The sequence below is a fragment of the Pseudorhodobacter wandonensis genome, from assembly GCF_001202035.1.
GTDB classification, from domain to species: Bacteria; Pseudomonadota; Alphaproteobacteria; order Rhodobacterales; family Rhodobacteraceae; genus Pseudorhodobacter; species Pseudorhodobacter wandonensis.
Genome location: NZ_LGHT01000017.1, coordinates 1 through 48,214, shown reverse-complemented (window position 1 = coordinate 48,214; position 48,214 = coordinate 1). Strand labels below are relative to the sequence as shown.

At 57.0% G+C, this 48,214-nt stretch carries 46 protein-coding genes and 1 pseudogene; 28 read left to right on the top strand and 19 right to left on the bottom strand.

Features of this window, described 5'->3' with window-relative positions; all coding sequences use genetic code 11:
- The 7 genes and pseudogenes from istA to AKU79_RS02395 form a co-directional block, all read right to left on the bottom strand.
- The coding region (gene istA, locus AKU79_RS02425) for an IS21 family transposase (RefSeq protein WP_050522003.1) at positions 1–804 on the bottom strand (804 nt) is incomplete at its 3' end.
- Positions 805–912: 108 nt separating this feature from the next.
- Positions 913–1,068, bottom strand: a pseudogene (locus AKU79_RS02420) (L-rhamnose mutarotase); the annotation flags it as partial.
- Positions 1,068–2,051, bottom strand: a complete 984-nt coding sequence (locus AKU79_RS02415) for an ABC transporter permease (protein ID WP_050521995.1) — start codon at positions 2,049–2,051, stop codon at positions 1,068–1,070. The gene AKU79_RS02415 and the pseudogene AKU79_RS02420, both read right to left, overlap by 1 nt.
- Positions 2,048–3,031, bottom strand: a complete 984-nt coding sequence (locus tag AKU79_RS02410) for an ABC transporter permease (RefSeq protein WP_156209404.1) — start codon at positions 3,029–3,031, stop codon at positions 2,048–2,050. Before AKU79_RS02410 ends, AKU79_RS02415 begins: the two co-directional genes overlap by 4 nt.
- Positions 3,028–4,551 (bottom strand): sugar ABC transporter ATP-binding protein, encoded by a 1,524-nt coding sequence (locus AKU79_RS02405; protein WP_050521994.1) that lies wholly within the window; start codon positions 4,549–4,551, stop codon positions 3,028–3,030. Before AKU79_RS02405 ends, AKU79_RS02410 begins: the two co-directional genes overlap by 4 nt.
- Positions 4,552–4,625: 74 nt before the next feature.
- Entirely contained in the window at positions 4,626–5,615 is a 990-nt protein-coding gene (gene rhaS, locus AKU79_RS02400; RefSeq protein WP_050521993.1) for a rhamnose ABC transporter substrate-binding protein, read from the bottom strand.
- A 33-nt stretch (positions 5,616–5,648) separates the two neighbouring features.
- Positions 5,649–6,452 carry a DeoR/GlpR family DNA-binding transcription regulator gene (locus AKU79_RS02395; protein WP_050521992.1) on the bottom strand — a complete coding sequence of 268 codons (804 nt, stop codon included), beginning with the start codon at positions 6,450–6,452 and terminating at the stop codon, positions 5,649–5,651.
- A gap of 187 nt (positions 6,453–6,639) precedes the next feature.
- On the opposite strand from AKU79_RS02395, the gene AKU79_RS02390 reads away from it, so the two are divergent.
- Together AKU79_RS02390 and AKU79_RS02385 are read left to right on the top strand one after the other, a co-directional pair.
- A complete protein-coding gene (locus AKU79_RS02390) occupies positions 6,640–8,739 on the top strand; it encodes a bifunctional rhamnulose-1-phosphate aldolase/short-chain dehydrogenase (protein WP_050522001.1) in 2,100 nt (699 codons plus the stop codon).
- Between the two features lie 11 nt (positions 8,740–8,750).
- A complete protein-coding gene (locus AKU79_RS02385) occupies positions 8,751–9,989 on the top strand; it encodes an L-rhamnose isomerase (RefSeq protein WP_050521991.1) in 1,239 nt (412 codons plus the stop codon).
- A gap of 702 nt (positions 9,990–10,691) precedes the next feature.
- Here the strand turns inward: AKU79_RS02385 and AKU79_RS02380 are convergent.
- Complete coding sequence (locus tag AKU79_RS02380) at positions 10,692–11,162, bottom strand: Lrp/AsnC family transcriptional regulator (protein WP_231580082.1); 471 nt, start codon at positions 11,160–11,162, stop codon at positions 10,692–10,694.
- 105 nt (positions 11,163–11,267) lie between these two features.
- Between AKU79_RS02380 and doeA the strand changes: the two genes are divergently transcribed.
- From doeA to proB, 16 genes are all read left to right on the top strand, one after another.
- On the top strand, positions 11,268–12,443 hold the full coding sequence (gene doeA, locus AKU79_RS02375; RefSeq protein WP_050521990.1) for an ectoine hydrolase DoeA: 1,176 nt from the start codon (positions 11,268–11,270) through the stop codon (positions 12,441–12,443).
- 3 nt (positions 12,444–12,446) lie between these two features.
- Positions 12,447–13,454: a N(2)-acetyl-L-2,4-diaminobutanoate deacetylase DoeB gene (gene doeB / locus AKU79_RS02370; RefSeq protein ID WP_050521989.1), complete on the top strand. Its 1,008-nt coding sequence runs from the start codon at positions 12,447–12,449 to the stop codon at positions 13,452–13,454.
- A 3-nt stretch (positions 13,455–13,457) separates the two neighbouring features.
- Positions 13,458–14,831, top strand: coding sequence for an aspartate aminotransferase family protein (locus tag AKU79_RS02365; RefSeq protein ID WP_050521999.1), 1,374 nt, complete (start codon positions 13,458–13,460; stop codon positions 14,829–14,831).
- Between the two features lie 135 nt (positions 14,832–14,966).
- A complete protein-coding gene (locus AKU79_RS02360) occupies positions 14,967–15,941 on the top strand; it encodes a LysR family transcriptional regulator (protein ID WP_050521988.1) in 975 nt (324 codons plus the stop codon).
- Positions 15,942–16,104: 163 nt separating this feature from the next.
- Positions 16,105–18,540 carry a GcvT family protein gene (locus AKU79_RS02355; RefSeq protein WP_050521987.1) on the top strand — a complete coding sequence of 812 codons (2,436 nt, stop codon included), beginning with the start codon at positions 16,105–16,107 and terminating at the stop codon, positions 18,538–18,540.
- A gap of 7 nt (positions 18,541–18,547) precedes the next feature.
- Positions 18,548–19,597, top strand: coding sequence for a GlxA family transcriptional regulator (locus AKU79_RS02350; RefSeq protein ID WP_050521986.1), 1,050 nt, complete (start codon positions 18,548–18,550; stop codon positions 19,595–19,597).
- Positions 19,542–19,949, top strand: coding sequence for a hypothetical protein (locus AKU79_RS19155; protein ID WP_156209402.1), 408 nt, complete (start codon positions 19,542–19,544; stop codon positions 19,947–19,949). The genes AKU79_RS02350 and AKU79_RS19155 overlap by 56 nt, the downstream gene beginning before the upstream one ends.
- A 142-nt stretch (positions 19,950–20,091) precedes the next feature.
- A complete protein-coding gene (locus AKU79_RS02345) occupies positions 20,092–21,096 on the top strand; it encodes a taurine ABC transporter substrate-binding protein (RefSeq protein ID WP_050521985.1) in 1,005 nt (334 codons plus the stop codon).
- Between the two features lie 107 nt (positions 21,097–21,203).
- Positions 21,204–22,010, top strand: a complete 807-nt coding sequence (locus tag AKU79_RS02340; protein WP_050521984.1) for an ABC transporter ATP-binding protein — start codon at positions 21,204–21,206, stop codon at positions 22,008–22,010.
- Positions 22,007–23,281 (top strand): ABC transporter permease, encoded by a 1,275-nt coding sequence (locus tag AKU79_RS02335; protein WP_050521983.1) that lies wholly within the window; start codon positions 22,007–22,009, stop codon positions 23,279–23,281. The genes AKU79_RS02340 and AKU79_RS02335 overlap by 4 nt, the downstream gene beginning before the upstream one ends.
- 384 nt (positions 23,282–23,665) lie before the next feature.
- Positions 23,666–24,130, top strand: coding sequence for a 50S ribosomal protein L21 (gene rplU / locus AKU79_RS02330; protein WP_050521982.1), 465 nt, complete (start codon positions 23,666–23,668; stop codon positions 24,128–24,130).
- Positions 24,131–24,136: 6 nt separating this feature from the next.
- Positions 24,137–24,406, top strand: a complete 270-nt coding sequence (gene rpmA / locus AKU79_RS02325) for a 50S ribosomal protein L27 (RefSeq protein WP_050521981.1) — start codon at positions 24,137–24,139, stop codon at positions 24,404–24,406.
- Positions 24,407–24,586: 180 nt separating this feature from the next.
- Positions 24,587–25,138 (top strand): GNAT family N-acetyltransferase, encoded by a 552-nt coding sequence (locus AKU79_RS02320; RefSeq protein WP_050521980.1) that lies wholly within the window; start codon positions 24,587–24,589, stop codon positions 25,136–25,138.
- Positions 25,096–26,139 (top strand): GNAT family N-acetyltransferase, encoded by a 1,044-nt coding sequence (locus AKU79_RS02315; RefSeq protein ID WP_050521979.1) that lies wholly within the window; start codon positions 25,096–25,098, stop codon positions 26,137–26,139. Before AKU79_RS02320 ends, AKU79_RS02315 begins: the two co-directional genes overlap by 43 nt.
- Before the next feature lie 78 nt (positions 26,140–26,217).
- Positions 26,218–27,243, top strand: coding sequence for a GTPase ObgE (gene obgE, locus AKU79_RS02310; protein ID WP_050521978.1), 1,026 nt, complete (start codon positions 26,218–26,220; stop codon positions 27,241–27,243).
- Entirely contained in the window at positions 27,231–28,364 is a 1,134-nt protein-coding gene (gene proB / locus AKU79_RS02305; protein WP_050521977.1) for a glutamate 5-kinase, read from the top strand. Before obgE ends, proB begins: the two co-directional genes overlap by 13 nt.
- Positions 28,365–28,436: 72 nt before the next feature.
- On the opposite strand, the gene AKU79_RS02300 is transcribed toward proB, so the two are convergent.
- Genes AKU79_RS02300 through AKU79_RS02285 form a run of 4 tightly spaced genes read right to left on the bottom strand, consistent with a single transcriptional unit; the run spans position 28,437 to position 32,732 of the window.
- Positions 28,437–29,069, bottom strand: coding sequence for an ABC-type transport auxiliary lipoprotein family protein (locus tag AKU79_RS02300; protein WP_050521976.1), 633 nt, complete (start codon positions 29,067–29,069; stop codon positions 28,437–28,439).
- A gap of 16 nt (positions 29,070–29,085) precedes the next feature.
- Positions 29,086–30,804 (bottom strand): MlaD family protein, encoded by a 1,719-nt coding sequence (locus AKU79_RS02295; RefSeq protein WP_050521975.1) that lies wholly within the window; start codon positions 30,802–30,804, stop codon positions 29,086–29,088.
- A 3-nt stretch (positions 30,805–30,807) separates the two neighbouring features.
- On the bottom strand, positions 30,808–31,602 hold the full coding sequence (locus tag AKU79_RS02290) for an ABC transporter ATP-binding protein (protein WP_050521974.1): 795 nt from the start codon (positions 31,600–31,602) through the stop codon (positions 30,808–30,810).
- Complete coding sequence (locus AKU79_RS02285) at positions 31,599–32,732, bottom strand: ABC transporter permease (protein ID WP_050521973.1); 1,134 nt, start codon at positions 32,730–32,732, stop codon at positions 31,599–31,601. Before AKU79_RS02285 ends, AKU79_RS02290 begins: the two co-directional genes overlap by 4 nt.
- 133 nt (positions 32,733–32,865) lie before the next feature.
- Between AKU79_RS02285 and AKU79_RS02280 the strand changes: the two genes are divergently transcribed.
- Positions 32,866–34,128 (top strand): glutamate-5-semialdehyde dehydrogenase, encoded by a 1,263-nt coding sequence (locus AKU79_RS02280; RefSeq protein ID WP_050521972.1) that lies wholly within the window; start codon positions 32,866–32,868, stop codon positions 34,126–34,128.
- 57 nt (positions 34,129–34,185) lie between these two features.
- On the opposite strand, the gene AKU79_RS02275 is transcribed toward AKU79_RS02280, so the two are convergent.
- Complete coding sequence (locus AKU79_RS02275) at positions 34,186–34,686, bottom strand: GNAT family N-acetyltransferase (RefSeq protein WP_050521971.1); 501 nt, start codon at positions 34,684–34,686, stop codon at positions 34,186–34,188.
- A gap of 67 nt (positions 34,687–34,753) precedes the next feature.
- Positions 34,754–35,344: a histidine phosphotransferase family protein gene (locus tag AKU79_RS02270; protein ID WP_050521970.1), complete on the bottom strand. Its 591-nt coding sequence runs from the start codon at positions 35,342–35,344 to the stop codon at positions 34,754–34,756.
- A gap of 25 nt (positions 35,345–35,369) precedes the next feature.
- Here AKU79_RS02270 and AKU79_RS02265 point away from each other — a divergent pair, with 25 nt between their 5' ends.
- The 3 genes from AKU79_RS02265 (at position 35,370) to AKU79_RS02255 (ending at position 37,308) form a co-directional block, all read left to right on the top strand.
- Positions 35,370–35,555 carry a DUF3553 domain-containing protein gene (locus AKU79_RS02265; protein WP_050521969.1) on the top strand — a complete coding sequence of 62 codons (186 nt, stop codon included), beginning with the start codon at positions 35,370–35,372 and terminating at the stop codon, positions 35,553–35,555.
- Between the two features lie 134 nt (positions 35,556–35,689).
- Positions 35,690–36,475: a GNAT family N-acetyltransferase gene (locus AKU79_RS02260; protein WP_050521998.1), complete on the top strand. Its 786-nt coding sequence runs from the start codon at positions 35,690–35,692 to the stop codon at positions 36,473–36,475.
- A complete protein-coding gene (locus AKU79_RS02255) occupies positions 36,472–37,308 on the top strand; it encodes a lysophospholipid acyltransferase family protein (protein ID WP_050521968.1) in 837 nt (278 codons plus the stop codon). Before AKU79_RS02260 ends, AKU79_RS02255 begins: the two co-directional genes overlap by 4 nt.
- Here the strand turns inward: AKU79_RS02255 and AKU79_RS02250 are convergent.
- Positions 37,305–37,925, bottom strand: a complete 621-nt coding sequence (locus tag AKU79_RS02250; RefSeq protein ID WP_050521967.1) for a thiamine phosphate synthase — start codon at positions 37,923–37,925, stop codon at positions 37,305–37,307. The genes AKU79_RS02255 and AKU79_RS02250 overlap by 4 nt on opposite strands.
- Positions 37,926–37,977: 52 nt before the next feature.
- The gene (locus tag AKU79_RS02245) at positions 37,978–38,304 is read right to left on the bottom strand and encodes a TfoX/Sxy family protein (protein WP_050521997.1); all 327 of its coding nucleotides are present in this window, start codon (positions 38,302–38,304) and stop codon (positions 37,978–37,980) included.
- 75 nt (positions 38,305–38,379) lie between these two features.
- Between AKU79_RS02245 and AKU79_RS02240 the strand changes: the two genes are divergently transcribed.
- Positions 38,380–39,156: an RNA methyltransferase gene (locus AKU79_RS02240; RefSeq protein ID WP_050521966.1), complete on the top strand. Its 777-nt coding sequence runs from the start codon at positions 38,380–38,382 to the stop codon at positions 39,154–39,156.
- A 115-nt stretch (positions 39,157–39,271) separates the two neighbouring features.
- Here the strand turns inward: AKU79_RS02240 and AKU79_RS02235 are convergent, their stop codons facing one another.
- A complete protein-coding gene (locus tag AKU79_RS02235) occupies positions 39,272–40,093 on the bottom strand; it encodes a MipA/OmpV family protein (RefSeq protein ID WP_050521965.1) in 822 nt (273 codons plus the stop codon).
- 268 nt (positions 40,094–40,361) lie between these two features.
- Here AKU79_RS02235 and ctaA point away from each other — a divergent pair, with 268 nt between their 5' ends.
- Genes ctaA through AKU79_RS02220 form a run of 3 tightly spaced genes read left to right on the top strand, consistent with a single transcriptional unit; the run spans position 40,362 to position 44,186 of the window.
- On the top strand, positions 40,362–41,528 hold the full coding sequence (ctaA, locus tag AKU79_RS02230; RefSeq protein WP_050521964.1) for a heme A synthase: 1,167 nt from the start codon (positions 40,362–40,364) through the stop codon (positions 41,526–41,528).
- The gene (locus AKU79_RS02225) at positions 41,525–43,009 is read left to right on the top strand and encodes a carboxypeptidase M32 (protein WP_050521963.1); all 1,485 of its coding nucleotides are present in this window, start codon (positions 41,525–41,527) and stop codon (positions 43,007–43,009) included. Before ctaA ends, AKU79_RS02225 begins: the two co-directional genes overlap by 4 nt.
- A gap of 10 nt (positions 43,010–43,019) precedes the next feature.
- Positions 43,020–44,186, top strand: coding sequence for an MFS transporter (locus tag AKU79_RS02220; protein ID WP_050521962.1), 1,167 nt, complete (start codon positions 43,020–43,022; stop codon positions 44,184–44,186).
- Here AKU79_RS02220 and AKU79_RS02215 read toward each other — a convergent pair.
- Positions 44,183–44,977: an enoyl-CoA hydratase gene (locus tag AKU79_RS02215; protein ID WP_050521961.1), complete on the bottom strand. Its 795-nt coding sequence runs from the start codon at positions 44,975–44,977 to the stop codon at positions 44,183–44,185. The two genes, AKU79_RS02220 and AKU79_RS02215, sit on opposite strands and share 4 nt — an antisense overlap.
- Before the next feature lie 93 nt (positions 44,978–45,070).
- Between AKU79_RS02215 and AKU79_RS02210 the strand changes: the two genes are divergently transcribed.
- A complete protein-coding gene (locus AKU79_RS02210; protein ID WP_050521960.1) occupies positions 45,071–45,496 on the top strand; it encodes a PaaI family thioesterase in 426 nt (141 codons plus the stop codon).
- Between the two features lie 2 nt (positions 45,497–45,498).
- Here AKU79_RS02210 and AKU79_RS02205 read toward each other — a convergent pair whose 3' ends face one another.
- Entirely contained in the window at positions 45,499–45,840 is a 342-nt protein-coding gene (locus tag AKU79_RS02205) for a bactofilin family protein (RefSeq protein WP_050521959.1), read from the bottom strand.
- A gap of 267 nt (positions 45,841–46,107) precedes the next feature.
- On the opposite strand from AKU79_RS02205, the gene AKU79_RS02200 reads away from it, so the two are divergent.
- Positions 46,108–47,760 carry an amidohydrolase gene (locus AKU79_RS02200; RefSeq protein WP_050521996.1) on the top strand — a complete coding sequence of 551 codons (1,653 nt, stop codon included), beginning with the start codon at positions 46,108–46,110 and terminating at the stop codon, positions 47,758–47,760.
- Positions 47,761–48,214: the final 454 nt, after the last annotated feature.

Sequence of the window (48,214 nt, the reverse complement as noted above, 5' to 3'; positions counted from 1 at the left end):
ATTCAGTGCAGCAAGGTCTGGGAAGACAGGAGCGACCTGCCATAGGCGATGTCGGGCATCACGCACGCTCTTCTCAACCTGACCCTTCTCCCAGCCCGCCGCCGGATTGCAGAACTCGGGATCGAAGACGTAGTGGCTGGTCATGGCCAGGAACCGCGCATTCACATCACGCTGTTTGCCGACGCCAACCCGGTCGACCGCGGTCTTCATGTTATCATAGATGCCACGCCCGGGGACGCCTTCGAAGACGCGGAATGCATGCCAGTGGGCATCAAACAGCATCTCATGCGTTTGCAACAGATAGGCCCGCACCAAAAATGCCCGGCTGTGCGACAGCTTGATATGCGCGACCTGCAGCTTGATACGCTCGCCGCCGACATAGGCCCAGTCCTCGCTCCAATCGAACTGGAAAGCCTCGCCCGGCGCGAACACCAGCGGCACGAAAGTCCCACGATCTGTCGTGTGATGCGCACGCTGCCGGTCACCCTTCCATTCCCGCACAAAGGCCGCAACACGTTCGTAGGAACCGTCATATCCAAGCTTTACAAGATCGGCATGCATCAGCTTCGCCGTTCGGCGTTCCTTGCGTGATTTGCGCTGATCAGTCGTCAGCCACGCAGTAAGATGCTTAGCATAAGGGTCCAGCTTGCTGGGGCGATCTGGCACCTGAAATGCAGGTTCAACAATCCCCTCCCGCAGATACTTCTTGATCGTGTTGCGAGATACGCCCGTCCGCCGCGCGATCTCGCGAATAGGCATCTTATCCCGCAGTGCCCATTTCCGAATTACCCTCAAAAATCCCATGTCTATCACTCCATGCGCCCCCAGCTGATTCAAGCCGGGGCAAGGTTACACATGGGTCAATTCTCAATGACAATTTCTGCTGGTGCCGGGTCAGTTCTCAATGACAATCAACATATTGGTATCTTCATCCAAGTGAATGGAATAATCGCTAACGCCAGCGTCTTTCAGCAGGGCCACCAGTTCGGGCCAGATCTGATCGTGGCGGCGGATGTATTCAGCTTTTTGACCAGCATGCAGCTGCATCTTGAAGGCATATTTTTCCATCACCGTCTCCACATCGAGCAAAGGCGGGGCAGGGCGATCACCCCGATCAGCAGACCACCAATGACGATAGACATCACAATCCCCGGCACGTTCAGCAGCCCAAGGCCAAAGGTGACCAGGCCCATAACGAATGCCGCTATCACCACACCCGGAATATTGCCCGAGCCGCCAAGGATATTGACGCCGCCCAAAACGACCATGGTAACGACCTCTAGCTCCATGCCGAAACCGATAGAGGGGCGGGTGGACCCAAGGCGCGAGGTCAGACAGACAGAGGCAATTCCCGCCATAAGGCCTGTTAGCAAAAACAGGATGAACTTAACACGGTTCACCCGAATGCCGGAAAACAGCGCCGCAGTCGCGTTGTTGCCGACCGCATAAACCGCGCGGCCAAAATTGGTCAGATGCAGCAAGACGCCGAACCCAAGTGCTAGCACGCAAAACAGCACAAATTCAAAGGAAAACACCCACCAGACATAGCCTTGCCCGAAGAAACTGAATCCGGCAGGGTAGCCGCCATAGGCCGTATCGCCCAGCACAATATAACTGATGCCGCGAAACAGGCTCATCGTGCCGATGGTCACGACGATAGACGGCAGGCCCATCACTGTGACCAGCACGCCGTTAAAGGCCCCGCAAAGCAGCCCAACGACTAACCCGATCAAAACCAGACTTGTGGGCGATGCACCCAGTTGTGCCGCAGCCCCCATCGCGGTTGAGGCAAGTGCAACGATTGAGGCCACCGACAGGTCAATTTCGCCTGCAATAATCAGCAAGGCCATCGCAAAAGCGATCATCGCCTTTTCGGTAAAGTTAAAGGTCGCGTCCGACAGGTTCCACGCATTCAGAAAATACGGCGAGGCGAATGCGTTAAAGGTGAAAATAGCCACCGCAACTGCCAGCAACAGCGTTTCCCATGACCGCAGGCGCCGCGCCCAAGGACTTTGCAGACGATCAGGGATATAACGTTCGGTCGTGCTCATGCCTCTGCCTCCTTGCGTTTCAGAATGATGCGGCCACGGGTTTTGTTAGCGCGAGAGTTCAAAGCGACGGCGATGATGATGGCAGCGCCCGAAATCGCAAGTTGCCAGAATGGCGAGATGTTGATCACCGGCAGCGCGTTTTTGATGACGCCCAAGAACAGCGCGCCCAAAACAGCCCCTCCGACCGAGCCGATACCCCCGGCAATTGAAATACCCCCGATGACACAGGCGGCCACAACGTCCAGCTCGAACCCGCCGGCAATATCCACATAGGCCACGGCATAACGCGACACCCACAGATACCCCGTCAACCCCGCCAAAGCGCCTGAAATGGTAAAGGCCCAAAACTGCGTGCGCCCCACATTCAGACCCGTATAAACAGCAGCATGCGGGTTGCCCCCTACCGCGAAAAAGGCGCGGCCAAGCGTGGTGCGGTTCATCACAACCACCGCGATCACGATCACAACCAGCGCAAACCACGACAGCATTGGAAAACCTAGAAAGATCTGGCGCGGCAGGGCCTTGAAAGCCGGGCTCATCTCATGCGCATTGACCCATTTTCCTTCTGAAATCAGAAAGATGATGCCCCGATAAATCGTCATGGTGCCAAGGGTGACAACGATGGGGGGGATGTTTAGCTTCCACACCAGAACGCCGTTCACCATGCCCAGCAGCGCGCCCAGTGACAGGGCCAACAGCACAGTGAACACCAGTGGCAAATCAGGCGCCGCGATGTTCAGCAGCGAGACCACCATCCCTGTCAATGCCAGATTAGCCGCAACCGACAGGTCAATACATTTGGTCAGGATCACGATCATCTGCCCGATGGCGAGGATCATCAAAGGCGAGGTGTCGTTAAAGACATTGGCCAGATTTTGCGGTGCCACAAAGGCAGGAAAGCGCAATGCGATCAAGGCAATCAATAGCAAGATCGCACCCGACAAGACCGCCTCGCGCGAGCGTAGAAAACGTCTGATCATTCGGTGTCTCCTATACCTGCTGCACGCCGGACAAGCATTTCGGGCGTCATCTCATCCCTTTTCAATTCATCGACAATCCGGCCTTCGCGCATTACGATCACGCGGTCCGACATGCCCAGAACCTCGGGGATTTCCGAGCTGACCATAATCACGGCCAGCCCTTGGGCGGCCAGTTCGGCCATAAATTCATGCACGGCGGCCTTGGACCCGATGTCGATGCCTTTGGTCGGCTCATCCAGAATAATAACCTTGGGTTGGGTGGCCAGCCATTTGGCAATCACCACTTTTTGCTGGTTGCCCCCCGACAGATTGCCCACCGCCGTTTCCAATGATGCCGCGCGCAGATTCAGCCGCGCGGTGTATTCGCGCGCCAAGGCGAACTCTTCAGCCAGCCGTAGAAACCCATGGCGCGAGGTTCGGTGCAACGACGGCAGTGTCACATTCTGAAAAATCGGAAGGGCGGTGATCGCGCCTTGTTTCCCGCGATCTTCGGGCACGTAAACAATGCCATGCGCCACAGCATCGGCGGGAGAGCGGATTATGCGCACATCACCGTCAATCCGCACCGCACCTTTTGACGGCTTGGTGATGCCATAAAGCGCCTGCATTACCTCGGACCGGCCCGCGCCAATCAGGCCATAAAAGCCCAGAATCTCGCCTTTATGCAGCGTGAAGCTAATATCTGCAAACTCGGTCGGGTGATCATAGCCCACGACTTTCAGCGCCTCTTTGCCGATGGCGCTGATGCGTTTCGGAAAAATCTGATCGACCGAGCGGCCAACCATCATCTGCACCAAATCATCTTGGGTCACATCCGCGATATGCCCGTCGCCAACGAACTGGCCATCACGGAAAACGGCAAAGCGGTCGGCGATACGGAAAATCTCATCGAACTTATGGCTGATGAACAGGATCGCTTTGCCCTGTGCTTTCAGCTTATCGACCAGATCATATAATTCATTGATTTCTTTGTGGGAAAGTGCGGCTGTGGGTTCGTCCATAATCACGACACGGGCATCGATTGACAGCGCGCGGGCAATGGCCACCAAGTGTTTGCTGGCAATGCTCAGGTCACGTAGCCGCGTGGTGGGGTCAATCGGCGCCTCAATCTCGGTCAGAATGGCACGGGATTTGGCGATCATGGCTGCCGTGTCGATCAATCCGAAACGGCCCTTGGGCGCATGGCCCAAAAAGATATTCTCGGCCACGGTCAATTCATCAAACAGCACGGTTTCTTGATGAATCGCGGTGATCCCATGTGCTGCGGCGGCCTGTGCATTGGCAAACTGGACCGGTGCGCCATCAACCAGAATTGCGCCCCCATCGGGCTGATAAATACCGGTCAGAATTTTGACGACCGTCGATTTTCCAGCGCCGTTTTCACCGACGAGTGCGGTAACTTGGCCGGGATACAATGACAAAGACACCGAAGACAGCGCACGCACGCCGGGAAAGTCTTTGATTACGCCGTCAAGAGACAATACGGCCGTCACTGCGGCGGCGGAGGGCTGCGGCTGCATGAGAAAAGTCCAATTTGAAGGGGTTTGGGGATGCGGCGCAGGACGGGCCTGCGCCGGAATAGTATCAGGTCAGATCAAAAGACTGACTTGAATTCTTCGATGTTCGACTTGTCATAGGTAAAGGGGTCGGACATGGCCGCTTCGTTGTTTTCGTCAAGCGTTGCCTCGCCCATGCGGCCCATACCAATTTTTGCACCAGGTTCGGCGGTGGCCCCTTTGGCGATGTTGTATGACAGCATGGTCGCTGCGTAACCAAGATCAATCGGGTTCCAGATCGCAAAGGAAATGGTCGCACCGGATTCCACAGCGCCAGCCATTTCAGATGGCAAGCCGAGGCCAGTGACGTTGATTTGACCAATTTTACCCGCATCGGTCACAGCCTGTGACGCTGCCAGAATACCCACCGTTGTAGGTGCAATGATTGCCTTCAGATCGGGGTAGGTGGCCATCAGGCCTTGGGCTTCGCGGTAGGATTTATCCGCCAGATCGTCGCCGTAAACCGTAGCGACCAGGTTCACGCCGGGATAGTTGCCCATCACCTTTTTCATCTCGTCAATCCAGATATTCTGGTTGGTGGACGTGGCAGTGGCAGACAGCACAGCAACATCACCGCCATCTGGCATATGATCGGCGGCAAGTTTGATAATCGTGTTGCCGATCAATGGGGCCGAGGATGGGTTCAGGTGCATCTGGCGGCCTTCCTTGGCGACGCCCGAATCCCATGAAATCACGGTGATGCCACGATCCATCGCCTTTTTCAGCGCAGGGGCTACGGCATCGGGGTCATTGGCCGAAATTGCGATTGCATCCACGCCTTGTGCGATCAAGCTGTTGATCACCTCAATCTGGCCTTCGGCAGTGGTATCGGTCGGGCCGGTATAGATGATCTCTACATCGCCCAGCTCTTTCGCAGCTTCTTGCGCGCCCTTGTTCGCGGCTTCGAAAAAGCCGATGCCAAGCGCCTTAACTACCAGCGCAATGCGGGTGGTGTCGGCGCTGGCCGATGTTCCCATTAGGGCCGCACCGATAGCAACTGTGGTTAGAACTTTCTTAATTACACTCATGATTTCCTCCCTAGAGTGACGTGGTTTCAGCGTTTAGGACGCAGTTTCTTCGGCTTGTGCAGCCCCGCTTGGGGCTACAATCAAGGTAACGTCCGCAGCCTCAAGCATGGCGGCGGCTTTGTCTGGAATGCCCTCATCTGTGATGACGGTATCAATGCGGCCCAGCGGGCACAGCACCAGCGACGAGCGGTTTTTGAACTTGGTGCTATCCACCAGCACAATCAGTTCATCTGCTTGCCCGATCAATTTTTGTTCGGCCTGCACCAGCAGCGGATCGCTCTCCATCAACCCGATCGGCCCCAAACCATGTGCGCCCATGAACATGCGGCGCGCATAGACATTGCGGGTCACGTCATTTTCAAACGGTGACAGGATGATGTTCTGTTCGCGGTAAATTGTCCCGCCGGACAGGGTGATGGTATTTTTGGAATGCTTCAGCAGATGTTCGGCAATCGGGAAAGAGTTGGTGAACACTTGCAAGCGGCGGCTGGCCAGTGGATGCACCATTTGAAATGTCGTGGTGCCGCCGTTGATGATAATGCTGTCACCGTCATTGCACAGCTCGACCGCCGCGCGCGCTATTGCTTGCTTTTGCTTGGTGTTGATTGCTTGGTTTACGGAAAAAGGCCGCCCGGCAAGTCCGACAAACTGCGGCGGATTGACGGATTCGGCGCCACCCCGCACCCTGCGCAGGCGTTTTTGCATGTGGAGTGTTGCGATATCGCGCCGAATTGTGGCCTCGGAGGCATCGGTCATATTGCACAGGTCAATTACCGTCACCATCGGCCTGTCCTGTACGGCCGATAGAATGATTCTGTGGCGTTCCGTTTCGTGCATCTTTGCTCCTCCATTGGGTAATACGATGTGCGCAGATTGCGGGCATGTCAATCATAAATTGTCAAATTCAATCAAGATGCAGCTGCAAGCGATCAATTATGATTGTTTTTGATTGACAATGCGTCGCATCCGCCGCACCATCCATCCTAAATCGCGGCGCTGCCGCCGTCATTCCGAGGGGGAATTCATGTTAAAAACCGCCACTAATCGTCTGGTAAATCAATGGGATGCGGCCAAGGCGTCCGCAATGACTGAAGCGGAAAAGTTACTCTATCGCTCGAATCTGCTTGGGTCCGACAAGCGTATTACCAACTACGGTGGCGGTAATACGTCGGCCAAAGTGATTGAAATTGATCCGTTGAGCGGTGAGCAGGCCGAGGTGCTTTGGGTCAAAGGGTCCGGTGGGGATGTTGGTTCGATCAAAATGGACGGTTTTGCAACGCTTTACATGGATAAGCTGCGCGCGTTGAAGGGCATCTATAAGGGTGTTCAGATGGAGGATGAGATGGTCGGCCTGCTGCCGCATTGCACCTTTAATCTGAATGCACGTGCAGCATCGATTGACACGCCGCTTCACGCCTATGTACCGCGCAAGCATGTCGATCACATGCACCCAGATGCGATCATCGCAATTGCCGCCAGCGCCAATTCAAAAGAACTGACGCAAGAGATTTTCGGCAAGGATATCGGTTGGCTTCCTTGGAAGCGGCCCGGCTTCGAGTTGGGCTTGTGGTTGGAGAAATTCTGTCTTGAAAACCCCGATGCCAAGGGCGTTGTGTTGGAAAGTCACGGGTTGTTCACGTGGGATGATGACGCCGAGGCCTGCTATGCGCTGACTTTGGACATCATTCAAAAGGCGATGGATTGGTTTGCGGTAAAAACGGCTGATGTGCCGGCGTTCGGTGGTGCGGTGCATGCAAGCCTTGCAGGCGATGCGCGCCGCGCCATTGCTGCCCGCCTGATGCCCGCGATTCGCGGCATGGTTTCCGGCCAGCAACATATGGTTGGCAATTTTGACGATTCGGATGCCGTGCTGGAATTTGTAAATGCGCGCGATATGCAGCCGCTGGCGGCGCTTGGCACGTCATGCCCCGACCATTTCCTGCGCACCAAGATTTGCCCCTTGGTTGTGGCTTTTGACCCCGCCGCCAATAATATTGATGCTGTTATGGAGGGTCTTCCTGCCCAGATTGAATCCTATCGCAAGGATTACGCGGCCTATTACGATCGTTGCAAACATGCCGATTCCCCCGCGCTGCGTGACCCGAATGCGGTGGTTTACCTGGTCCCTGGTGTTGGCATGATCACCTTTGCCAAAGACCGCGCCACTGCCCGCATTTCTGGTGAATTTTATATCAATGCGATCAATGTGATGCGCGGCGCCTCAGCGGTTTCCACTTATTGTGGTCTGCCGGAACAAGAGGCGTTTGATATTGAATATTGGCTGCTGGAACAGGCAAAGCTGTCGCGGATGCCCAAGCCGAAGTCACTGGCGGGGCGCGTGGCCTTGGTCACGGGCGGGGCAGGTGGCATTGGCCGCGCCACAGCCGAACGATATCTGCGCGAAGGCGCTTGCGTCATGCTTGCCGATATTGACGCCGAGGCCCTGACGCGCACTGAATCCGAACTTTCTGCCGGTTTTGGCCGCGATGTGCTACGCAGCGTTGTGATGAACGTCACGGATGAAGCCGCTGTGATTGCCGCTTTCGCGCATACGGCTGTAGAATTTGGCGGTGTTGATATCCTGGTTTCCAACGCCGGCATCGCCTCTTCTGCCCCGATTGAGGACACCACGCTGGCGCTGTGGAACAAGAATATGGATATCCTTTCGACCGGATATTTCCTTGTCAGCCGAGAGGCGTTCAAAACCATGCGGGTGCAAAACATCGGCGGCTCGATTGTGTTCATCGCCTCGAAAAACGGGCTTGCCGCGTCACCCAACGCCAGCGCCTATTGCACCGCCAAGGCCGCCGAGATTCACCTCGCCCGCTGCCTTGCGCTGGAAGGGGCCGAGGCTGGTATTCGCGTGAATGTGGTTAATCCCGATGCCGTGTTGCGCGGGTCTAAAATCTGGTCGGGTGAATGGTTGAACCAGCGCGCCTCGACCTACCAGACCGACAAGGGCGGGCTAGAGGAAATGTATCGCCAGCGGTCCATGCTCAAGCGCTCTGTGTATCCCGAAGATATCGCCGAAGCGGCCTATTTCTTTGCTTCGGATCTTTCGGCCAAATCGACCGGCAATATTGTCAATGTCGATGCCGGCAACGTCCAAGCCTTTACGCGCTAAGGGGAAAAACCATGAGCTATGCAGCCGCCAAAGCCCGTTTTGCCGATTGGGGCGTTGACACCGAAACCGCCATCAGCCGTTTGCTGGAAATCCCGATTTCAATGCATTGCTGGCAGGGTGATGATGTGCGCGGGTTTGAGAAAAAATCCGGCACTTCTGGCGGGGGTATTCAAGCCACGGGCAACTACCCCGGCCGCGCCCGCACGCCGGACGAGTTGCGCGCAGACCTGGAATTTGCCTATGGGATGCTGCCGGGCAAACACCGTTTGAACCTGCACGCCTGCTATCTCGACACGGCCGAGGCCCCCGACCGCGACGCGATCGAATACCGCCATTTCGCGCCTTGGGTCGATTGGGCGCAAGGGCAGGGTCTGGGGCTGGATTTCAACCCGACGTTCTTTGCTCATGCCAAAGCGGATGACAACCTGACCCTATCACACCCCGATGCGGGCATCCGCGATTTCTGGATCGAGCACGGGATGCGGTGCCGCGAAATTGGCGCACAGATGGGGGCGGCGCTTGGCAGCCCTGTGGTCAATAATATCTGGGTGCCGGATGGGTACAAGGATACGCCGGTGGACCGCATGGCCGCGCGGCAACGGCTGAACGCGTCTTTGGATACTATGTTCACCACGCCCCACAGCGCGGCGCATTTGCGCGATGCCGTGGAAAGCAAGCTGTTCGGTATTGGTGTCGAGGCTTGCACGGTGGGCAGTCACGAGTTTTACATGGGCTATGCGATCCGCAAGCAAATCCTGCTGTGCCTTGATATGGGGCATTTCCACCCGACAGAAAACATCGCGGATAAGCTGAGCGCCGTCGCCTTGTCAGTGCCGAAAATCCTGCTGCATGTATCACGGCCAATGCGATGGGACAGTGACCATGTGATCTTACAAAACGATGATATTTTGCAGATGGCGCAGGAATTAGTCTTTGCTGACCTGTTGAGCAAAACCCATATCGGCCTCGATTTCTTTGACGCCACGATAAGCCGCACAGCCGCTTGGGTTATCGGTGTGCGAAACATGCAAAAAGCACTGCTCCGCGCCTTGTTGATGCCGCAAGCACGGTTAAAGGCAGCTGAGGCCGCCGGCGATTATACTGCCCGTTTGGTCCTGACCGAAGAGTTGCGCGACTTGCCTTTCGCGGCAGTCTGGGAAGAGGTTTGCGCACGCGCGAACCTGCCTGTTGGATCGGCGCTCCTAAAAGGCCTTGAGGCCTATCAAAACGGAGTGGCTGGAAGAGGTTAAGATTGCGCCAAACGGTGACATACGACAATGCAAACGCTTCAAGCGCTTCTGGGATTGTTGACGCAATACGCGACCTAGCCAGTTGGGGCCTACCCCCAGGCGTCTTGACGTATCGGTAAGCCATCGGTGCTGAGGAGGCCCAAAAGCCATTATTCAGGCGGGCCGTGGCTCGGCTGAATGACTGCTCTGTATATCTATCCCGATCAAGCGCCGCTATTGTGGCGAACAGAATTTTCAAGCAGCGGTCACCGGCATCTTTATTAAATTTCTGATTTGGACTTTCGTTACTTGCGCCAGAATCTACGATTTTTTGTTCCAAGGTGCGCATGCGAGGAGATGTCGCGGGCAAACCGGCAAATGTCGTCAACAACAGAATACGGATTGCCGTTAACTTTGCGTAGATACCTTAGCGTTGCGTTCCTTCCGGGCCGATCAGCGGCCTTACCCAACGTCCAAATCCGATCATGATCCGGTTATAATTTTTTCCGCCTTAGGTGCGAAAATACGTCATATTAACAATGGTTTAACCTACTCATCCCCTGCCTTTTGTGGGGTTGCAAAGCCAGCGTCATGTTGGTGTTTGCTCGAAGAGAGCGGGAAACACGGCCAGATGAATGCGCAACTGAACTATAGGCCTTTGCCTGACGTAAGCGGTTCATGCTTTGATCGGCACGAAACACTGGGCCAGTTTTTTCGCGCCCATTATAGTGGCAAGGAAAATGAGGCCTTGATGCGATCCATCACCACAGTTGTCTTAAACCCTTTGATGTCAGTGTTGTTGTAAAAGAAATCGCGGGTGAAGGTTTCATAGTCGGTCATATCTATCGCGCTGACAACCAAGACGAAATCGGTCTCTCCGGTGACGTAATAGGCGCTCATCACTTCGGGGCGTTCGCGAACGGCGCGTTTGAAACGGTCGATGATGTCAGAGCGTTCCCGCGCCAATTCGACGGCGACCAGCATGATAAGTGGGCGATCAACCGCTTTGGGTGAGACCACAGCAATATCGGCCTCAATAACCTTATTTGCGCGCAATTTTATCAGCCGCCGTTGAACCGAGGTGGGCGACAGGCCGACCAGTTCGGAAAGCTGTGCGCTGGTCAGTTGGTTGTCGCGCTGGACATGCCGCAGGATTTTTTTATCAAACTCGTCCAGCACGCCTATTTTCCTCATGTTGGTTTTGAAAATGCAGTATAGCTGCATTAGTCGGTTGTTAATTGCATAAAAAAAGCTGCGGTGAAAGCTAGGATTGTCTTTCAACTTTGGGGGCAAATATCCATGCTAGACCTGCCATTCAGTGCAACCGAATATGCCGCACGCCTTGCCAAAACGCGGGTTGAAATGGCCGCGCGCGGGCTGGATGCCGTTTTTGTGACCGACCCATCCAATATGGCCTGGCTGACAGGCTATGATGGCTGGTCATTTTATGTGCATCAAGGTGTTCTGCTGACACTGGAAGGAGAGCCGCTTTGGTGGGGCCGCGCGATGGATGCGGTCGGGGCGCAGCGCACGACCTATCTGAACCACGACAACATTGTCGGCTATGACGATACTTATGTACAAAACCCAGCCAAGCATCCGATGGAGGACCTTGCCAAGCAGATCGCCGCGCGCGGGCTTGCGGCGGCGCGGATCGGGTTTGAGTTGGATAACTACTATTTCACGGCCTCGGCATTTTTGGCACTGCAAAAGAACCTGCCAGCGGTGCATCTTCAGGATGCGACGGGCCTTGTGAACTGGCAGCGCGCGGTGAAATCGGCGACCGAGATTGACTACATGCGCCGCGCCGCAAGGATTGTCGAACGGATGCATGCGGTGATCCGCGAAAAGGCCACTGTTGGCATGCCCAAGAACGCGCTGATCGCCGATATTTACCACGCTTCGGTTCTGGGCGCCGACGGCCATTGGGGCGATTACCCAGCGATTGTGCCGATGGCGCCTTCGGGGGCAGATGCGACTGCACCGCATTTGACGTGGGATGATACACCGCTGCGTGTGGGTGAAAGCACGTTTTTTGAAATTGCCGGCGCTTATCGGCGCTATCAATGCCCGCAGTCCCGCACGCTGTTTTTAGGGACACCGCCGCAAAAATATCTTGATGCTGAAAAGGCTGTGCTAGAGGCGGTTGAGGCTGGGTTGGCGCAGGCCAAGCCGGGCAATTTCTGTGAAGACATTGCCAACGCCTTTAACCGCACCTTAAACAAGCTTGGCTTTCAAAAAGACAGCCGTTGCGGCTATGCGATTGGTCTGTCTTATCCGCCTGATTGGGGCGAGCGTACTATGTCTTTCCGGGCAGGCGACAAGACGGTTTTGCAGGCGGGGATGACCTTTCACTTTATGCCCGCGCTGTGGCTGGATGATGGTGGGTTAGAGATTACCGAGCCAATTGTAATTACCGAAACCGGTGTAGAATGCCTGTGCACGACGCCGCGCTCGCTTGTGGTTAAGGACTAAGCGATGCGCGACAATCCGATTTCCGCGACCATCGACTTTGCCGCGAGCGGCGTGCAGCACGGCTATTTGCGCCTGCCCTACAGTCGTAACGACAGCGCGTGGGGGTCTGTTCAGATCCCGATTTGTCAGGTGAAAAACGGCAATGGCCCTTGTGCCTTGCTGACCGGCGCGAACCATGGCGACGAATACGAAGGCCCGCTGGCGCTGGTTGAACTGGCGGCGGATTTGCAGGCAAAGGATGTCAGCGGCACGGTGATCATCGTGCCGTTCATGAACTTTCCGGCGTTCAAGGCGGGTACGCGGGTATCGCCGCTGGATAGCGTGAATATGAACCGCGCCTTTCCGGGGCGGCCAGATGGCACGCCGACGCAAAAGATTGCCGATTATTTCCAACGGGTTCTGTTGCCAATGGCCGATGTGGTGCTGGATTTTCATTCCGGTGGCAAGACGCTGGATTTCATTCCGTTTGCCGCCTCGCATGCGCTGGACAACCCCGAGCATCAGGCCCGCTGCCGTGCTGCGCGGGATGCCTTTAACGCGCCCTTTAGCATTGAGATGCGCGAAATTGACGCGCTTGGCATGTATGATGACGCGGTTGAAGCGATGGGCAAAACCTTTGTCACCACCGAGCTGGGCGGTGGCGGCACGGCCACGCCTTATACAGCCCAGATCGCCCGCAAAGGGGTGCGCAACCTGCTGATCCACGCAGGTATTTTACAGGGCACGCTGGAACTGGCCCCCACGCGGCACCTGTCACAAGACGACGACGGCTGTTTTCATTTCACCAATTACAACGGGATGGTCGATTTTGCGGTGACGTTGGGTCAAACCGTTGCCAAGGGCGATCTGATCGCCCGTATTTGGGATACCGAACACACCGGCATTGCCCCGCGCAAGTTTTATGCGCTGATGGACGGTATTCTAACCGCCCGTCACCACCCCGGATTGGTACAGGCGGGCGATTGCCTTGCCGTGCTGGCCCGTGAAATTCCCTCTGAACAGAAAGCCTGAATGATGCTGCGCAATGATGACCAACTGGCCCAATGGGACCGCGATAGTTTTTTCCACGCCTCGACCCATCTGGCCCAACATGCGCGTGGCGAAACGCCGACGCGGGTTATTTCGACAGCATCGGGCGTGCATATCGAGGATCGGAATGGCGTGCGGTTGCTGGATGCTTTTGCCGGGCTGTATTGTGTGAATGCAGGCTATGGCCGGACCGAGGTTGCCGATGCGATTGCTAAGCAGGCGCATGAGCTGGCCTATTATCATTCCTATGTCGGCCATGGCACCGAGGCGTCGATCACGCTGGCCAAGATGATTATGGACCGCGCGCCGGACCATATGTCCAAGGTCTATTTCGGCTTGTCGGGGTCGGATGCGAATGAAACCAACATCAAATTGATCTGGTATTACAACAACATCCTTGGCCGCCCGCAAAAGAAAAAGATCATCTCGCGCTGGCGGGGCTATCACGGGTCGGGGTTGATGACGGGCTCATTGACAGGCCTTGCGCTGTTTCACAACAAGTTCGACCTGCCGCTGCAATATGTTTTGCACACCGATGCGCCCTATTATTTCCGCCGCGAGAACCGCGATCTGACAGAGGCACAGTTTTCAGCGCATTGTGCGGCCGAGCTTGAGGCGTTGATCTTGCGCGAAGGGGCCGACACAATCGCCGCCTTTATCGGCGAGCCGGTGCTGGGCACCGGGGGCATCGTGCCGCCGCCTGCGGGTTATTGGGCCGCCATCCAAGAGGTTTTGAACCGCTATGATATCTTGCTGGTCGCGGATGAGGTGGTCACGGGTTTTGGCCGTCTGGGCTCGATGTTCGGGTCGGACCATTATGACATGAAGCCCGATTTTATTGCGATTGCCAAAGGGCTTACCTCGGCCTATGCGCCGCTGTCGGGGTCGATCATATCTGACCGCGTGTGGAAGGTGTTGGAACAAGGCACCGATGAAAACGGTCCCATCGGCCATGGCTGGACCTATTCCGCCCACCCGATTTGTGCCGCCGCCGGCGTGGCCAACTTGAAGCTGATTGATGATTTGAACCTGATCGAAAATGCACGCGAAGCGGGTGCCTATTTGAACGCCACGATGAAGGCGGCGTTGTCGGACCATGCCCATGTTGGCGATATTCGCGGCGAAGGCCTGCTGTGTGCCGTCGAATTTGTTGAGGACAAATCCAGCACGACATTATTTGACCCGAGCCGCAAGATCGGGCCGCAAGTGTCGGCCGAGATGCTGAAGCGCGGTGTCATCGCCCGCGCCATGCCGCAAGGTGATATCATCGGCTTTGCCCCGCCGTTTTGTATCAGCAAGGCAGAGGTTGATACAGTGGTTGGCGTTGCGGTCGATGCGGTGAAAGCTGTCATGGGCTAGGCAAGAATTGCCATTGTTGCGCGCATCTTGCGCCATAGCGCGGGACTGGCACCCCGCGCTGTAATAGTCTTAAAACTTGCAAGCTCAATTTTGAAGAAATAGGATAAAGAAAGTCAAAAGAATGGTTTGAATTGCATGCCGAACACGTCGCCTCGCAAAGAGCTGAGCCTGAAATGGCTAGAGGTATTTCGGATATGCGCGACAAAAGGGTCACTTCAGGCCGCGGCCGAGGAAACAGGGCTGTCGATCAGCACCGTATCGCACCATCTTAGCAACCTTGAGGAGAACCTTGGCGTAAAGCTGTTCGATCACGGGCGGCGGCCGATGTTGGTCACACCCACCGGCCGCGCGTTTTTGCGCAAGATCGAAGGGGCTTTGCATGATATCCGGACGGCAAAGGCCGAAGCCTCGGCCGGCGGTCTGGAAAACGCGAGTTATCTACGGATTGGCATCGTGGACGATTTCGACAGCTATATCGCGCCCAATCTGGCTGTGTATCTGTCGAACATCATGCCGCAATGCGATTTTTCCTATCAGACCGATTGGAGCCATGCGATTCTGCGGATGTTGCGCAACCGCGAGCTTGATCTGGGCGTGGTGGCCTATGCTTCTGAAAACATGTTCGATTTGCAAGACTACCCGTTTTTGCGCGATCCTTTTGTCATTGTTACCCCCAAGCAGCAAAACTATGATCCGGCAGAGCTTATTTTGGGTAAATCGAACCTGTCGTTCTTACGCTTTTCCAGCAATCTTTTTGTAGGCAGGCAAGTTGACATGCATTTGCGGCGATTGAACCTGTCTTTGCCCAACCGTTTCGAATGCGCCAATAGCAATACGCTGATGGCCATGGTGGCTGCGGGCTCGGGTTGGACGATTACGACGGCGCTGCATTATTCGCACGGAACCCAGTTTCAGGACGATGTGGTGCTGCATCGGTTTCCGGGCAAAGGCTTTTCGCGGACAATGGCAGTCGTCTCTACGCCCGACAGTTCGCGGGCGGTCGTCGCACATGTGCGCGCCAAGATGTGTGAGCTTTTGGAAAGCCGCACCTTGCCGGGGATGCATGAAAGGTTTCCGTGGCTGAAAGACAGCTTTACCTTGATTGAGTGACGGGGCGAACGCGTATTGCTTGGGCTTAGGTACACGTGGCGGTGCGAATTAAGTTCGAAAATTTGCAAGCATACTTCTCAAATTTCCGGAGCTGTCACTCGTTCGTTGCCGATGGTGGGCAGTTCCTCGCAATGTTGTCGAAACTGTACGAGGGACAACAATAATGAAGTCGAGAACCAAGGTCATCATCATCGGGGGCGGCATCGCCGGCTGTTCGACGCTTTATCATCTGACGCAGGAAGGCTGGACCGATGTTGTCTTGCTTGAGCGGGACGAGCTGACATCGGGCACGACATGGCATTCGGCCGCGCAGGTCACGAATTTCGGCATGACACAAACCATGGTTGGGCTAAAGTCCCACTCGATCGCCCTTTATAAAAAGCTGCGCGACGACCCGGAATATCCGGTTGGCTATCACCACGGCGATGGGGGAATCCGATTGGCCAACACGCCCGAGCAGATGCAAGGCTATCGGCATTTTGCCTCGATGGCGCGGGGCATGGGGGTAGAGTTCGAGGTGCTCGATGCGGCAGAATGCGCCCGGCGGCATCCGCTGATTTCGACTGACAACTTGCTGGGCGGGCTTTGGGATGGCGCAGATGGTGACATCGATCCGGCGCAGTTGTGCCAGGCGCTTGCCTTTCATGCGCGCAAAGCGGGCGCCGAGGTGTACCGCAACACCGCCGTTACAGGGCTGACCCAGCATAAGGATGATACTTGGACGGTTGAAACAACCCGAGGCAACATCGACGCGGATATTGTGGTCAATGCCTGTGGTTATCGCGTGAATGAGGTGGGCGCGATGATGGGCGTGCATCATCCGGTTGCGTCCATGGAACACCAGTATTTCGTGACCGAGGATATCCCCGCCATTGTTGCGGCGGGCCACCGGATGCCGCTGCTGCGCTGCCCGATCTCTGACTACTATTGCCGTCAGGAAAAGAACGGCCTGCTGATCGGTTTTTATGAACAAGACTGCAAGACTTGGGGTATGGATGGTATCGACCCCAAGTTTACCAACGCGCTTTGCCCTGATGATCTTGAGCGGGTGATGGATGTGTTGGAAGGGGCCTTTGCCCGTATGCCTGCGCTGACCGAGGTTGGGATCAAGCGGGTGGTGAACGGCCCGATCACCTATACTATCGACGGTGCGCCGCTGGTTGGCCCTATCCCCGGCAAACGCAATGCGTTTTGTATCATCGGCTTGCGTGCAGGTCTGGGCGAGGGGGGCGGCCACGGCTGGCTGCTGGCCCAGCAGATCGTGCATGGCGAGGCGTGCTATGACACCTGGGTCATCGACCCGCGCCGTTTTGCGCCCCATACCAACGTCGAACTGACCGCGCTAAAGGCGATCGAGGATTACCAAAACGAATTTCGCTTTCACTTTCCGCATGAACACCGCCCCGCTGGTCGCCCCGCAAAAACCACACCGCTGACGCCGGTTCTGGCGGCTGAAGGCGCAGAGTTTACCGTCGTGAACGGTTGGGAACGGGTAGACTACATCAAACCTAGCCCGGATTTTCACCCCACACTTGGGTTCAACTTTGACGAGGCCTTTGATCTTGTCGCCGCCGAGGTGAACGCTGTGCAAACCGGCGTGGGCCTGTGCGAGGTAAACGGGTTCAACCGGATCGAGATTACGGGTGCGGACCGGCATAAGTTTCTGGATCGCATGTTCTGCGGTCAGGTCACCAAGCGCGCCGGGCGGGTGGGGCTTGGCTACTTGTTGAACCACCACGGCATGATCAAGGGCGAGGCGACGATTGCCAATATTCCCGCCAGTGATCGCGGGCCGGATCGGGTTTGGTATGGTTCGGCTGCTGCCAGTGAATTGCATGATATGGATTGGTTGAAGGCGCATCTGACGCCCGAAGAGGATGTTCAATTGCGCAGTCTGACCAATGACCAGACAATCCTTGTGCTGGCCGGTCCAAAAGCGCGCGATGTGCTGTCGGCCTGTTCGCGGGGCGACTGGTCCAAGGTGGCATTTCCTTGGTTGTCGTTGCGCGAGTGCTTTATCGGTTTTGCACCGGCGACGGTGCTTGGCGTCAGCTTCTCGGGCGAGTTGGCCTATGAGATCCATGTCCCCAACGCCTCGCTTTATGCGGCCTATCTTGCGCTGCGTCAGGCGGGGGCGGCGCATGGCTTGCGCCTATTCGGGGCGAGGGCGGTGGATTCGATGCGCATGGAAAAAGGGTTCTTGCACTGGAAAGCAGACCTGCTGACCGAATTCGACCCGTTTGAAACTGCGCTGGACCGTTTCGTCAAGCTGGACAAAGGCGACTTCATTGGCAAGGCGGCGCTGGTTGCCCGTATGGCCAAAGGGCCGCAAAAGAAGCTTGTTACGTTGAAAATTGACGCGACACACGCGCCCGCGCGGGGTGGGGCGTCGCTGATGCGGGGCGACAAGGTCGTGGGAACCATCACCTCGGCCGATTGGGGCCACCGGATGGGGATGAACCTTGCCTATGCCTTTGTGAACCCCGATATGGCGGTTGCGGGCAACGTGATGCAGCTTGATATGTACGGCGATATGGTTGCGGCCGAGGTGATTGCGCAGTCTGTCTATGATCCCGATCACAGCCTGATGCGCGGATGAAGCCGTGATGGGCCAGCACCGCGTTAGCATTCTGATTGAACAAGGGTTCGTGCCAACCGAACTTGCCCTTGTCAAAGATGTGTTGCGCATTGCGAACAGGCTGGGCAATGCGGTGCGGTTTGATTGCCAAACCTGCACCACCGGCGGCTCGAATCTGGTGGAAGGCTTGGGCGAGGTGCTGATCCGCGCCTCGGCCCTTGAAAAAGAGAGCGCAGAGCTGCCGGATTGCCTGATCGTTCTGGGTGGGGACGGCATTCGCGCGCAGTTTGACAGCATCAAATCGCATTTGTGCAAGCTTGAACGGACCGGGCGCAGTGTGATCTTGATGTCGGATGCAGCTGCTGAATGGCGGCGGCTTTTCCCCGACCACGGGCGAATGACGATCCATTGGGAAAAGCATCAGGCGGATTGCGACGTGGAAAACCGGCAGATGACGGCACTTCCGCTTTATGCGCGCATCGGCAGGGTAACAACGGCGGCGGGCATGACTGCTGCCGCCGATGTCGTGCTTGCGACCGTGATTGCCCCGCTCTCGCCGCATCTGGCCGAGGCAGTGGCGAATGTTATGGTGTTGGAGCGCATCCGCGATGGCAGTGAGTGCCAGCCGCGCAGTATCAACCAAACCGCGCTGGAAGGTCAGTGCAAACTGCATCGGGTGATCGCCGCGATGGAGGCGAATGTCGAAGAGCCGCTGACCGTGACCGATCTGGCCAGAACGGCCGATCTTTCAGTGCGGCAGTTCGAACGTAATTTCAAGGCGCTGATGGGTCTGCCGCCAAACGCGTTTTACCGAATGGTGCGCCTGCGCCGCGCCAAGGCACTGCTGGAACAAACAATGTTGTCGATTAATGAAATCGCAATGGCCTGCGGCTTTAACAGCACATCGAGGTTCTCGCGGCATTATGCCGATGCATTCGGTGACCTTCCTTCGCGGCGGCGGTCCCAGTTGACGAAACGGGTCGCGCCCATGCTGCCAGCCCGAAAGCTGCAAGGCGGCGGCTATGCAGGTGCCCCGTTCACTGCGCCTGCGGTTTGTGCATCTTCGCGCACCGTTTGAACCGTTATATTGGTCTTTTGAAAACAGTCTGGCACACAGAATTCGCTTAAGCGCGGTGATTGTGCGGGCGGAATGGCAAGGTTTTTTGCTATTCACTCAGCATTGGGAACGCCATATTTGCTGCCCAATACATCAGGCCAGCCTAAGAGATGTCAGCCAAGCAAAACAGGCTTCAATGGTGCAGGACGGCTGGTCTGAATTGTCAGGCGCAAAATGTGGCAGCGAGTCAAAGATCACAATTGTTGCATGGTTTTTTGCGGCGCCGAGAAACATGGTTATGCACAGTAAATACACCAAAAAAACAGATCAATTGGTCAGGATTTGGCCTTTTGAAAGGGGTGAGTTTGAATAATTCGAAGTTGTAATTTGAATTTTTTGGGGTTCATGGGTTTTGTTGGACAAACGCGGGCGCAGCTAGCGAGATGTTATGAAGTCGTTTCATAAGACGACGGGGGCCGCGATAATGACGGCCAATCAACAGTGGAGAATTCAATATGACAAATAAGACTGTAAAACACGCGTTGGCAGCTCTGTCGGCAACCGCCGCTCTTCTTGGTGGCACGCAGGTCATGGCTGAAACCATCACGGTTGGCTATTTTCTGGAATGGCCGATGCCCTTCGAATACGCCAAGCAGATGGGCACCTATGAAAAGGAAATGGGCGTCGATATCAATTGGGTCAGCTTTGAAAGCGGCGTGAAGATGTCTGCAGCGATGGCCTCGGGCGATGTGCAGCTTTCGGTTAGCCAGGGCTTGCCGCCTTTCGTTGTGGCAACCAGCGCGGGGCAAGACCTGCAGATGCTGGACGTAGCGGTGAGCTATGCCGACAACGATAACTGCGTTGTGCAGTCCAAGCTTGAAATCAACAAAGACAATGCGACCGAACTTGCGGGCAAGAAGGTCGCAGTGCCACTGGGCACGGCCGCACATTACGGGTTTCTAAAGCAGATGGAGCATTTCGGTGTAGATCCGGCGTCCATGGACGTTGTTGATATGGACCCGCCAGATGGTGCCGCCGCCTTTGCGCAGGGGTCTGTTGACATGTTCTGCGGCTGGGGCGGTTCGCTGCGCCGGGCGCTGGAAAGCGGCAATGTGCTTATGACCGGTGATGAAAAAACCGAGCTGGGGATTTTGGTGTTCGACGTGACCTCTGGCCCGGCGGGTTGGGTTAGCGAAAATGGTGATATGGTTGCCAAGTTCTTGAAAGTGACTGCGGATGCCAATGCGAAATGGGCCGATCCGGCAAATCATGCCGAGATGTTGCCGCTGATCGCCAAAGATGCAGGCATGGACGAGGCCGCAACTGCCGAGACAATGTCAACCTTTACCTTCCCGACGATCGAACAGCAGTTGTCGGCCAAATGGCTGGGCGGTGGCGCTCAGAAGTTCATGAAGGGCGTTGCAGACGTCTTTATTCAGGCTGGCAGCATCGGGGCCGCGCTGGACAGCTATGACAGCACTGTTAACACCGCTCCTTTGGCCGCAGCCGGCGCGATGTAAAGCACAAAGTCGGGGGTGGCGGAGCCTATCTGCCGCCCTCTTTCTGTTTGGAGTTCTTCGGTCCTCGAAGGGCTTTTACCGCTTTATAGAAACGGGAACTGCGGGTTATGTCAGGATTGTCTATCCAGAATATTTCAATGCGGTTCGATCTGCCGAATGGCAGTTCGGTGCAAGCGTTGAAGAATGTGTCCCTGGATTTAAAGCCAGGTGAACTGCTAAGCGTGCTGGGGCCGTCCGGTTGCGGCAAGACGACGCTTTTGAACATTGTTGCCGGCTTTTTGGCCCCGACCGAGGGGCGGATCGAGTTGAATGGCCATAAGGTGACTGGCCCGGATGCCGAACGCGGGATGGTGTTCCAGCAAGGCGCGTTGTTTGAATGGATGAACGTGCGCGAAAACGTCAGCTTTGGCCCGCGGATGCGAGGGCAAAAGGAAGCTGAATGGAAAGATCAGGTTGATCATCTGATCAGTGTGACCGGGCTTGGCGATTTTGCGGACAAGTCGATCTATGAACTTTCTGGCGGGATGCAGCAGCGCGTGGCCTTGGCCCGCTGTCTGGCAAACAGCCCGGACGTGATTTTGATGGATGAACCGCTTGGCGCGCTGGATGCGCTGACCCGTGAAAAGATGCAGGGGTTGGTGCTGAAGCTGTGGAAGGAAACGGGCAAGACTATCATCCTGATTACCCATTCGGTCGAGGAAGCGCTGCTACTGGGCGAGCGCCTTTTGGTTATGGCCCCACGTCCTGGCCGGATCCATAAGGAATACCGTCTGCCATTTGCTGAAATGGGCGTGAATTCCGACCTGCGGCAAGTCAAGAAAGCCGAAGGCTATAGCAAAACCCGCGAAGAAATTTTGGCAATGATCTGGGACATGGAAGAAGAAATCATGGGCCGTTCAGAGGAAGTGCAATGATTGGGCTTTTAATCCTTTTGGTTTATATCGCGATCTTTGCCGGATCGTTTCTTGTCATTCGCATGGTGGTGCGTCGCAATGCAAACGGGTTTACCGCACGCAAGACTGTGACCTTTGGCGATGAAAGCGCAGTCGAGGCGAATCGCATGGCCTCGGCGATTTCGGTGCTTACGATCTTTCTGATCTGGTCGGCGTTCACCGGTTCGTCATTGGTGCCCAGCTTTTTGCATGCACCTGGCCCTTTTGTCGGCGACACCTCATTCACCTATACCTTAGAGGATGCCAGCGGCGCGCGCGACGATGCCACCGTCAAGGTCTCGGTTGTCAAATTCGGGCAAGAGATGGTTACGCCGCAAGTTGATCCGGGAACCGGTTTTGCCAAAAATGATGGCGTTGCGATGAATGCCTCGCGCAGCACGACCATTTTGTTCGATTCCAATGATGAGGCAAAGCGCAAAGACGGTGCCAAGGTGGTTGCAATCGACGGGGTGAGTATCGGCCCGGATACTGCGATACAAACACCCGCCGGCCGCTTTGCGCTGACGGATAAGGGTGCGATCAGCTTTACGCCGCCAAGCGGTTTGCAAATGGAGCCGATCTGGCTGCCTGCGCCAGAAGCGGTGCTCTCGCGCATGGTTGAGATCGCCACCAGCGAATACCGTGGCAGCAGCTTGTGGCGGCACCTCGGCTATTCGCTGTTTCGCGTTATCGTCGGCTTTGTCTTTGGTGCGCTTGTGGGGATTCCATTGGGCTATGCAATGGGCCTTAGCAATTGGTTCCGCGGTTGGTTCGAACCGATTGTCGAGTTCATGCGCCCGGTTCCGCCTTTGGCGCTGATCCCGCTGGTGATCATCTGGTTTGGCATTGGCGAGACGGGCAAGATTATCCTGCTGTTCCTTGCGTCGCTTTGGATCATGGCGATTTCGGCGCGGGCCGGTGTGTCGGGCGTAAATATTACCAAGGTTCACGCGGCCTATTCCCTTGGTGCAAGCAAAATTCAGATTTTGCGCCATGTAATAGTGCCGAACTCTTTGCCAGAAATCTTTACCGGTGCCAGAGTTGCCATGGGCGTCTGTTGGGGCACCGTTGTCGCGGCCGAGCTTGTCGCGGCATCGGAAGGGGCAGGGATGATGATCATGGTTGCGTCCAAGTTCCAGTTGACCGACATCGTGTTGATGGGGATCATCCTGATCGGCGTCATTGGCTTTGGGATTGACGTGCTTATGCGCCGTGCCGAACGGTGGCTGGTTCCATGGAAAGGCCGTAGCTAAGACTATGTGCCGCTTTTCCCTGAACGAAAAACGGCACATGTACCCAGCGTCCAAAAGCCTTGTTTTGGGGCATAAGGGGCGGCGCGTGCTTGTGCCGTCCCATTTCCTATTCTATCGCCAAAGCCTTTGCCGATGGAGCCATGATTGAGCCAAACCCTGTTCAAAAGTGGCGACACTAGCAAGTGCGAAGGCCATCTCAATATTCGCCTTTCCCCTTGACTCCTTGTGTCACATCTTCGATAAGCCGCCTACCTCGGACAAGTGTTTCACTTGGCCGGGGTTTTATATTGTTTCGTCCCGAACGGGGCGCGCCGTCCGAGGTAATGAAAAACGCCAGTGTATGCTGGGGCCGCAGGACGCGGAGAAATGAAAAGGAATGACCATATGTTCGCGGTCCTCAAGACAGGCGGCAAGCAATACAAGGTTCAGGCGGGGGATATCCTTCGTGTGGAAAAGCTTGATTGTGCAGCTGGTGACAAGATCCAGTTCAACGAAATTTTGATGGTTGGCGGTGAAACGCTGACTGTTGGTGCACCGCTGGTTGCTGGTGCTGCCGTTCAGGCCGAAGTGATCGAACAGATCAAAGGCCCGAAGGTTATCCACTATGTAAAGCGTCGTCGTAAGCATTCGAGCCAGCGCACCAAAGGCCACCGCCAGCACCTGACGCTGTTGCGTGTGACTGATGTTCTGGCCTCGGGCGGTGACAAGTCGGACGTAAAAGCCGCGACTGGCACTGCCGACGCACGCCGCGCTGCGCATAACGCCGAAGCGCCTGCCGCCAAAGCCCCTGCAAAAGCGAAAGCTGCTGCGAAACCAAAGGCAGCGAAAGCTGCCGCGACCGAGGAGTAATCCCCCATGGCACATAAAAAAGCTGGTGGTTCATCCCGTAACGGCCGCGACTCAGCCGGTCGCCGTTTGGGCGTAAAGCTGTTTGGCGGGCAAGTTGCTGCCCCTGGCAACATCATCATGCGCCAGCGCGGCACACAGATGTTTCCGGGAACAGGCGTTGGCATGGGCACAGACCATACCATTTTCGCTGTGATCGACGGCACGGTTTCGTTCAAGAAAGGCCTTAAAGGCCGTACATTTATTTCGGTTCTCCCGGTGGCGGAGGCCGCTGAATAAGTCGAACCGTTACAATAACATGTAACATAGGGATCGGCTGAAAGGCCGGTCCCTTTTGCGTTTCAGACCGGGTCGCGAGGAGGCGGCGCAAGTTTGCGATGTGTTATGTGGGCCCGCATTAAGGGTTGTTTAAGGTTAAGGAGCTATTAGCTCCAAGTGCTTTCGGAGGAGGGTACTAATATGCTACAAATGATTGAAAAGCAGGTAACAATTCCGGCCGAGCGGTTTGTGCTGCGGCCTGCGCAAGTTTCCGATGTCGGTCTGATTGCGATGCATGCGGGCGATGTGCGCGTGGCCGAAGGAACAAGCTCGATTCCACACCCTCTTCCGCCGGGTGCGGCCGAGGCATTTGTCGCGCGGGCCATGAACCCCGGGCAGAGCGAGCGGGTTTGGGTAATGGATGGTACGGGCGATGGTATGCCCGAGGTGATGGGTGTGATCTCGCTGAAACAGATGGATCGCGATCAGGCCGAAATCGGCTATTGGGTCGCGCCCGCGTTTTGGAATGCCGGCTATGCGTCAGAGGCCGTTCAGGCGTTGGTCGCGGCCAACCCGCTAAAAAACGCTGCAATTTTTGCGCAGGTCTTCCAGGATAATCCCGGCTCGGCGCGGGTGCTGACCAATTGCGGTTTTGGCTATCTGGGTGATGCCGAAAGCTTTAGCGTGGCGCGAAATGCACGGGTACAAACATGGACTTACCTGCGGAAGATGGGCCAAGGCAGCAAAATCTGACCGGGCCGGAATTTGATCTGATACCGTTGTACGATGTGCAAGCGGCTGATATTGTGGCGGGACTGGCCGAATTTGACGTTGCGCGCTGGTTGTCGCGGGTACCGTTTCCTTATGGGCTAGACGATGCCCGGGCCTATCAGGAAGGGTTTGGTGGGGCGGACAGCTCCATTCGTGCAATCGTCGTGGAGGGGCAATTCGCCGGTATTATCGGGATAAAGCCCGATTTGGGTTATTGGCTGGCCAAGCCATTCTGGGGCCGAGGATTGGCAACGGCAGCCGCACAACGGCTGTTGGCCGATCACTTTTTCAACGCACAAGAACCCATCATTTCGGGGCATTTTGCGGGGAATGCAGCCTCGGCAAAGGTGCTGGCAAAGCTCGGCTTTGTTTATACGCACCAAGAGACCGTTATACCTTTGTCTACGGACATCGAGACGGTGGTCGAGCGTATGTCATTGGACCGTGGCGATTGGTGGGCAGCGCAGGGTTTGCCGGTTCGAACGGCGCGCCTTTGTTTGCGGCCGATGACAGTGCGCGATGCTCCCGACTTTCACGCCTTGGTCACGCGCCCCGAAGTGGCACGAATGCTGTTCATTTTCGCGGTGGATTGGCCAGAGGCGGCAGCTGCGCCATTTTTATATGATGTGCGTTGGCAAAGTCGTCCGGGGTTTCGCTTTGCGATAGAACTGCGTGGCGTTTGGGTGGGGTGGATCGGGTGCTCGGAAGATGCAGAGCCAGAGGTGTTTTATGCGCTGCGCCCGGAATTTGCGGGCAAGGGGATTGCGCAAGAGGCGCTAGGGGCATTTGCAAGCTTCCTATTTGATCGCTTTGGGCTAATTGCCTTGCATGCCGGGGTGTTTACGGACAATCCTGCTTCGGCGCGTGTATTGGCAGCATGCGGTTTTGAACGGGTAGGCGAGACGATAGGCGCATCAAAGGGGCGGGTTGCACCTGCATTAGAATGGCGCTTTCGGTTGGATCGTGCGGTTTTGCCCCTTTAATCCTTATCGCTGTGGCTTGAGATATGGCGATTGTTCCTGTATCGCATCGCTTTGACCTAACCTCTGAAAGCCGGACCCATGAAATTCCTTGATCTGTGTAAAGTCTATATCCGCTCGGGCGGGGGCGGGTCGGGGTGCGTTTCGTTCCGGCGCGAAAAGTTTATAGAATTCGGCGGGCCGGATGGCGGCGATGGTGGTAAGGGCGGCTCGGTCTGGGCCGAGGCGGTTGAGGGGCTGAACACCCTGATCGACTTTCGCTATCAGCAGCATTTTTTCGCCAAGTCGGGCCAGCCCGGTATGGGCAGCCAGCGCACTGGTAAAACCGGCGATGATATTATTTTGAAAGTGCCTGTTGGAACCGAGATTCTGGATGAGGATGAGGAAACCGTTTTGGCCGATCTGACCACTGTTGGCCAGCGGGTGCTGTTGGCCAAGGGCGGCAATGGCGGCTGGGGCAACCTGCAGTTCAAATCCTCGACCAACCGCGCGCCTGCACGGGCCAATTCGGGGCAAGAAGGTGTTGAACGCACGATTTGGTTGCGGCTGAAACTGATTGCGGATGCCGGTCTGGTGGGCTTGCCGAACGCAGGGAAATCGACGTTCTTGGCAAGTGTCTCAAACGCGCGACCCAAGATTGCGGATTATCCTTTTACGACTTTGGTGCCGAACCTTGGCGTCGTGGGCATCGACGGGCATGAGTTTGTGATGGCCGATATTCCGGGGCTGATCGAAGGCGCTTCCGAGGGTGCGGGTTTGGGGACGCAGTTTTTGGCGCACGTAGAACGCTGTTCGGTATTGTTGCATCTGGTTGATGGCACATCCGAGACCGTTGCCGAGGATTACCAGACGATCATTACCGAACTGGAGGCCTATGCCGACGAGCTGGGCGACAAGCCACGGATCACCGCGCTGACCAAGATTGATGCGCTGGACGAAGAGACGCTTGAGGCCCGCTTTGCCGAGTTGGCGTCAGTGGTGGACGGAGAAGTCTTTGCGATTTCGGGCGTGTCAAACCAAGGCCTGTCGGATGTGTTGCGCCGTCTTTACGCGCAGATATTGGAGGGCCGTGTCGTCGAGGAGGAGGTCGCGCCTTGGCAACCGTAGCTGCTGCTGGTTCGGCTGCACCCGTTGTTACGGCGGCCAAACGTCTGGTAATCAAGATCGGCTCGGCTTTGTTGGTCGACCGTGTGCGGGGCTTGCGGCATGATTGGCTTGCGGCTTTGGCGCAAGATGTGGCCGAGGCCAAGGCACGTGGCACGGATGTTGTGATCGTGTCGTCGGGGTCAATTGCACTGGGGCGCACGGTATTGGGCCTGCCCTTTGCCGAGTTGCCTTTGGAACAGTCGCAAGCGGCGGCCGCCGTGGGGCAAATCAGGTTGGCGCGGGCCTATGAAGAGGTGCTTGCCCCGCATGGCATTACCACCGGCCAAGTGCTGGTGACGTTGGAAGATACTGATGACCGGCGGCGGTATTTGAACAGCCGCGCCACCTTGGAAACCCTGTTGGGTCTGGGCGTGGTGCCGATTGTGAACGAAAACGACACGGTGGCCACGGATGAGATCCGCTTTGGCGATAACGACCGTTTGGCGGCGCAAATTGCGGTGACGGTTGGCGCGGATCAGCTGATCTTGCTGTCGGATGTGGACGGGTTTTATTCGGCCAATCCGAAAGAGGACGCCAGTGCCGTGCGGTTTGATGTGGTGGATCATCTAACGCCTGCGATGGAGGCCATGGCGGGCGATCCGGTTTCCGGCATGTCAAAAGGCGGGATGAAAACCAAGATATTGGCGGCCAAGACCGCGATGGCCGGTGGCTGTGCAATGGCGATCATGGAAGGATCGGCACTGCGGCCGTTGCAAGCCTTGGCGCAGGGTGCGGGGCGGACGTGGTTTGTGCCAAGTGCGGACCCGCAGCAGGCGCGCAAACGCTGGATCAACGCGATGAAAACGCGGGGCGAGTTGCGACTGGATGCAGGGGCGGTTGCGGCCTTGCGGGCGGGAAAATCGCTGTTGCCCGCAGGGGTTGCCGCAGTTGTTGGCAGTTTCGGGCGGGGGGATCCGGTGGCGATTATCGGGCCTGACGGTGAGGCATTGGGCAAGGGTCTTGTGCGCTATACCGCCGTCGAGGCACGGGCAATCGCCGGCCACCGGTCGAATGAGATCGAGGCAATTTTGGGCTATGTAGGGCGTGCGGCGCTGATTCACAGGGATGATATGGTGGTATGAGGGGGGGGCGGGGGCGCTGCCCCCCTGGGGCTGAAGCCCCATTCCCCCCGAGGTATTTCTACCAAGATGAAATTAGCGTTTCAGGCCAATATTCAAAGCCGCTAGCGCCCACTTGGTGACATCCGACAGAAGGGTCTGGTTTGCGGTGTTAAAGCCTTCGACGAGCGCAAGCGTGTCGGTACTGGCGGCTTGGGCACTGCTGGTAAAGCTGCGGCTGGAAAGAATTGCAGCATCATCTTCGCGAACCAAGCGGGCTGTCAATCGCAGGCGGATCGCGGCGGTTTTGCCATCGGGAGAGGCTTCGGCCTGAAAGTCAGTCAGATCTGTGACCAATGCATAGTCGCCCGAGGCACCCAAAGGGCGGCGACCGACATAGCGGAAAGCGTTAGTATCTTCAAAGCTGCGGACCAACAGTGTTTGCATCATCACCGGCACGTCTTCGGCCCACTTACCATCGGGCAGGTAGGCGGCTTGCAGGGGGTGAGGGCGGATAAGAATCCGGTCGGTGTTTAGCGCGCCGGGGGTAGTGGGAACCTCGACCACAAATTGCCGTGACGTCGCAGCGCGGGCGGCAATTGGCGTTGCCGGGGCGGCAAGGTCATAGGCATCCAGCGGGGTCGCGGCACCGCTGAGGGCAGAAATTGCCGAGCAGCCCGACAAGATTGTAGCGGTGGCAAGCGCGAGCAAATAAGGGCGCGGTGTCATGCTGGCCTCTTTCAAATTAGCGTTTGTAAACAGGGGTGTCGCCCCCAAGGAAGAAGCGCGCGGGATCGCGCTGGATTTGTTTGGTCAACTGTTCAAGGTTGGTTATCAGATCGCGGGTTTCACGCGCCAGTTTGGTGTATTGTGGCAGGCCAACCGTGGTGAAATCGCGGATTGGCGGGTCGGATGCGGCGACCACGCGCGACACGCGTTCAAAGGTTTCTCGCGCCGCGTTTGACGCCGCTTGCAGATCGGCGGTCACGCCCGGAATAGCATCCGAGACACCGGCAATCGCGGCATCCAGCCCGTCGATTGTGCGGCGCAGGTCTGTGACAATGGCGCTGACATCCTCGTTGATCACGCGGTCGGCGCCATTAAAGGTTTTTTCGGCCGCGACGAGGGTGCGTTCGCCCACGGCAAGGGCAGAGTTAATCGCATCGAGTGTGGTATTGGCGCGGGTAAAGCTGTCGGTGACTGCAGCAAGTGCAGTGCTGGCGTCGCCCATCACGGTATCAACCTTGGCACTGGCCGAGGTGAGGGAGTTGCCGACATCTGTCATCACTTTGTTGGCGGTAGCCGTGGCCGCGCGAATATCGGCAACCATTGCGGGTAGATCGGTTTTTGCGGCGGCTGATATTGGGGCTATGGCGGCACGGGCCTCGGCAACCAAGGCGGCGCCGTCAATGGTGACAAGGTTATCAAAGTTGATCGACGCTTTGTCCATCGACACCAAGGTTTCATCCATTTGCGCGATGGCAGCATCGGCGGCTTTGATGGTCGCTTCCAGCTCGGCCAGCCGGGCATTGGCAGCGACACCTGATTTCTGAAACTCGGCCAGCATGGTGCGCGCGTCATTGCTGACCTTGGCCACCTGATCGCGGGTCTCTTGCAGCCCATCGGTCAGGGATTGCGTGGCGGCCTTTAGGTCATGGGAGATGTAGGTTTCGGCAAGTTTCATGGTTTGGGTGGTTTGGTCCAGCGTTTTGGTGCCGGTGGCCATTGTGGTTTGGGATTCCTTGGCCAGATCATTGATGGCGACCAAGGTTTTGTCAGCGGTATCAAACAGCTTTTCGGCCTTTGTGGTGATGCCTTTTACCATGCTGCTGAAATTGGAAATATCATCGGAAAAACTGGCTATCGCGCCCGAAACCTTTGAAAAATCATCGAGCGATTTGGCAAACCCTTCCGAGGCGGTTTCAACGTTTTTCAGGATAGTATCGATGCGGGTGATGTTTTCCGTACTGATCAGCCCGCGCATTTCGCGCACCATATCCAGCACCTCGGTCAGCAGGGCTGGTGCGTCTTCGGTCAGGCTTTGCAACATCGAGCGGCCTGCAGCAATACGCGGGATCGGCAGATCAGAAATGTCGCGCAGCAGCGGGTCAGTCGCTTCGCCCGGGCTGATGCCAACATAGGAAACCCCTGTGACGCCCTGGCTTTCGATTGTGGCCAAAGAGCCGGCGCGAACAGGTGTGTTTTGCGCCACTTCCAGCCGGACAAGGATGGTGCCGTCATTGTCTGGCGAGAGTTTTACCTCGGTCACCTGACCGACGGGCAGGCCTGCAAAGCGCACTTCGGATGCGCGGGCGAGGCCAGAGACAGAGGTAAATTTGACATCGTAATAGGCGAATTGTTTATCAAGCTGGATTTTGCCAAACCAGAGCGCAAATGCCAACATGCCGACAAAGCCGATGATGGTGAACATCCCGATAAGTATATAATTTGCACGGGTTTCCATAGCTTAATCGGCTTTCTTGGCAGGTATGGCATCCATCGCGGCGCGGGCGCGGGGGCCATGAAAATACTCAAACACCCAAGGGTGTTCGACATCAAGCATCTGTTTCATTGTGCCGGTGACGAGCACTTTTTTCTCAGCCAGCACAGCGATACGGTCGCAGGTTGCGTGCAGGGTATCAAGATCATGGGTGACGAGAAAGACCGTAAGCCCCATGCTTTTCGACAGTTGGCGGATCAAGATGTCAAATTCGGCCGCACCAATCGGGTCGAGGCCAGCAGTAGGTTCATCGAGAAACAGAATTTCGGGGTCGAGGGCGAGTGCGCGGGCAAGGCCTGCCCGTTTGCGCATACCGCCAGAAAGCTCGGATGGGAACTTGTCGCCAGCAAGATAGGGCAGGCCGGTAAGGGCGATTTTCAGGTCGGCCATTTGGGCGCGCAATATAGGGTCTAACCCCACAATATCGCGCATCGGCACCTCGATGTTTTCACGGGTGTTCAACGAGGAAAACAGCGCACCATCTTGGAACATTACGCCCCAGCGACGCTCTAGCCGGCTGCGCTCATCATCCGAGGCAGTCAGAACATTGGTGCCGAGAACGTCAATTTCGCCGGCTTTGGGCGTTTGCAACCCGCAGATTGACCGGAGCAGCACCGATTTCCCTGTGCCCGAGCCGCCAACAACGCCCAGCACCTCGCCGCGGTAGACATCAAGATCAAGGTCTTGGTGCACCACATGGTGGCCGAATTGGTTGTGCAAGCCTCTGATGCGGATCACGATCTCTTTTTCGGTTTCGGTCATACACCTACCTGCGCGAAAAAGATGGAAAAGATTGCGTCCGTGACGATAACAGCGAAAATCGCGGTGACAACCGAGGCAGAGGTTTTCTGACCAAGGCTTTCGGCGTTGCTGCCCACTTGCATACCCGCATGGCAACCGACGATGCCAATGATCAGGGCAAAAAATGGCGCTTTGATCATCCCGATCAGCAGGTGCCAGATCCCGGTATTCTCGATCAGCCGAGTCTGGAACATACCGGGCGAGATGCCAAGATCGATCCAGGACATCAATCCACCACCTACAAGACCCGATATGTTGGCGATAAGGCCCAGAATCGGAAGCATCAAAAGCAAGGCCAGAATGCGCGGCACGAATAACGCCCCTGCGACATCAATGCCAAGGGTGCGCATGGCGTCAATTTCCTCGCGCATTTTCATCGACCCGATTGCGGCGGTAAAGGCCGAAGCAGTGCGGCCTGCAACGATGATGGCCGTCAGTAAAATGCCCAATTCGCGCAGAACAGAGATGGCGATAAGGTCAACGACATAGACCTCCGCCCCGAATTGGCGCAGCTGGGTCGAGCCTTGAAAGGCCAGCACAACACCAATGAGAAAGGACATCAGCGCGACGATAGGCACGGCTTTGACGCCGACCTCGGTGCAGTGATGGACAAGCGCGGTAAAGCGAAAGGTGCTTGGGTGGCGGATGGAACGGAACATGCGGTCGATGAACAGGCCAAGATAGCCCAGAAGCTCCAGCAAGAACTGCCCTGAGGCAGCAATGGTGCGGCCAACGTTTTCCAACCGATCCGAGAGTCGCAGGGGTTTGGGGTGGGCGGTATCTGGCTGTGGCAGTGCCTTTTTTATAGCCCCTAACAGCGTTTTGCTCTCTTCGCTTAGGCCTGTGATCTGAAAGCTTTGGCCATTAGATATTGCGTCCTTTTCGGCGATGCAGATGGCCCATGCAGCACTGCTATCAAGCCGGGAAACGGCGGTCAGGTCTATGGTTACAGCGCCAGAGGCCACGGCGCGGGTCAGATCGCGGACAAGTGGCGTCAGGATAACCAGCGAGAACGCGCCGTGCAGAGCGAGGCGGGTTGCGCCTTCGTCTTGGCTGGTTTCAATTCTTGCGGGTAAAAGAGTGTCGGTCACAATCTGGTTTCGCTTGTTTGCTGGGACCTTGCTAGCATGTTGGCGCGATTGCAGCCAATCGAAACCGGCAATTCATTGCATGCCGTGACAATAAAGACTATTTCGGGCGCAGATTTTCAGCAAGGAACACGGCATGGGCGAGATTTCAGCAAACCAGATGATGGTAGAGATTGGCCAGGCGGCGCGGGCGGCGGCGGCCGAACTTGCCTTTGCCAGTGCCGAGCGCAAACATGCGGCGCTGATCGGGGCTGCCGAAGCAGTTTGGGCGGCAAGGGATGAGATTGTCGCGGCCAATGCCAAGGATGTGGCATTTGGTATGGATAAGGGCCTGTCAGATGCGATGCTGGACCGGCTGCGGCTTGATGAAGCACGCATTCGTGGCATTGTGGATGCGTTGCGCACGATCGCCGAGCAGCGCGACCCTGTTGGTGATGTGATTGCCGAATGGGATATGCCTACTGGCCTGCACATTCAGCGCGTGCGCACGCCTTTGGGGGTTGTCGGCGTGATCTATGAAAGCCGGCCGAATGTGACGGCCGATGCGGGTGCGCTGTGCCTGAAAGCCGGTAATGCGGTGATTTTGCGCGGTGGCTCGGAAAGCTTCCATTCCTCAAGCGTAATCCATGCCTGCATGGTCAAAGGCTGCGTGCAGGCGGGTTTGCCTGCGGCGTCGATCCAGCTGATCCCCACGCGTGATCGCGAGATGGTGGCCGAAATGCTGCGGGCGGTGGACCATATCGACGTGATTGTGCCGCGTGGCGGCAAAGGTTTGGTCGGCCTTGTGCAGCGCGAGGCACGGGTGCCGGTGTTTGCGCATCTGGAAGGTATTTGCCACGTTTATGCCGATGGTGAGGCCGATCTGGAAAAGGCACGGCGGGTGGTGATAAACGCCAAGACGCGGCGAACGGGGATTTGCGGCTCGGCTGAATGTTTGCTGATTGATCGGGCGTTTTGGGCCAAACATGGCGCGGTACTGGTTACGGATCTGCTGGCTGCTGGCGTTGAAGTGCGTGGAGATGGCGAGATTGCTGCGGTGCCGGGTGTGGTGCAGGCGGGGCCAGATGATTTTGGCCATGAGTTCCTGGACATGATCATAGCCGCCAAGATAGTCGACGGCGTTGACGGGGCTATCGCGCATATTCGGCAGTTTGGGTCAAACCATACGGAATCGATCTTGACCGAGAATAACGCAGTTGCGGCGCGGTTCTTCCAGAGGTTGGACAGCGCGATTTTGATGCACAATGCCTCGACCCAGTTTGCTGATGGCGGTGAGTTTGGCATGGGCGGCGAGATTGGCATTGCCACGGGCAAGATGCATGCGCGGGGGCCGGTAGGCGCAGAGCAGTTGACCAGCTTTAAATATCTGGTGACCGGGGATGGAACCTGTCGGGCCTGATTTGCGGCATTGAGGGCGGAGCCTCCGGCGGAGGTATTTTGGCCAAGATGATGTGGGTCAGAGTGGGCGTTCGAAGTAGACGATGAAGTGATCCATCTGCGGGGTCAGGTTGTGGTAGGGGCTGCGTTCTTTGAAACCTAGCGACCGGTAGAGCGCTATTGCACCGGTAAGCGGGCGGGCGGTATCAAGTCTGATAGTGTGAAAGCCGACGGCCCGCGCGTGGTCCATAAGCGCGAGACTGATTTGGCGGGCGAGTCCGCGGCCGCGGGCATGTTCGCTGATGAACGGCCGTTGGATTTCGGCGATGCCGGGTTCAAATTCGCGCAGCATGCCGCAACCGAGAGGCTGATCATTTTCCCAATGGATGAGCAGGCAGCCATGGGGCGGGCAGTGAATTTCAGAAAATTTGACAAGCCAGTCAGAGACGTTGTCAGGGTTGTACTTGGCCGTGATTGCAGCGCGGTCTTCGGGCATGGCGGCGCAGAGCGCCTCGATATAGCCGAGAAACAGTGTGCGCAGGGCATTGTGGTCTTGGGGGAAGCGGGCTTGGATTAACATATGCTTGGCTCGGCTATTGCAGCATTGAGCCAAGCACTAGGGGCGGAGGCCGTCAAGTCCTGTTAACCTAGAAGCCGAGGTGAATATCGGTCTCGGCGATTTCGGTGACCAGGCGGCGTTTTTGTTGGCTGATTTCACGGGAGAAAAGCGCGAAATGCACTTGGGCGGGGGCGAGCTCGGGTTTCGGGCTGGCGAGGCTGTCCCAAAGCTCGGGCTCTATCCGCAGGCGTTTGGCGTTGGCGCGAACTTGCCATTTGCCGTTGGACATTGTGACAGTAATACGTCCGCCAAAGGCAAGGGCGGATTCGCAGCATAATATGCCGAGAAAGGCGAGCTTGGCCTCATTTCGGGGGATACCCACGTCGGGTTGCCAATCGATAGAAACCCGGCTGCCGAGGGTTGTATCGGCAAGGATTTTCGCAAGTTCAGCGCGGCCGATCTTTTGCTCGCCAGTTGAAAGGCCAAAAGCGACGCGAAAAAAACGAATGCGCGCGTTGGCGGCGGCAACGCTTTCGGCAATCAAGGTCAGCTCGGGTGAAACGGGTCCGCCTTCCATCATCAACAGCTCTACCCCATTGCCGATTGCGCCGATCGGGCTGATAAGGTCATGGCAAATGCGGGAACCGAGAAGGGCGGCAAGGTCTGTCTGGTCGGTCATTGGGGCCTCTGGTTAGGAGCGGAATATGAATTCGATTTTGGAACCGGGGATGATTGTGCGCCATCCGGGGCAGCCCGATTGGGGCCTTGGGCAGGTGCAATCGCGCGTTGGGGACAGAATTACGGTTAATTTTGAGCATCAGGGAAAGGTAGTGATTGATGGGCGGGTCATTTCATTGCAACCGGTCTGGAGTGGTGAGGCCGAAGCCTAGGCGGATGAGATTTGATTTTCAACCTAGGATTGTGAATTGCCGGCGAATTTCGCAAACTGTGGGTCTTGCTGTCGATGTTGTATTCCGGGCTGCCCCAACTTAAAGCTGCGTTAACCGCTTAGCATGAGGGTATGATGCAGGCCGAGGAACGTCATTTCACGCTGCGCCTTGCGCAAGACAGCCGCGATTTGGCGGCAGCACAGCGGTTGCGCTATCGGGTATTCGTGCAGGAGCTGGGGGCTGATGGGCCGTTAGTCGACCATCAGGCGCAACTGGAGCGGGACGCGTTCGACGCAGTATTTGACCATCTGTTGCTGATTGACACGCGGCGCGACGCGGCGGCGCTGGAAGACGTTGTGGGGGTATACCGTCTGTTGCCAGGGGCCAAGCTGACTATGGGACAGCAGTTTTATTCCGAGGATGAGTTCGACCTGACGGCATTGCGGGCCAGCGGCCGGAAATTGTTGGAATTAGGGCGGTCTTGTGTGCATCCTGACTATCGCGGGGGCAGCGCAATGTTGCATTTGTGGAATGCCTTGGCCGACTATGTCTTGGCGCGTGGCATCGAGGTGATGTTTGGCGCCGCAAGCTTTCATGGCACAGATGTGCAGGCCTTGGCGCAGCCTTTGGCCTATTTGCACCACAAACATCTGGCGCCCGAGGTATTACGTGTGCGGGCGATTGGGCCAAACGCGCTGCCGATGGATTTGGTTTCCGAGGGCGATTTGGACCGGCGGGCGGCGATGTTGGGAACGCCTGCTTTGATCAAGGCCTATTTGCGCTTGGGCGGGTTTGTTGGTGATGGGGCCTATATCGACCACGCATTCAACACAACCGATGTGTGCTTGGTGATGGATACCGGCCTGATGTCGGCCAGGCATCGGCAGTTTTATGAGCGCAAGAAAGCGCCAGAGGCATGACCAATTGGCGTGAAGATGAATTGCCACCGGCCGCGATAGGGGCTTTGGGCTGGCTATTGGTACTGGTTCGGATTATCCCTTTTGCAGCTGTCACTTATGGTGGATTGGCTGCACTATTGTTGGTGCGCGCGATTGAGGCACCTTTGTGCGGTGCGGCGCGGCCGGTGACGCCCTTTATTCCCCAAGGAGTTTGCAAGGCGGCACTTTGGATTATCGGTTTGCGCTTGGCCCGGCGTGGCGTGCCGATGCAGGTGCGCGGTGCTGTTGTCGCAAACCACGCGTCATGGCTGGATATTTTCGTCTTGAATGCCTGTGATCGGGTGTATTTTGTCTCAAAGGCCGAGGTTGCGAAATGGCCGGGCATTGGTTGGTTGGCGCGGGCCACGGGGACTGTTTTCATCGCGCGTAACCCTGCCGAGGCCAAAACGCAGCAGAGCGTGTTTGAAGAACGCTTGCGGGCGGGGCACCGGTTGTTGTTTTTTCCCGAAGGTACCAGCACCGACAGCCTGAGGGTTTTGCCTTTTAAATCAACACTGTTTGCGGCGTTTTTCACGCATGGGATGGAGCATGTGATGCATATCCAGCCCGTGTCTGTGCGCTATATCGCGCCCAGGGGCGCGGATGCGCGTCTTTATGGATGGTGGGGAGATATGGATTTTGCACCGCATTTATTGCGTATATTGGCGCAGCCAAGGCAAGGGCGGGTGGAAATCAACTTTCACCCCGCCGTTGCCATAGATGATTTTAAGGGACGGAAAGATTTGGCCGCGCATTGCGAAGCCGTGATCCGGGCGGCGCATGAGGCGCCGGCGCCCCATGCTGCTTTCAATTAGCCCAAAGGTGCCAGCAGTTTCTTCAACGCGTCCGAGGCGTTTTCGCTGGCCCAGATTTCAGAGCCAATGCCAAAGAAATCGGTGACAGGGCCGAACCGTTCGACCAGCTCGACATTGAGTGCGCCTTCGGCAACCACAGGCACCTCGATCATCGCGGACCACCATTCAAAGATGTCATAGTCGACGCTGTTTCCATCGCCCAGGGTGCTGGCACCGATGGGACCGAAGGAAACGTAATCGGCACCTGCCTCGGCCGCGTTCATGCCATCATGGCGGGTTGTGCCACAAAATGCGCCGATAATCGCATCAGCCCCCATTTCGGCCCGCAGCTTGCGGATATTCTTGCGCGTGTCGGTCAGATGCACGCCATCAAGGCCATGGCGGTCGGCAAGCAGCACATGGTCTTCGACCACAATAGCCACGTCGCGCGCATGGGCAATTTCGCGTAGAGCATCGGCGGCGCGGGATAGGGCGTCTTCGTCGCGGGCAGCGAGCGAAAGGCGGACGCAGGCAATCGCATGCGCATCCAGCACGGCCTTAAGCTGCTCGCCGAAGGCTGCCAGTTCAAATGCAGGCGGTGTGATAAGATAGATTTGTGGGCGCTCTGCTTCGGCCATGTGTAGTGCTCCTGATTGCTGCACGGGCTTTAGCCTAGATTTCGCGGCTTGGCTACTTGGCTGGCAAGGATTTTACGAAACTAAGTGCAAGTGCAAGAATGGCCGCGCGTTTGTCATCGTCATGCAAGGCGTCAAATGCGCATTCCACAAAGCCTTTCATCGGGCGCTTGGTGAAAAGCATCGGTCGCGTTCCAGCAAGGGTAAGGGCGTGGTCATAGGCTTGCGGCCCCACGCGGTACATTGCGCCGCCGTCCAATGTGCCGCAGAGCATATGGCCGTTCAACATAAAGCAGATGCCGCCGAACATCTTTTTCTCGGTTACAGGCAGGCCAACAAGATCATCGCGAAGCAGCCGGGCGGTACCTGGATCATAGGGCATATCTGCTCCTTTGCTTGCCATCGCGTTTGAGCGAGCGTATCAGGCCGGAAAATTGCTGCAAGTGGGGCTGATGAAATGGGTGATGCCGAGACGAGTGCTGATGTGCCAGTTGCTGACCGAGTACCGCCTGTGTTTGTACTGGTACGGCCGCAGATGGGCGAGAATATCGGCGGGGCCGCGCGGGCCATGCTTAACTTTGGGTTAGAGCGTTTGCGTGTTGTTGACCCGCGTGATGGTTGGCCGAACCCAAAGTCGGTGGCGATGGCCTCGGGGGCGGGGCGGTTGTTGGATAAGGCAGGGCCGTATGCCGACGTGCAAGCTGCGATTGGCGATTGTGACTATGTGTTTGCCACGACCGCGCGGGGGCGCGAGTTGACCAAACCGGTGATGACGCCCGAAGCAGCAATGGCGCAGGCGCGCGGGATGATTGCCGCGGGCAAAAAGGTTGGGTTCATGTTTGGGCCCGAACGCGCCGGGTTGGAAAATGAAGACCTTGTGCAGGCCAATGCGATCATTACGGTGCCGGTGAACCCCGAGTTTCCAAGCCTGAATCTTGCGCAATGTGTGTTGTTGCTGGGGTATGAGTGGCAGCGGCAAACCGGCGAGGCCTCGGCCGAGGAAATGGTGTTCAACCGCACTGATTTTGCCACCCGGATCGAGGTCGAAAAGCTGGGTGACCATTTCGAAGAAAAGCTGGAAGAGGCTGGTTTCTTTCATCCGGCGGCCAAAGTGCCGGGTATGAAGCTGAGCCTGCGGAATATGTGGTCACGTTTGGGGCTGACCAAGGCCGAAGTGGCGACATTGCACGGCATGCTGCGCCAGATTGTACGGCATTTTGGCGGGCAGGCGTAAAAGGTTTTTCGGTGAAAAACCTTTGCTTCGCAGAGGATATTTGAAGATAAATGATAGGGAAAACGTGAAAAAGGGGCCCATGGTGAGGCCCCTTTTATTTAGTTTTATTGTTTGCTTAGAAAGAGAAGCGGCGGGTCAGGCCGATGCGCAAAGAAACGTTATTGTCTTTGCCTTGCTGTACGATTGGCGAGGATTTTGCATCGCCGAGATATTTATCCCAACGCACCGCGCCATCGACGCCCCATGTGTCATTGATGGCATAGGTCGCGCCCAGCTCAACCCCGGCGCTTAGGGCGCCGCCTTTGGCGGAATAAGCGGCAAGTGCGCCGCCGCTGGCTGCGGATTCAGCAGCTGTTACGCCGAAATAGGTGTTGGCGTAATCGCCGCTGCCAAAGAATACCCGAGGGCCAACGCGAAGCGTGAGTTGTTCCGACGGGTGCATCACGGCGTTTGCGCCGATTTCGCCGACCCAGGCATGGTGGCCAATGGCGCCGTAGCGTATATCTGCAAAGGCCTCGTAATAGCGCTGGGTGTAGCCGAGGCCGAGACCGATTTCAGCCGATGCTTTGACATCGTTCAGACCGTTCAGCTCGGCGTTGTCTTTGGACGAGCGTTTGGCGATATAGCGGAATGAGCCGCGTGGGGCAAAGCCGTAGGACGTAGCACTTGGGTCTGCATTGCCGATTGAGCGACCGCCTGGCAAAGCAAGATAGTTCAGGCTAAAGCTGAAATCTGCGCCGGCTTTCAGGTCTTTGGCGCCAAAATAGGCCGGCGCGCCGCTGATACCTGCGCGGAGCGTGAAGGCCAGCTTTGGAGCTTTGACCGGTACTGCGGCTGGGGCGATCTGGGTGTCGGCAAGGGGGGCGTCCAGGCTACCTGCAACGGCGGCAAGAGGTGCTGCTGCGATGATAGCTGCTGCGAGTGCTGTAAATTTCATTTTGGGTCCTTTCCGAATCCGGGCCTTATGTAACCAAGGCTTGGTGTATCACAACTTCGGCGCTTTTTACGCCTTTGAGTGATTGGCTTACAGTGGCTGCGCGACGCAGCATTGGTAGCGTTGCATATTTGCTGCAACAAGATGTTGCAGTTTGTGACAGTGTGTTTTTGCACGAAGGGGACTTTTGCTGGTAGCCGCTTGGTGCGCGCTCTTGTAGCGGCCTGTGTGACAGCCTAGTCTTTGCGCAAGTTGAAATCGGAGTCGCAGTATGGCCGGAAAACGCAGTATTTTTGAAGAAGTAGGCGAGGTTACCCGCGCCAGCGCCCCCGTTGGCGGGATGATCCAGCGCAAAGATCGCGGGGCACGTGGGGCTATTCGCATTTGGTTGATGCTGCTTTTTGCGTTGGTGATGGCGATGATTATTGTCGGCGGGCTGACGCGGCTGACTGACAGCGGGCTGTCGATCACGGAATGGCGGCCTGTGACCGGCGCTTTGCCGCCGATGGATGATGCCGCCTGGGCGTTGGAGTTTGAAAAGTATCAGGCGATTCCCGAGTATAAGTTGCAAAACACAGGCATGGACCTTACCGGATTCAAAGCAATCTATTGGTGGGAATGGGGTCATCGGCAGCTGGGCCGGGTGATCGGGCTGGTCTGGGCCGTGGGGTTTCTGAGCTTTTTGGTAACCCGCAAGATCCCAGTTGGCTGGACCGGACGCCTGTTTTTCATCGGCGTCTTGGGCGGTGCGCAGGGTGCTATTGGCTGGTGGATGGTTTCTTCAGGCCTCGGCGGGCAGAATGTGGATGTGGCCTCTTACCGCTTGGCCACGCATCTTGGCCTTGCCTTTATCATCTTTGGATTTATCGCGTGGTATGTCTTTCTGCTGGGTCGAACCGAGGGCGATTTGCTGCAAGCGCGGCGTGCGCGTGAGGGCAAGCTGTTTGGCATGACGACAGGTCTGCTGCATTTCGCGTTTTTGCAGATTCTGCTGGGTGCGCTGGTCGCAGGTATTGACGCAGGGCGCGGCTTTCCAACCTGGCCCGATATGAACGGATTGTTTTTCCCCGCCGATGCCTTTTACGTACCCGATGGGGCAGGGGGTAGCCTGCCCATCTGGCATGCGTTTTTTGAAAACCCCGGTTTGGTGCAGTTCGTCCATCGGATGAGCGGCTATGGCGTGTTTGTCTTTGGCATCGTGGTATGGCTGCGCGGGCGCAAGTCTGCGCATCGGGCCACGCGGCAGGCCTATAACTGGATGATGACAATGCTGTTTGGGCAAGTGGTTTTGGGCATTGTGACCGTTTTGACGGCGGCGCAACTGCATACGGCGATTGCGCATCAGGTGGGCGCAGTCATTCTATGGGTGCTGATCCTGCGGGCGCGGCACTTGGCACAATATCCCCGCTTGGGGTCGATCCGGAAAGGCACGGCATGAATATCCGCACCACTGCATATGAGGACATGATGGCGTTTCAACGCCAAACCGAGGCATTGGGCCAGGTTGCGGGGCGGCTGGGCTGGGATCAGGAAACCATGATGCCGCGCGGGGCCACCAATCAGCGTGCCGAGGAAAGCGGTGCGATGGAGGCGGTTCTGCACGCCCGCCGCACTGATCCGCGGTTTGAAGGCTGGCTGGCCGAGGCCGAGGCCAAAGGCAAGGTGGAAAAGGCGAACCTGCGCCATATCCGCCGCAGTTTTACCCGCAATGCCAAGGTGCCATCACGGTTGGCCGAAGAATTGGCGCGTGTGACGTCCGTATCGCAGGGGATCTGGGCCGAGGCACGGGCAAGCAATGATGTTGCTGCGTTCTTGCCCAGCCTGAAGCGGGTGATCGATTTGCGCCGCGAAGAGGCGGAATGTCTGGCGCAGGGCGGTAGCCTGTATGACGCGCTGATTGATGATTACGAACCCGGCGCCACTGCGGCCAGTTTGGGCGCCATGTTCGACGGCATGCGTCCGCGCCTTGTTGCCTTGCGCGGTGCGATTCTGGATGCCGAGCATCAGCCTGACAGCATAGAGGGGCGCTTTGGCACCGAAGGCCAGATGAAGGTGGCGCGCGAGTTGGCGACTGCCTTTGGCTATGACTGGGATCGCGGGCGGCTGGACCTTGCTGTGCATCCGTTTTCATCGGGGTCTGGGTCGGATGCGCGGATTACAACGCGGGTGGTAGAAAGCGACCCGTTTAACTGTTTTTATTCGACAATCCATGAAGTCGGCCATGCCTGCTATGAACTGGGCATCGACCCCGACTATGCGCTGACGCCTTTGGGTGCCGGTGTGTCGATGGGCGTGCACGAAAGCCAGAGCCGGATCTATGAAAACCAGTTGGGCCGCAGCCGCGCCTTTACCGGATGGTTGATGAGCCGCATGCGGGCGCAGTTTGCCGATTTCAATGCCAAAGATGCGGATGCGTTTTACGGCACGGTCAACAAGGTGCGCGCGGGTTATATTCGGACCGAGGCAGATGAGGTGCAGTATAACCTGCATGTGATGCTGCGCTTTGATCTGGAACGCGCGATGATTTCGGGTGATTTGGCTGTGGGCGATTTAGAGGCCGCATGGAATGACCGTTTCAAGGCCGATTTCGGTTTTGGCGTCGATAAGCCGTCGAACGGGATGCTGCAGGATGTGCATTGGTCGGTTGGGTTGTTCGGCTATTTTCCGACCTATAGTCTGGGCAACCTTTATGCTGGTTGTTTGAATCAGGCGATGCGGGCAGCTTTGCCCAAGCTGGATGAAGATTTGGCTGTGGGCGATACCTCGGCGGCAACGGCGTGGCTGCGCGAAAATGTGCAACAGCACGGCGGGCTGTATGAACCGCGCGAAGTGATTGAGCGCGCTTGTGGTTTCGCGCCACATGAAGGGCCGTTGCTGGACTATCTGGAGGAAAAGTTCAGCGCGATTTACAAGCTGTGACAGGCTTGTTGTGAAACGGGGCGGGCTTGGCGTCTGGCTGCTGGCAACGGGTCAGACGCTAAGCTACGCCTGTTTGTTTTACAGCTTTGCGGCGCTGATCCTGTCGCTTGAGGCCGATTTGGGTTGGGACAAGCGGCTGTTTGCCACGGGGCCGATGTTGGCAATTGGCGTTTCGGCAGTGCTGGCCCCGGTTTTGGGGCGGCAGGTCGATATTGGGCGCGGCCAAGCGCTGCTGATCGGAGGGGCGGCGCTGGGCGGCGTGGCCCTGTTGGCCCTGTCGCAGGTTTGGGCGGTTTGGCAGTATCTGGCGCTGTGGGCCGTGATCGGTTTGGCGCAGGCGGCAAGCCTATATGAGGTAGCTTTTGGCTATTTGGTGCGGCGTTTCGGGGCCGAGGCGCGGCCGCGGATTATTCGAGTGACATTGGTAGCGGGTTTTGCCTCGACCCTTGCCTTTCCGGCGGGGGCGGCGTTGGCAGATGCCTATGGCTGGCGCGTGGCGGTTATAGTTGCGGGGGCGGTGATGCTGTTGGCCACTGCGCCATTGCATTGGCTGGGATGCCGAATGATCCGCAGCGATACGGCGTTGGAGGTGGAAATCAGTCATAAGGGCTTTGCATCGACTGCGCTGCGCAAGCCGGTGTTTTGGGGGCTGGCGGGCCTGTTTGGCCTTGTGGGCCTGAACCACTGGATTTTGATCAGTTTTTTGGTGCCGCTGTTGGTCGGGCTGGGGGTCAGCCATGCTTCGGCGGTTCTGGCGGCGTCGCTGGTAGGGCCAAGCCAAACCTTGGGGCGGTTTTTGCTGATGCAGGTCGAGGCCCGCATGGGTACATCGCGGGTTTTGGCGATTACGGTCGCGATGATGCTTGCGGCTTCGGTGTTTCTGGCTGGTGTCGGTGCCTCGGCGGTGCTGATATTCGCGTTTGCGGCCCTGCAGGGGGGCGCGATGGGGATCATGACGATTTTGCGCCCGGCGCTTGTGGCAGAAACTCTGGGGCGGGCGCAGTTTGGCGCGATCAGCGGGATGCTGTCGATTTCGTCCTTGGGAGCATCAGCGGTTGCGCCGTTGCTTGCCGCCGCGCTGTTTGAGGGCTTTGGCCCGATGGGAATGATCGGCGCTAGTTTTGCCATGGCACTGGGCGCGATGGGGCTGGCGCGTTGGGTTGTCGCACAGAACTAGCTGTGCCAATCCGGTTTGCGCTTTTCCAGAAAGGCGCGGATGCCCTCATCCGTGTCGCGTTGCAGCATGTTTTCGACCATCACTGCGCCGGTATGTGCATAGGCTTCCGCCAGAGACATCTGCGCCTGATCATAAAAGGCGCGTTTGCCGATGCGCACGGCAGAGCCGAGCTTGCTCGCAACAACCTGCGCAAGGGCGAAGGTTTCGCTATCCAAGGCCTCGGGTGGGGCAATGCGGTTGATCAGGCCAATTTCGCGGGCACGGGTGGCGTCGATAAATTCGCCGGTCACCAGCATTTCAAAGGCCTGTTTTGGGGCGACATTGCGGGTAAGCGCGACCATAGGCGTCGAACAAAACAGACCGATGTTCACGCCATTGACGCCAAACCGCGTTCCTTGCGCGGCAACGGCCAAATCGCAACTGGCGACCAGTTGGCACCCAGCAGCGGTGGCAATGCCGTGGGCTTGGGCGATGACAGGTTGGGGCAAAGTGGTGATGGCCTTCATCACCTCAGCGCAGCGGGCAAACAGATCGGCAAAATAGGCGGCGCCTTTGTCTGGCTGGGCGCGGCCCGCTTGCATTTCCTTTAGGTCATGGCCTGCGCAGAATACCTTGCCCGCGCCTCGCAGGATAACAGTTTTGATCGTGCGATCCTGCGCAATCTGCACCAGCCTGTCTGACAAGGCAGCCAGCATGGCATCCGACAAAGCGTTCAGGCTGCCCGGGGTGTTTAAAGTCAGGCGGGTAATGCCACCCCCCAAACCTTCGTGCAGCAAAATTGGATTTGTCATTTGGGGGGCTTTCGTTTTGCTGGGCAATTGCGTCGAGTTTAGCCATGCTGTGCGTGAGGGGAAGAGAATTCCCAAAGGCAATGCAGAGGGTTTATGACGATTGTAATGGATAGTGCCGCGTTGACAGCGTTTTTGCAGCGTGAATTTCCGCAGGTCGCAGATGATTTTACGGTGCTGAGCGTCGATGCCGAGGTTCTAGAGCTGCGGCTAGATGTTGGACCACAGCATTTGCGGCCAGGGGGCACGATTTCGGGGCCGTCGATTTTCGCCTTGGCCGATGTGGCGATGTACTTGGCGATTTTGGCGCGGCTGGGGCCAGTTGCCTTGGCCGTGACCACCAACTGCAGCATAGACTTCATGCGCAAGCCCGCCGCCGGTCGCGCATTGATTGCACGTGCGCGGGTGCTAAAGCTGGGGCGGGTGTTGGCCGTCGGAGATGTCATGATAACGTCCGAGGGCCATGATGCCGACCCGGTTGCACGTGCCGGGCTGACCTATTCTATTCCACCGAAGGGGTGATATCAGGCTTTGGTCATCTTGAAAGACCCTTCAACCTGTGCGCCGCTTTCAATAGTCAGCGCGGAATAGGTGACATCGGCTGTTACATGTGCGGCCGAGCGCAGGGTCAGTGTGGTACTGTCAATCTTGCCGTTTAACGTTCCGCGCAGGTCAATCGTTTTCGCGGAAATAGTGCCTTTGACTTTGCCTTCGTGGCTAAGAACCAGTGTTTCGGCGTTGATTGAGCCTTCGACATCGCCCATCACCTCAACACTGCCTTTGGAAATGATGTCACCGGTGATCTTTAGATCTGACGCGAGGACAGATTTGCCGACGTTACTGCCGGGGCTGGACGGGTTGGACATTTGGCAATTCCTTATTGAGCCGGCTTGCGCCAGTAAATTCCTTGTCCTGATAGAGGACGAAGGGGCGGCACGGGTCAAGCCCGACGTGCGGCCTATGCTCGGATTTCCGCCAAAACGTTGCCTTAAACCTTGATTTTGTCAGGCTGCGGTCAGGTTAGGCCAGAGGTTTGCATGCGGGTTGACGCCAGCCTAGCGCGCGAGGTTAATGATGTATCGATCAAATTCAGTATGCCTGTGCCGGAAAATGTGAGGCGAATTGGGGGCAAAATGCAGGCCGAGCTTATTATTACCAACGCGCGGGTATTGACGATGGACCCAAACCGCCCGAGGGCCGAAGCGATTGCTTTGGGCGGGGGGCGAATTCTGGCTGTCGGTTCAAGACAGAGGGTTGAGGCAATTGCCGGCCCAAACTGTCAGGTGATTGATGCAGACGGGCGCACGGTTTTGCCCGGCTTTGTTGAAAGCCATTTGCATTTGGTGCTGGGCGGGGCCGAGTTGACGCATTTGCAGGTTGGCGGGTTGTACGGATTTGATGCACTCCATCGTGCATTCGCGGATTTTTCCGCGAAAAACCGGGATGCGCCGCTGTTGATGGCGCAAGGGGCGGGGTATGCGATGCTTGACCATCCGATGACACGTGCCGATTTGGATGCGATGGTGCCTGATCGCCCGATAGCAATGGCGGCCGCTGACCATCATACGGTTTGGGCAAATACCGCCGCTTTGCGCGCGGCGGGTATTCTGCACGGCCTTGTCTGCCCGCATGGACATGAGGTGGTCATGGGGCCGGACGGATTAGCGACAGGAGAACTGCGCGAATTTGAGGCTTTTGCACCCGTGGTCGCCTTGGGCGGTGAGGCGCGACTGAACCTTGGCATTGCGACGGGCGAAGAGCCGACCCCCTGGCCGAGCGATGCAGAGATGGCGATTGACCGTGCCAAAGTGGCTGCCGGCCTGCGCCATTGTGCCATGCATGGCATTACGTCGATGGTGAATATGGATGGCAACCGTTTTACATTGGATCTGCTGGACGGCTTGCGCCGGCAGGGGCTTTTGACGGCAAGGGTAAAGGTGCCGTTCCATTATAAACCACATATGGAGCTTTCAGCCCTTGATCGCGCCGAGGCGATGAGCCGCGATTACAATGATGACTGGCTGCAAAGCGGCTTTGTCAAACTGTTCATGGATGGCGTGATTGATAGCCGTACGGCCTATATGCTTAATGATTATCCCGGAATGTCGGGGCATCGGGCAGAGCCGCTGTTTGCGCCCGCACGTTTTGCCGAGATTGCCGTTGAGGCCGACCGACGCGGTTTGCAGATTGCTGTACATGCGATTGGCGATGGCGCCGTGCGCAATACCATCGACGGCTATGAGGCCGCCGCGCGTGCCAATGGTCTGCGCGACATGCGTCACCGGATTGAACATATCGAGCTGATTGACCAGGCAGATGTGCCAAGGCTGGGTGCGTTGGGAATCGTGGCCAGTCTACAGCCGCCGCATGCGCCCGGCACAATGGATTTTGCGCTGCTGCCGACGATGGAAGTGATCGGAGCCACGCGTTGGGCAGATGCGTATCTGTGCCGTTCGTTGGTGGAGCAGGGGGCAAAGGTGGCCTTCGCCAGTGATTGGCCCGTGACAGATGTATCGGTGTTGCGCGGCCTTGGGGCGTCGCAAACTCGCCCCCCATATTCGGGGGGGGTAGATGAGCGGCTTGGTTTGATGGAAAGCCTGCACGCCTATACGGCTGGCGGGGCATGGGCCGCACATCGTGAAGCTGTTACTGGCAGTCTGTCCGTCGGGCTTGCGGCGGATGTGGTGATGCTGACGGGGGACGTAGAGGCGGTTGCCCCCGAATCTATAGCTGAGTTGGGTGTCGCCCTGACGATTTGCGGTGGGCAAATTACCTATTCGTGCTGAGCTTTGGTTTGATTTGGGGAATTGAGTCGGTTTGGGGGGGGGCTTGCGCCGATTCACGTTTGATCTTGTGTTAGATTCGCACGAGATTCGTTCGCTTTTCTGGCCAAGACCGTGTTTCCGTTAGGTAAGCGGTGCCGGGATTTTCATCTTCTTGCGGGAAAATTCTCAATAAACGTTGGTTGAAACAGAAAGATGACGCTGGAAGTGATTTTTCCTCTTGCGGGTTTTGATTGATGTACCTAAAAGCTGGCTTACCGAAACGAAGACGGTTGGAAACGATCGGGACGTAGCGGCGATGGGCTGGAAGGGTTCAGGAAATACTTGGAGATACGGCGGTTGGTTGCGCTAAGATTTAGCGCGGTCAGTTGTTTTTGTCTTCTGCTCTTTGAAATTGATAGTATCTGAAGAGATATGTGGGCGGTTTGGACGTTTCGATGTTTAACCGACGCATATC

Coding starts and splice junctions, on each gene's coding strand:
- AKU79_RS02415 (WP_050521995.1), bottom strand. CDS start 2,051: ATGAGCACGACCGAACGTTATATCCCTGATCGTCTGCAAAGTCCTTGG.
- AKU79_RS02410 (WP_156209404.1), bottom strand. CDS start 3,031: ATGATCAGACGTTTTCTACGCTCGCGCGAGGCGGTCTTGTCGGGTGCG.
- AKU79_RS02405 (WP_050521994.1), bottom strand. CDS start 4,551: ATGCAGCCGCAGCCCTCCGCCGCCGCAGTGACGGCCGTATTGTCTCTT.
- rhaS (WP_050521993.1), bottom strand. CDS start 5,615: ATGAGTGTAATTAAGAAAGTTCTAACCACAGTTGCTATCGGTGCGGCC.
- AKU79_RS02395 (WP_050521992.1), bottom strand. CDS start 6,452: ATGCACGAAACGGAACGCCACAGAATCATTCTATCGGCCGTACAGGAC.
- AKU79_RS02390 (WP_050522001.1), top strand. CDS start 6,640: ATGTTAAAAACCGCCACTAATCGTCTGGTAAATCAATGGGATGCGGCC.
- AKU79_RS02385 (WP_050521991.1), top strand. CDS start 8,751: ATGAGCTATGCAGCCGCCAAAGCCCGTTTTGCCGATTGGGGCGTTGAC.
- AKU79_RS02380 (WP_231580082.1), bottom strand. CDS start 11,162: ATGAGGAAAATAGGCGTGCTGGACGAGTTTGATAAAAAAATCCTGCGG.
- doeA (WP_050521990.1), top strand. CDS start 11,268: ATGCTAGACCTGCCATTCAGTGCAACCGAATATGCCGCACGCCTTGCC.
- doeB (WP_050521989.1), top strand. CDS start 12,447: ATGCGCGACAATCCGATTTCCGCGACCATCGACTTTGCCGCGAGCGGC.
- AKU79_RS02365 (WP_050521999.1), top strand. CDS start 13,458: ATGCTGCGCAATGATGACCAACTGGCCCAATGGGACCGCGATAGTTTT.
- AKU79_RS02360 (WP_050521988.1), top strand. CDS start 14,967: ATGCCGAACACGTCGCCTCGCAAAGAGCTGAGCCTGAAATGGCTAGAG.
- AKU79_RS02355 (WP_050521987.1), top strand. CDS start 16,105: ATGAAGTCGAGAACCAAGGTCATCATCATCGGGGGCGGCATCGCCGGC.
- AKU79_RS02350 (WP_050521986.1), top strand. CDS start 18,548: ATGGGCCAGCACCGCGTTAGCATTCTGATTGAACAAGGGTTCGTGCCA.
- AKU79_RS19155 (WP_156209402.1), top strand. CDS start 19,542: ATGCAGGTGCCCCGTTCACTGCGCCTGCGGTTTGTGCATCTTCGCGCA.
- AKU79_RS02345 (WP_050521985.1), top strand. CDS start 20,092: ATGACAAATAAGACTGTAAAACACGCGTTGGCAGCTCTGTCGGCAACC.
- AKU79_RS02340 (WP_050521984.1), top strand. CDS start 21,204: ATGTCAGGATTGTCTATCCAGAATATTTCAATGCGGTTCGATCTGCCG.
- AKU79_RS02335 (WP_050521983.1), top strand. CDS start 22,007: ATGATTGGGCTTTTAATCCTTTTGGTTTATATCGCGATCTTTGCCGGA.
- rplU (WP_050521982.1), top strand. CDS start 23,666: ATGTTCGCGGTCCTCAAGACAGGCGGCAAGCAATACAAGGTTCAGGCG.
- rpmA (WP_050521981.1), top strand. CDS start 24,137: ATGGCACATAAAAAAGCTGGTGGTTCATCCCGTAACGGCCGCGACTCA.
- AKU79_RS02320 (WP_050521980.1), top strand. CDS start 24,587: ATGCTACAAATGATTGAAAAGCAGGTAACAATTCCGGCCGAGCGGTTT.
- AKU79_RS02315 (WP_050521979.1), top strand. CDS start 25,096: ATGGACTTACCTGCGGAAGATGGGCCAAGGCAGCAAAATCTGACCGGG.
- obgE (WP_050521978.1), top strand. CDS start 26,218: ATGAAATTCCTTGATCTGTGTAAAGTCTATATCCGCTCGGGCGGGGGC.
- AKU79_RS02300 (WP_050521976.1), bottom strand. CDS start 29,069: ATGACACCGCGCCCTTATTTGCTCGCGCTTGCCACCGCTACAATCTTG.
- AKU79_RS02295 (WP_050521975.1), bottom strand. CDS start 30,804: ATGGAAACCCGTGCAAATTATATACTTATCGGGATGTTCACCATCATC.
- AKU79_RS02290 (WP_050521974.1), bottom strand. CDS start 31,602: ATGACCGAAACCGAAAAAGAGATCGTGATCCGCATCAGAGGCTTGCAC.
- AKU79_RS02280 (WP_050521972.1), top strand. CDS start 32,866: ATGGGCGAGATTTCAGCAAACCAGATGATGGTAGAGATTGGCCAGGCG.
- AKU79_RS02275 (WP_050521971.1), bottom strand. CDS start 34,686: ATGTTAATCCAAGCCCGCTTCCCCCAAGACCACAATGCCCTGCGCACA.
- AKU79_RS02270 (WP_050521970.1), bottom strand. CDS start 35,344: ATGACCGACCAGACAGACCTTGCCGCCCTTCTCGGTTCCCGCATTTGC.
- AKU79_RS02265 (WP_050521969.1), top strand. CDS start 35,370: ATGAATTCGATTTTGGAACCGGGGATGATTGTGCGCCATCCGGGGCAG.
- AKU79_RS02260 (WP_050521998.1), top strand. CDS start 35,690: ATGCAGGCCGAGGAACGTCATTTCACGCTGCGCCTTGCGCAAGACAGC.
- AKU79_RS02255 (WP_050521968.1), top strand. CDS start 36,472: ATGACCAATTGGCGTGAAGATGAATTGCCACCGGCCGCGATAGGGGCT.
- AKU79_RS02250 (WP_050521967.1), bottom strand. CDS start 37,925: ATGGCCGAAGCAGAGCGCCCACAAATCTATCTTATCACACCGCCTGCA.
- AKU79_RS02245 (WP_050521997.1), bottom strand. CDS start 38,304: ATGCCCTATGATCCAGGTACCGCCCGGCTGCTTCGCGATGATCTTGTT.
- AKU79_RS02240 (WP_050521966.1), top strand. CDS start 38,380: ATGGGTGATGCCGAGACGAGTGCTGATGTGCCAGTTGCTGACCGAGTA.
- AKU79_RS02235 (WP_050521965.1), bottom strand. CDS start 40,093: ATGAAATTTACAGCACTCGCAGCAGCTATCATCGCAGCAGCACCTCTT.
- ctaA (WP_050521964.1), top strand. CDS start 40,362: ATGGCCGGAAAACGCAGTATTTTTGAAGAAGTAGGCGAGGTTACCCGC.
- AKU79_RS02225 (WP_050521963.1), top strand. CDS start 41,525: ATGAATATCCGCACCACTGCATATGAGGACATGATGGCGTTTCAACGC.
- AKU79_RS02215 (WP_050521961.1), bottom strand. CDS start 44,977: ATGACAAATCCAATTTTGCTGCACGAAGGTTTGGGGGGTGGCATTACC.
- AKU79_RS02210 (WP_050521960.1), top strand. CDS start 45,071: ATGACGATTGTAATGGATAGTGCCGCGTTGACAGCGTTTTTGCAGCGT.
- AKU79_RS02205 (WP_050521959.1), bottom strand. CDS start 45,840: ATGTCCAACCCGTCCAGCCCCGGCAGTAACGTCGGCAAATCTGTCCTC.
- AKU79_RS02200 (WP_050521996.1), top strand. CDS start 46,108: ATGCAGGCCGAGCTTATTATTACCAACGCGCGGGTATTGACGATGGAC.